Source organism: Microbacterium saperdae, from assembly GCF_006716345.1.
Lineage (GTDB): Bacteria > Actinomycetota > Actinomycetes > Actinomycetales > Microbacteriaceae > Microbacterium > Microbacterium saperdae.
Map to the genome: position 1 here is coordinate 397,257 of NZ_VFOX01000001.1, position 55,127 is coordinate 452,383.

Sequence of the window (55,127 nt, forward strand, 5' to 3'; positions counted from 1 at the left end):
TGGCGTCACCGGGCCGGTGACATTGCTTCGTACGGGGATCGTCGATCTCCACTCGCTCGAGATCGAGGGCGTCCTCGAGTACTTCCGCACCAGGCAGCTCTCGCGAGGCGGCCTGCTCGCGCGGATGACCGACTCCCTCATCATTCAGGGCGTACCGAGCGATCCCTGGGCCGGACACACCTGGTACACCACGTTCGCGGAGGCGATCTGGTTCGACGCCGCGCTCGACTCGGGCGATCTCGACTTCGCGCGCGCGATCCGTGACGATCTGCTCCGATACGCGATGTCGCCGGAGTATCAGGTCGCAGAGCGCTATGCGGACAACGATCCCGATTTCGCGCCGTGGCAGCCGAACGCCAGTGGCAATGGGCGCATCCTCCGTCTGCTCGCGGAGTCGCACGATGCGGGGCTGTGACGTGATGACGGATCACGCGCATCTGGAAGGAAGCCGGGTGCTCCTTCTCACCGGGGCTGCCGGAGGGATCGGTCGCGCGATCGCACATCGGCTCATGCAGGATCCGAGCGCCGCACTGATCCTCGTCGACCGCGACGAGGCCGGACTCCGCGATCTCGACGACCGACTCGGAGGATCGTCTCGGGTGCGTCTCGAGGCCGTGGACATCACCGACGAGGAGGCCGTCTCCGCATTGTTCGCGCGCGCCGCCGCCGAGTGGGGCGGAGTCGACGTGCTCATCAACAACGCGGCCTACGCCTACGACGAGAGCCTTCTCGACACCGACCCCGCCCGCTGGGACGAGCAGATCGCCGTGGTGCTGCGCTCGGTCTACCTGTGCTCGCGTGCCGCGCTCCCGCACATGCGGGGTCGGGGCGGCGGTGTCATCGTCTCGATGTCGTCGGTGAACGCCCATCAGTACTTCGGGAATGAGGCATACAGTGCGGCGAAGGCAGCCGTCGAATCGCTGACGCGAAGCATGGCGGTGCGCTACGGGCCCGACGGCGTGCGGGCGGTCGCGCTCGGTATCGGAACCGTGATCACGTCCGGTGCATGGCAGCGTCGCCAGGAACAGGATCCGCAGATCATCGAGCGGATGAGCGGGTGGTACCCGCTGAGGCGGTTGGGCACGCCGGACGATGTCGCGGCTCTCGTCGAGTTCGTCGCCTCCGACGCCGCGAGTTGGATCACCGGCACCACGCTCATGATCGATGGCGGGCTGCAAGCGGGAAACGCGCGGCTGGCCGACGATGTGCTCGGATTCCCGCAGGAGTCCGCCCTTCGCGAGCGCGCGACCGGGGATCGAGGGTGAGGATCCTCGCGATCGGCGCGCAGCCGGGAGACGTCGAGCACGCGTGTGCGGGGGTGCTGGCGCGGTATGCGTCTGGCGGGCATGCCGTGACGATCGCCGTGGCGACGACCGGGGCCACCGCGGCCCTGAGCGGTACCGCTGACGAAGCCGGGCGGATCCGGCGGGAAGAGACCGAGGCAGCATGCGCCGTGATCGGTGCGGACTTGATCTGGCTGGGGAACGAGGATGAGTTCCTGACGGAGGACAAGCCGACTCGGATGAGCGTCATCGACGCCATCCGCTCCGTCGGGCCGGACGTGCTGCTCGTTCCCAGCGAGCTCGAGGACCACCCCGATCGACGTGCCGCCGCGCGCCTCGGCAGTGACGCCCGCATCCCTGCGGCGATGCCACTGCTCGGGAGTCATCACGGGCCCGTCGACATCCCGACGACGTTCGTGATGGACACACGAGGAGGTCGACGGTTCGAACCGCACGGATTCGCCGACATCAGCGACACCATCGATCTCAAACAGACGATGGTGGAGTGCCATGTCACACAGCGCACATGGGCGAAGGCGATACTCGGCGTAGACACCGCTGAGGACATGTTGCGTCTCGCGCGCATGAGGGGCCATCAAGCGGGCGTCCGTCATGCCGAGGCCTTCCAGCTCGTGCTCGGACCACCGGCCACCGAGGGATGGGCGCTGCTCCCGTCGACACGAGGAGACGACACATGACCACGCCTTCACGCGTCCTCGCGATCGGCGCACACCCCGACGATGTCGACTTCCTGTGCGGAGGGACATTGGCTCTGTACGCGGAGGGGGGTGCGAAGATCACGATCGCGGTCGCGACCCGCGGCGACATCGGCGCGCCGAGCGGCACTCGCGATGAGATCGCGCACATCCGCCGGGGCGAGGCGCAGGCATCCGCTGATGTGATCGGAGCCGACCTCATCTGGATGGGGGAGGACGATGAATTCCTCTTCAGCGATCGTGCCTCCCGCCTGGCGATGATCGATGTGATCCGTCACGCACGACCCGACGTGATGTTCATCCTCGATGAGGACGACTACAACCCGGATCATCGCGCTGCCGGCACGCTCGCCAGGGACTCGCGTGTCCCCGCGACCGTTCCGCTCATCCAGACGCGGAACCCGGCGCTCGACCGGGCGCCGACGACGTTCGTGATGGATACCTACGGCAGCCATCGCTTCGAGCCGGAGGGGTACGTGGACATCAGTCCGGTCATGACCGTGAAGGAGCGGATGCTCATGCAGCACGCGAGTCAGGTGCACTGGATGGGCTCGGTCTTCGGCACGGATGTTCTCGATCCCGTGCGTGCTCAAGCGGGCTTCCGCGGTGCGCAGGCGGGCACGCATGACGCCGAGGGCTTCCGGTTGCTGAGGGACTATCCGCACACGGGTGGGTGGGAGCTCCTGCCCCGAGGGCGACGGCGGCAGGTCCATGGCTGAGGGCGTCGAGTATCGCGATCTCGCGGGCCGACATCTGCTGGTGACGGGCGGGGGAAGCGGCATCGGCCTCGCCTGCGTCCAGGCGCTGCTGGGGCAGGGGTGCGCGGTGTCGCTCTTCGACCGAGACCCCTCCGCGGCCCGGCGGTGGGCGCAGGAACAGCAACTCTCGGGACGGTTGCTGATCACGGCCGGCGACGTGCGTGACACGGACGCCCTCGACGCGTGGGTGAGCCGTGCCGAATCGGCGTTCGGCGTGCCGCAGGGACTGGTCGTCTCGGCGGGAATCGAACCGGAATCGGATGCCGCGGTCCACGTCCTCGACGAGGAAGTGTGGGAGCACACGCTCGCGGTCAATGCGGGCGGGATGTTCCGCAGTGTCAAGCACGGTGTGAAGGCGCTTCTCGACGGCGGCGGCGGAAGCGTGGTCCTGATGGGATCTCCCACCGGCAGCTATGGCATGGAGCTCGGACACCACGCCTACAGCGCGAGCAAGGGTGCGGTCGTCGGCCTCGGCCGGGTGATGGCCAATGAATACGCGCCGGCGAGCGTCCGTGTCAACATCGTGTGGCCCGGGCTGATCGAGACGCCGATGAACGGCTTTCTTCAGACAGATGAGCGGCGGACGGAACGTGAGCGTGCGGCGATCCCGCTGGGGACGATCGGACGACCGGAGCACGTGGCGGCGATGGTGCTCTTCCTGCTGAGCGATCAGTCCGCCTACTGCACCGGCGGTGTCTTCGTCGTCGACGGTGGGCTCACCGCGGTATGAGCGATGCAGATGAGGTGATCATCGGGGACGCCGCTCTTCGCGTCGCCTGCATCCCGTCCCATGGATTCGTGATCTCGGAGTTCTCCCCGACCGGTGTGGGGAATCTGCTGTGGTCGCGGGAGCGCGTCCACGCCGTCCGCGATCTTCCTCTCACCGCGTCGACGGTCGCCGAATCCGACGACTTCGACGAGGCGGTGTTCATCGGAGGCTGGTTCGGGATGTTCCCCACCGCGGGGATACCGGGCGCTGCAGACGGTGATCGGATCGTGCACGGCGATCTTTCGCGCGTGCGGTGGAGGGTGCGATCGCGTGATCGCGCGAGCATCGCGGCGACCGCAGAGGCGAGACCGGGTTTCAGCATGACGCGCACACTGTCGGTGCACTCCGGCGTGCTCACGGTCGACACCGTGGTGCGCAACGACACGGAGCAAGTGCAGCTCGTGGCGTTCGGAGAGCATCCGTGTCTGTCGCGCGCGGCATTTCGCGCCGGTCGCATCCGGGTGGATGGCGGTGCGATCCGCGTTCCGGGCGCGGTCTCCGACCCGGTCGCGTCGACGTTCCGTGCAGGCAGCACAGGGACGTGGCCCTGGGTTCTCGGCCGCGACGGGACCCTGAAGGATGCGTCGCGCATTCCTGCAGCGGTCGACGGCACGCACGATCACGTGATCATGTCCTCGGGCAGCGGCGCGTTCGCGGTCGAAGCGCCGCTGCTGGGCGGACGACTCGAGTTCTCGATCGACTCCGAGATGTTGCCTCACCTGCTGCTCTGGCGCCATTTCCGACCAGTGAAGTCGCCCTGGAACGGAGATGTCTTCTCTCCGGAGATGATGTCGATTCCTGGCAGGTCACTCGACGATCTCGGGGCTCGCGATTCGCTGCTCCCACTGAAGCCTGGAAAACATCTCGGGTGGCGTGCGACGGCGGAATGGCGCGGAGCCTGACCGCCGCGCGTGCGTCGCTTGCTCAGCGCCGCACGCGGGCGCGGGTCTTCGTGACGCTCCCGAGCGTCGCGCGCACGGGGGTGCCGAGGTAGAGGCCCAGTGATGCACCGGAGGCTAGTCCGACACCGATCACCGCGGCGTAGATGAGCGAGCTGCCGGCCCCGACGACATCCGAGGCGGAACCGTCGGTGTGCACCATCTCGAGCAAGCCCTGGAACACCGCGACACCGGGGACCAGGGGCACGATCGCCGCGGTCGTGACGGCCACAGACGGCACGTGCAGGTTGTGCGCGATCAGCACTCCGACGAAGCTCGCGAGCAGGGCGCCGATCGCGCTCGCCGCGGCCGGGTGCACGTTCAGGGTGGTCGCGAGCGTGTAGCCGGCGATCGTGATGGCGCTCAGCAGGGCGCTCACCAGGATGATCCGGATGCCGGCGCCGTTGAACACGGCCACGGCGACCGCGATGATGATCGCGCCGGCGAACACGCTCGGCAGGGGACCGAACGGGGCGGGGTCGTCCGGCAGTTCCATCGTGAAGCCGAGCACGGTGCCGAGCTCGAGCCCGACCAGGATGCCGATCACCACGCCCAGGGTCTGCATCGTGAGGTCGAGGATGCGTCCTCCGGCGGTCAGGGCGAAGCCGTCGATGGCGTCCTGTGCCGCGCCGACCACCGTGAGGCCCGCGAGCATCAGCACGATGCCCGAGGCGACGATGATCGAGGGACGGATGCCCACGAACGGCTCGATCCCGGCGGCGCCGAGCGCGGAGACCGCCACAGCCACCACGGTGGTGACGAACCCTCCCGCGATCTGGCTGAAGAACAGCGGAACGCGCAGGCGGGCGAGCCCGGCCTGGGTGAGTGCGGCGGCGAGGGCCGCGACGAAGGTCAGACCCACGATGAGCGGCGAGGCGCCGAGCAGGATGCTCACCCCGACCGCGAGCATGGCGCGCGCGACCACGACGACCGGCTGCTGGTAGCGGAACGGAACCCTCCGGATCACGCGGAACGCCGTGCGGGCGGACTCCAGATCCAGACCGCCGCGGATATCCGACACGAGCGCCTGCACGCGCTGCAGCTTGGCGTGATCCGGCGCCGCCACGCGCACCACGCGCACCAGGGTCTCGGGCCACACCTCACCACTGAGGTGGAAGGAGACCGTGATCGAGTTGTACGTCACGTCGACCTGTACGCCCCGGAGTCCGTAGGCATCGCACACGCGCGTGATGGCGAGGGTGACCTCGTGCGCCGAGGCGCCGACGGCGAACATGGACTCGCCGATGCGGGTCGAGAGGTCGAGGACCTTGGGCACCATGCCCTCGTCGATCACGGGCATCACTTCGGTGAGCGCCACGGCCGAGGGGTCGCTGTGCACGATCCGGCGGAGGGAGGCGAGCAGTCGCCGCGGGGACTTCGGGGACATGTGTCCATTGTCTCCTGCGCGCGCGGTGTCGCCGAGTGGGCGGCGGGAGCGGGGCGCGCGCTAGCGCGCGAGGGCGGCGAGCTCGGCGCGGTTGCGGGCGCCGGTCTTGCGCAGCAGCTTCGACACGTGGAACTTCACGGTGTGGGGGCTCACGCGCAGCGCGGCGGCGATCTCGGCGTTGCGCGCACCGGTGCTCAGGTGGCGGAGGATCTCGCGCTCCCGGTCGCTCAGGTCCACGTCCTCCTCGACCGAGTGGGTGGAAGCCGAGGGCGGATCCAGCGGCAGGGCGATGGTCAGGTCGCTGCCCCAGCCGGGGGTGGAGGCCACGCGGAACGTGCCGTCGTTCGCGCTGACCTGTTCCGCGATCCGCCGCAGGGCGTCGTCATGGGCGTGCAGGTCGCCGCGGCCGTCATCCCGGATCCCGATCAACAGGTTGAGGCCGTCGCAATCCCACTGGATGCGCACACGGCGCGCGTCATCGGCATCCGCGAAGGCCAGCACGGCGTTGCGCACGATGGCCCGCGCCGACAGCGCGACCGCGCCGGGGAGTGCGCGTCCGTTCGCCGGCGGCTCCACGAACTGCACGTCGAGCTGACCGAACCGCACGAGCGGACGCAGGTCGGTCTTCAAGCGCTCGAACGCGCCGACGACCGGTTCGAGGAAGTCGTTCTCGCGCACATCCGACGCCGTGCGCAGCTCGACCAGCGCGCCGGCCGCCACGTCGATCGCGGTCTGTCGTGCGGCCTGATCGCCGAGGCGGGTCGAGCGCAGCACGGCGAGAAGGGACTCGAGCGTGACCGCGTGCCGGTCCGATTGCTCGGCGAGGATGCGGGCCTGCTCCGAGGTGCGCACGCGAGCGGCCTGAGAGGTGACGGTGGTGACCATGTCGTGAGACTAGCCGATCGGGCAGCGCTAGCCGAACGGCTAGTTCTTCCAGACATTCGGCGGAGTCCGCGGTGCGGCCGTCGTTTCGATAATCGGAGGATGAGCTCTGCCGCACTCCCCGTCGTCGACGCGCTCCACACCGTGCAGAGCGAGGTGGATGCCGCATTGCGATCTCTCGCCGAGACGGATGCCGCCGCCATCGCCGCACTCGCGGATGCCGTGCATGACGCCGATCGGGTGTTCCTCCTGGGCGCCGGACGGTCCGGCATCGCGCTGCGGATGACCGCGATGCGACTCATGCACCTGGGCCTCACCGTGTTCGTCGTCGGCGACACCACGACGCCCGCGATCGAGCGCGGCGACCTGCTGCTCACCGCGTCCGGCTCGGGCACGACCACCGGCATCGTCCGCGCGGCTGCCGTTGCGCACGAGCTCGGAGCCGCCGTCGCGACGATCACCACCGCTCCCGCATCCCCGGTCGCCGCGCTGTCGTCGGTGATCGTGACGGTGCCCGCGGCGGGCAAGCTCGATCGCTCCGGCACGGCATCGGCCCAGTACGCCGGCGGCCTCTTCGAGCAGACCGTCGTGCTGCTCGGCGACGCCCTGTTCCATACGCTCTGGCAGCGCAGCGGCCTCTCCGCCGACGAGCTGTGGCCCCGACACTCGAACCTCGAATGACCCCGGCCGCCCGGCCGACACCACACGAAAGCAGGAACATGAAGATCCAGTTCGCCATCGACACCCTCACCACCGCTGCGGCGCTCGACCTCGCCGCCGCCGCGGCCGCGCACGTCGACATCCTCGAACTCGGCACCCCGCTCATCAAGAGCGAGGGCCTGTCCGTCGTGACCGCGATGAAGGCGGCTCACCCGGACAAGGTCGTGTTCGCCGACCTGAAGACCATGGATGCCGGTGAGCTCGAGGCCGAGATCGCCTTCGCCGCGGGCGCGGACCTCGTCACGGTGCTGGGCTCGGCCGACGACAGCACCATCACCGGTGCCGTGAAGGCGGCGACCAAGCACGGCAAGGGCATCGTCGTCGACCTGATCGGCGTGGCCGACAAGGCGGCACGCGCGAAGGAGGTCGTCGCCCTCGGCGCCGAGTTCGTCGAGATGCACGCCGGCCTCGATGAGCAGGCCAAGGAGGGTTACTCGCTCGACGGTCTGCTCGAGGCCGGTCGCGCCGCGGGCGTGCCGTTCTCTGTCGCCGGAGGCGTCAACGCCTCGTCGATCGCCGCCGTGCAGGCGTCGGGCGCGCAGATCGCCGTCGCCGGTGGTGCCATCTACGGAGCGTCGGATGTCGGCGCTGCAGCGGCCGGTCTGCGGGCGGCGCTCGTCTGACGCCGTTCCTCGAACCGCTCGAACCGCTCGATGACGATGCCCGCCGGACCCCGGCGGGCATCGTCATACCCGCTGCGGCGCTGGTCCGGCCTTCGCCGACAGCGACCGGAACCTCAGGTTGCCCACCCACCGCACGAGGGTGGCGAGGGCGAAGAACATCGCGACGAGCGCCGCGCACCAGAGTGCGACTCCGCCGTAGCCGCCGGAGACCGCCGGGTTGAAGAACGGGTAGGGATAGAAGCCGTCGATCGCACCGCGTACCACCGAGAAGATCGCATACGCCGCGGGCCAGATCATCCACCACAGCGTCACGCGGAACGGCAGTCGGCGCTGCGGGGGCCAGGCGATCCAGTCCACCACGCCGGCGATGGGGACGATGATGTGCACGACCACATTGACCCAGGGGAGGACGGGGCCGATGTCGCCGTCGACCAGGATGGCGTTGAACACCGCGCCGACGAAGACGATGTACACGACCACGCCGCCGCGGACCGCGGTGTCGGTGGGGGAGGAGGACCTGTTCCGGATCAGGCGGATCGCGCTCACGATGAAGACGATCGAGATCATGAGATTCGACAGGTTCGTGAAGTAGCAGAAGAAGTTCGGGATGCTGTATCCGTTGGTCACGGTCACCGCGAAGAACTGCGCGAACACGGCGGTCAGCGAGAGCACGGCGAACACGAGTCGGAAGACGATGGCCGTGAGGCGGGAGGTCATGCGCTCAATATATCGGTCGCGGAATACTGCATCCGGTCCTTCTCGGCAACCCCCTCGTCCTTCCGTCGCCCCCACGCCTATGTTCGGGAACGCGGAGCCGCGGAGGCCCGGGAGGGTGCGGCGTTCGCGTGAGCTCCGCGCGCCGGTGATCCGCTGTCGTCAGGGGACGACGGGGGTCACCGGCGGTTCCCGGATCGATGTCCCGGTCGCCCGCGCGCGACGTGCAGGAGAACGCGCGGACTGCAGGGAGGATCTGTGGAGATCGCGCCTGCAACCTGCGCTTTCTCCTGCAACTCGTGCGATGGAGTAGCCGGCGGCGCGAGGTGTGACTGCCTGGTCACTCCGCCGAGTTGCTCAACCCCATATCGGGGTCGACGTTCGCCTCATCGCCCTGCTCGAGCGGATCGAGGCCGTCGCTGTCGTCGTCGGCGCCGTCATCGGCGGTGAAGACCTTCTCGCCGGCCGGCGTCTCCGCGGCGGCGTCGAACGGGCCCTGGTCTTCGGGGTAGGAACGGGGATCGGACATGGTGGCGCCTTTCTGAGGGGATGCCGCACCGCTCGGATGCTGCACCGATCGGATGCTGCACCGATCGGGTGCGGGGTGATCGGATGCTCAGCCTCGCGCACCATGCCCTGACGCGCGCACCCGTTGACATCCCGGGCGGCGCGTGGTCGCCGCTGCGGCGATCAGAGGTGCCCGAGCCCCGACAGCTCCGCGCGCTCGCGGGGGAGCAACCAGAATGCGACGGCGGCTCCGGCGATCGAGATCGCGGCGGCGACGCCGAACGCGACCTGGAACGTGGCGAAGGGGGGAGCCCCGTCGGTTGTGATGAGCGAGGCCACCACCTGTGTCGCGAGCGCCCCGCCGACGGCACGGGCGATCGTGATCAGCGCGGTCGAGACGCCGACCTCGTGCGCCTCAGCTCCGATCGCCGCCGCGGCGTAGACGATCGTGGAGGCTGCCGCGGCGCCGACCCCGGCGAGCAGCAGCATCAGCACGAGCGATGCGGGGGCCGGCGAGAACACCGCAGCGGCGGCACCGAGCCCCAGCGCGAGCATGGCGATGACGCCGACCGCCCGGAGCCCTGTGCTCCGGGCGACGCGCCCGGCGGCGACGGATGAGATGACGCCCGCGGCATACGCGACGGCGAGGAACATCCCGGTCTGGCTCGCCGTGGCTCCCAGCCCGTATCCGGTCTCGATTGGCTGTGCGATCACCTGGGGCAGCAGGAACACGATCGGTGCGTAGCCCGCACCGATCGCCACACCGACCGCGACGGCCCCGCCGACCGAGCGGGAGCGGAGCGAGCCCACGTCGATCATCGGCTGGGCGACGCGGCTCTCGATCCAGACCCAGATCGTGAGCAGGGCGATCGCCGCGACGAACAGCAGCAGCGTGGTCGGCGCGGTCCACCCGGCCGACGACGAGCTCGCGAGCGCGACCACGAGCACGACGAGTGCCACCGCGAAGACCCCGGCGCCGAGCCAATCGACCCCCGTCCGCGCATCCGGATCCCGGCGCAGCCCCGGCCTCGCGGCGAAGAAGACCACGGCCCCGAGCGCGACGACTGCCGTCGGCACCGCGTAGAGCACGGCGCGCGAGGTCGCCTCGATGATTGGCCCTGCCGTCAGCACGCCCAGACCCGCGCCGGCGACGCTCATCGCGACCAGGACCCCGGAAGCGGTCTTTATCGACTCGGCGAGGAACAGGTGCCGCAGCACGACGAATCCGACCGGGATGATGCCGAGCGCGAAGCCCTGCAGGGCCTGGCCGACGATGAACGTCGTGAAGTCGGCGGCGAACGCGCTGGTGAGTCCGCCCGCGAGCACGATCGCGACCAATCCGGCGAGCGTGCGCCCTGCGCCGTACACGTCGGCCAGGCGTCCGGCGAGCGGTGTCACGATGACCGTGATCACGGTCGGCACGACGCTGGCGAGTGCGCCGGAGGCGGCGTCCACGCCGAAGTCCTGCTGCAGGCGGGGCAGCGCCGGAAGCACGAAGCCTTCGAGCGAGGCGGCGGCGAGCACGATCACGGCGAGGCCGGTGAGCGCCCAGCGGCGGTGGCTGAGGTCGACGGCGTTGTCGGTGCGGATGGTCATGCGGCTCCTTCGGGATGATGCGTGGGCAGAGCGAGGATGCGCGGCAGCCGGTGGCGCCACGGGGCGGCGCTCTCGAGCTGGGCGCTCAGAGCGAGGAGCAGGTCGTCGCGCCCCCAGCGCGCTGTGAGCATGACCCCGATCGGGATCCCGCTGTCCGTCCATCCCAGTGGCAGGCTGATCGCCGGGAAGCCGGTGGCGTTCGCGAGGATCGTGTTGCCGGTGAACGCCGTCATCGCGGCGAGCTCCGCGGCCGGATCCGTGTCGTCCCTGAGCTCTCCGATCCGCGCGGGCAGGCGGGTGATCGTCGGCTGCACGACGATATCGACGTCGCGGAACAGTTCCGCCCAACGGCCCGCGGCGGCCTGCACGGTGAGGGCGGATGCTGCCAGCCGGCCGCTGTCTGTGGCGCGGCCGCGTGCACGCAGGTGCTGCACGATCGGCCGCAGCAGGGTCTCTGCCTGCGGGGGTACCGGCTTCGCGGCGGCGAGCGCGCTGAACAGATCGGTGAACGCCGCGACCAGCCCGGGATCGGACGGCTGGATCGTCCCGACCACCCCATGTCCAAGCAAGGTGAGGAGCGCCCCCGCGTCTTCGACCGCCGCAGAGACGAGCGGGTCGACCGCGCCGCCCGAGACCGATTCCTTCGCGACCGCGATGCGCAGGCGCGGCACGGGATCGTCGCACGCGGCGAGGAAGCCGGAGCGTCTGCTCGGGTGGACGGAGCCGACCGGTGGAGCCATGGCCAGCACGTCGAGCAGCGCCGCAGCGTCGCGGACGGAGAGGGCGAGCGGCCCCTTCGTGGAGAGGCCCATGCCGTCATGCCCGGCCAGGCCACCAGTGAGCAGGCCGCGACTGGGCTTGAGCCCGACGATCCCGCAGGCGCTCGCGGGTGACCGCAGCGATCCGGCCGTGTCGCTGCCCTGCGCCAGCGGGACGATGCGCGCCGAGACCGCCGCAGCGGCACCGCCGCTCGACCCCGCGGCGGATCGGGTGAGATCGTGCGGTGAACGGCTCGGGGCCGCGACATCGGGCTCGGTGTAACAGGCGGCTCCGAGCTCGGGCACCGTCGTCTTGCCGATCCACACCAGGCCCGCGCCATCAATGGTCTCGACCACCACGTCATCCACCTCGGGGATCCAATCCGCGAACGCCGCGGAACCGAGCGTGGTGCGCACCCCTTTGGTCGGTTCCAGATCTTTGATCGCCGTGGGCACCCCGGTCAGGACCCCGCCGTCGCCGCAGTCGATCCGCCGTTGGGCGGCCTCGGCGTGCGCGATCGCGCGCTCCGGCGCGAGCGTGGTGAACGCGCCGACGGTGTCGCCCAGAGCGTCGGCGCGGTTCAGCGCGAGCGTCGCGACTTCGACGACGCCGAGCTCACGACGCCGGAACGCCGCGGCGAGCTCGATCGCGGTGACGTCGGAGAGCGGGTCCATGGGTTCCATTTCGTTACGCGTAACGGTATTGTCGAGCCATGGTAGCGGAATCGCAGAGGCGCGCAAGACCGGGTCGTCCGAAAGTCGTCGCCGAGGCGGCGCTCCTCGACGCGGCGGCGCTCCTCGCGGACGACGGCGGCCTCGAGTCGGTGACCTTCCGCGCGCTGGCGGAGGTGCTGGGCGTCTCGGCCATGGCCGTGCACCGGGCGAGCGGCGGGATCGACGCGCTGCGCCATCGGCTCATCGCGGTCGTCGTGGACGAGGCGATCAACGACATCGCCTGGCCGGAGGGCGACTGGCGGGGCACCGTCGAGACGTTCGCCCGGGGGCTGCGCGACCTTCTGCTGCGGCATCCGCTCGTGCTCGAGGCGCATAGCCGCGCGGCGCTCGACACCCCCGCAGCCGACGATGTCGCCCATCGCGTCGTGAGGGCTCTCCGCGAGGGCGGCTTGGACGCGGAGCACGCGGCCTACGGATATGCTGCCGTGCACGACTTCGTCACCGGACACGTCGCCATCCGCCTCGGCCGCGGGGAACTGGAACTGCTCGACATCCCGCCAGCGCGCCGCGCGGCCTCGGTCTTCGACTCCTTCCACGACGTCGAACGGCGCTTCCAGGTCGGGCTCGGCCTGCTGCTCGACGGTCTCGCCGTGGCGGCGGAACGGCGTGCGCGTGCCTGAATCGCGCGAGCGCCCGCTGCCGCCCACGCGCGTGCTGCCCGTCGGTCGTCGGGAGATCGCCTATTGCGAGATCGGTGACCCCGAGGGGGCGCCAGTGCTGGCGGCACACGGCTCGCCGGGCTCGCGCTACCAACTGATGCCCCTGCATGAGGCGGCTCGTGCCGCCGGGGTGCGCATCATCACCCCTGATCGCCCGGGATTCGGGCGCACCTCCGTCGCCGGGGATCGCGGATTCGACACGGGGGGAGCAGATGCCGTCGCCCTGCTCGACCACCTCGGGATCGATCGAGCCGCAGCGCTGGGCTTCTCCGGCGGTGCCGGCTACTCCCTGGCGTCGGCGCTGGCACACCCCGACCGCATCGACCGGGTGGTGCTCGCCTGCGGCATGGTCCCCGGCGCTCCGCGCGAGACGCTCGAGGGGCGCATCCCGATCGTCTCGACGCTCTACCTCGTCACGCGCTTCGCTCCTCGACTCGCTGCCGCGATGCTGGAGGGCCGGGGTCCGTTCGCGCGCACCCGCGCGGCGAACGTGGACGCCTGGCCTGCCGCCGACCGCGCGATCATGACGGACGAGAAGCAGCAGGCGATGATCGCCCCGGATGCCGCGGAGGGCATGCGCCAGGGCGCGCGGGCGGCGGTCGACGATCTGCGCCGCTACAGCCGTCGCATCCCTCTCGGCGAGGTGCGGCAGCCGGTGCGACTCGTGCACGGCACCGCAGACGGCAACGTGCCGATCGGAGTCGCGCGCTGGGCGGTCTCACATCTCCCCGATGCCACCCTGCGTGAGATCCAGGGGCAGGGGCACTACTTCGCAGTCACCCGTCCGGAGGTGATCATCGACGCGCTGGCCATCGCCGACTGACCCCGCTCATCCGCTGCAGGTCTCGAACACGTACGCAGGGTCGTCGGGCGTGACCAGATCGCGGTCCCGCAGCACCATCGACGCCGGCGATTCCGGATCCGCGCACATGTCCGCGAAGCTGCGCGGCAGCTCGTCGCTGTATTCGATGTCGATCACGTGCTCGCCGTAGACCGCGGCGTAGACGCCGCATTCCTCGAAGACGGCGCACTCCTCGGTCACCGCGAAGTCGAAGCCTGCACGATCGTGCAGCATCACGGCATCCTCGGCCGCGTTCTTCTGCCCCGCGGCGAGACCTGCGCCGTGTGCGGCATCCACGAAGAGCGTGGCCAGGGCGAGGTTGTCGTCGAGCGAGAGGGCGTCGTCGGACCGGGTGTAGGAGTCGAGGTTGTCGAACTCGACGGCGTCGAACCCGTCCTCCGCACAGCCTTCGATCCAGGGGATGATCTGCGCGGCGATGCGCTCGCGGCGCTCGGCGGTCGAGGTGTCGAGCAGCGCCTCGTCGGGCCAATCGGGGTCGAACACCGTCTCACCGTCGCGCTGCAGCAGCAGATCGGCAGCCCATGTGTCGAGCTCTCCGGGCTGCGTCTGGAAGCCGTTCACATAGCAGATCGAGTACGCATCGGCGGCGGGATCCGCCGAACGATCGCGCCCCACGATGCCGACCTTGGCCGCCGGCTCGTACGCTCCGCCGAGCTGGTAGTCGGGCACGGCGCCGGCGGGTGGCAGCGACCAGTCTCCGTCGGCGGAAGCGTCTGGCGAGTGCCCCGCGTGCGGGTCCGTCGCGGTGCCGACCGTGCAGCCGGTGAGCGCGAGCAGGGCGACGAGCATCGCGAAGCCGCCACGTGCCGTGCGCCGATCCCGTTCCCGCATCCTTCGAGCATACGGATGTGGCACGGCATCCTCATCGCGCCGCGGGCACCGGACCTCCCGGGGCAGGGGCCGGCACGTCGACGGCTTCGGCCGGGTTGCGCCGGATGCCGATCCACGAGACCACGCCGCCGAGCACGAGGAGCGCCGCGGTGACCCAGGCGGCGTTGTGGAAGCCGTCGAGATCGAGCGATCCGCCGACGATGGTCGACAGCATCGCGACCACCAGCAGTCCCGCCACGCGTGCGATGGCGTTGTTCACGGCGGAGGCGATGCCGGAGTGCGTCTCGTCGATCGCCCCGAGGATCGCCGCGGTCAGCGGAGCGACGGTGAGCGAGAGCCCGAGACCCATCACGATCATGGCCGGGAGCACCTGCCACCAGTAGGAGAACTCGGCCGAGACCAGCAACAGCAGTAGAGCGCCCGCCGCCATCAGTAGCGGGCCGACCGTCATGAAGATACGGGGGCCGAAGCGTCCGGCCCACTGACCGGCGCGGGAGCTGACGAGGATCATCAGGATCGTCATGGGCAGGCTCGCAAGGCCCGCGGCGGTTGCCGAGAGTCCTGCGCCCTGTTGCAGGTAGACGCCGATCACGAAGCCGCTGAGCGACAGCGCGGCGTAGACGAACAGGGTGGCGAGGTTGCCCCAGCCGAAGTCGCGCACCCGGAACAGCCACAGCGGCATGAGCGGAGACGACGAGCGCTGCTGGCGCAGCAGGAACCAGGCGAACAGCGCGGCGCCGCCGATGCCGGGGATCCAGATGGCGGGAGAACCCCAGCCGAGATTGGGCTGTTCGATGAGCGCGAAGACGACAGCGCCGAGCCCGATCGCGCACAGGGCGCCGCTCCACCAGTCGACGCGCACGCCGCGTGGATGCTCCGGCAGGTGGAGCCGGGCGAGCAGCAGCAGGGTGATGCCGATCGGGATGACGTTGATCAGGAAGACGAAGCGCCACGAGAGGTAGTCGACGAACAGGCCGCCCAGGAGCGGTCCCACCAGCTGGGCGCCGGTCGTGAAAGCGGTCCACACCCCGATCGCCCTGGCCTGCACGCCGGAACGCATGGTGGCGGTGATCAGGGCGAGGGAGCTCGGTACCAGCAGCGCGCCGGCCGCACCCTGCGCCGCACGCGAGATGATCAGCATGAGGGGATCGATCGAGGCGGCCACCGCGATCGAGGCGATTCCGAAGGAGATCAGGCCCACCCGCATCACGACCACTCGGCCGTAGGCGTCGGAGACGGATCCCGCGAGCAGGATCAACGCACTCAGAGTGATGAGGTACGAGTCCACGACCCACTGCTGGGTGGTGATGCCGCCACCGAGTTCACGGCTGATCGCGGGCAGGGCGACGGTGACGACCGTGCCGTCGAGGAAGGTCACGAACGAGGCGAGCACGGCGATCGAGATCACGAGCCGCTGGAGAGGGGCGAAGGAGGCCACAGCCTGACCCTACTCTCGGCTGAGGACACCGGGGGCGGAGGACGCGTCGGCTACGCGGACGCCTCCGATGTGCCCCGACGGTACAGTTGCCGCAGCCCCTCGAGCCCGGCTCGGGCGAAGGCCCGCCGCTGGCGTGCGGCACCGGTGCCGTCGGAGCGGATGCGCGCCATCCGCTCTTCCACGAATGCGCGATCGTCGGACTCGTCCAGCGCGGGTCGGATGGCGTCGAGCAGCCGGGATGCCGCTGTCCACGCCTCCACGACCTCGTCGGAGGCGGGGTGCAGGATCCGTGCGCTCATCCCGTGCCGTGCCGCTGTCCACAGCGATGCGTCGATGGCGTCGATCTCGAGGCTCGACCACGAGGCATCATCCGTGGGCGATCGCGCGCACCAGCGCCGCCGCGAGCAGGCTGTCTTCGGGATCGAGCTGCGCATCGAAGACCCGGACCTCGACGGTCGGGAAGCGCTCCGAGATCCGCACGGCCCAGGAGAGCGAAGCGGGCTCGCCGATGGCGCCGAGCGTCACGAGCTGGTCGATGTGCGCCCGATAGTCGTCGATGCCGCGGAAGTGCGGCGGACACCACGAGGAAGGGAGACGTCGGATCAGGATGCTGCGCCAGCTGTCGTAGCCCGAATCGAGGCCGTCCGCGAACGGGCTGTTCCCGCTGAGGGCGAGGAGGAGGGGGAGCCAGCCGCGGATGCGGTTGAGGACAGGCACCCGCTCGGCCTCGTCCGGCACCTCCACGTGCACGTGCAGACCGTTGACCTCGTGCCCTCGGGTGATGTGGTTCAGCAGCGCGGCGACCTCGTCATAGTGCGGCGAGGCCGAGACCTCGACGGTGCCCGTGGTCGCGAACGGCGTGCCCGTGGATGCGGCGACGGCACCGCTCGCTGCGGCATGCCGGGCGATCGCACGGCGCAGGCCGCGCAGCTGCGCGAGGGCCTCGGCGCGTGTCCGCAGCGGATCCGTCGCGCACTCGACCTGACAGGTGAGGTACTCGGGCATCACACGCCCCGCCGCCGGGGAGGTCTCCATCCGCCGCCGCGCATCCGCGGAGATCGCGGTCGGCACCAGGGACTCGCCCTCGAGGAGGATGAACTCCTCTTCGATCCCGAACCGCGCCATCAGGGGCGCCTAGTGGTTCCGGAGCGCGGAGATCAGTTCCGCCTTGCGCATGCCGCTGTATCCGCTCAGACCGAGCTCCTTCGCGCGGCTGCGCAGCTCCGCGACCGTCCAGTCCTCGTAGTCTCCGTGCTCGCCGCCGCGTCGGCCGACCGTGCTGCGTCCGTCTCTCGCGGCGGCATTGGAGATGCGCGCGGCCTTCTCCTTCGAGGCGCCGTCGTCGCGAAGCTCCTCGTACAGCTCCGGGTCCTTCAGTGAGTTGTTCCGTCGTCCTGGCATCGCCGTCATCCTCTCAATGGCATCTCAGGGGTGTCCACGTCAACCCCCTCCCCAGGATCGGACGGGCGCCACTACCGTGGTGAACTGCAATCGGGGTGCCCAGCCCCGGAAGAAGGGAAGACCGATGAACATCCTCCTCATCATCGTCATCGTCATCGCCGTGATCCTCGCGATCACCGGCGGACTGGTCCAGTCGCTGCAGTTCCTGCTCTGGGTCGGACTGGTCCTGCTGGCGATCGCTGTGATCGCGTGGTTGATCCGGAGCATCTCCGGGAGCCGCAAGGTCTGACCTCAGCTGTGGGTCCGCCGGATGGCGGGCCCCCTCCTGAATCACGATTCAAGGAGTGAGACCCGCCATCGGCGAAGGTCTCACTCCTTGAATGCGTCTCGGACGTTCTCGCCCGCCTTCTCGGCGGCATCCTTCACATCCTGGCCGGCCTGCTTCGCGGAGGCCTTGACCTGATCCGCTCGGCCCTCGGCCTCGAGCTTCTCGTTGTCGGTCACCTTCCCGACGTTCTCCTTGACCTTGCCTGCAGCCTTCTCGGCAGCGTTCTTGATGTCGTCTGCAACGCTCATGGCGTGTTCCTCTCCTCGAAGGGTCGATGGGACTGCCACCCTCGCATCGTGCCGCGACTCCGGCCACGGGATTGACAACGGACGCCTGCCGTGACAGTGCGTCGTGCGCGACCGGCGCCATGTTCCGCGAGACTGGGAACGACCGTCCCCGAAGGCGGTCCGGCCGCTCGACGCCCGACCCGTGTGCGTCGTCGCTGCCGTGTGCACAACACATTCATGTCCCTCCGGCATGGGTTGTCGACCCATGGCTGCGCGGTGACAGGACTGTCCACACTGAGCTATCGCACACAACACGACAGGACGGAGTGTCATGGAGACCTTTGAGGTGGCAGTGGTGGGGATGGGTGCGCTGGGCAGCGCGGCCGCGTATCACCTGGCTCGCCGCGGAGCACGTGTCGTCGCCTTCGAGCAGTACGAGCTCGGACACGTGCGCGGCGCCTCGCACGACACCTCGCGCATCGTGCGCACCTCCTACGGCGCTCCCGAGTACGTGCGCCTCGCACAGTCCGCCTACCGCGACTGGGCCGACCTCGAGCAGGAGTCCGGCGAGCATCTGCTCACCATCACCGGGGGAGTGATCTTCCTCCCGACGGACGGCCCCTACTCCGCCTCCGACTTCACCTCCGCACTCACCGAGTGCGACGTGCCGCACGAGCTCCTCGCCCCGGCCGAGGTGCACGCGCGCTGGCCGCAGTTCCACATCCCCGAGAACGTCGAGACCGTCTACACGCCCGACTCCGGCATCGCCCACGCCTCCCGCACCGTCGCCACGCTGCAGCTGCGTGCCAGGGCGCTCGGCGCCGACATCCGCGATCGCACCACGGTCGAGGCGCTGGAGCCGGATGGCGACGGCGTTATCGTCCGCACCGCGAACGGCGCGGTCCGCGCGAACAAGGTCATCGTCGCCGCCGACGCGTGGACCAACACGCTGCTCGAACCGCTCGGCGCCGCCATCCCGCTCGACATCATGCAGGAGCAGGTCACCTATTTCCGCCCGGAGGACCCGGAGCCGCTCGCCTCCGATCGCCTCCCGGTATGGATCTGGGAGGACGACGAGTGCTTCTACGGCTTCCCGACCTTCGGAGAGCCCACGGTCAAGGCCGCGCGCGACGTGTCGGAGAACCGGATGACACCGGCGGAGCGCACCTTCGTCCCCTCTCGGGAGCTCGCCGACGAGCTGGGCGTGTTCGTGCACGGACTGCTCCCCGCCGCCGGGCCCGAGCTGCGCACCGTGACCTGCCAGTACGCGCTGACACCCGACCGCCGCTTCGTGCTCGGACCGCTCTCGGAGCACCCCGACATCATCGTTGCGCTGTCGGCAGGGCACGGCTTCAAGTTCACCCCCGCGTTCGGTCGGATCTTGTCCGAACTCGCGCTGGACGGCGAGACCCCGGACGACATCTCCGCGTTCGCCGCTCCCGCTCTGACCCGCTGATCCGCCACGGCTTCCCGACAGCCGCTGATATGGAGGTTTCACCCATGACGCACCTGGTTCGCTGGGTCGAAGCACCGTTATCGGTGGGCGACCGTCTCGATACCGTGACGACTATGTCACCGAAGACGGGCTGCTGAATGGCGCGCTACATCCTCACGCGGGTGCTGTCATCCCTGTTCGTGCTGTTCGTGCTGTCGGTCCTCGTGTTCTCGATGGTCCGCATCATCCCCGGCGACCCGCTCGCGTCGTTCGCGGACCCGGCCAACCCGGACCCGGCCGCGCTGGACGCGCTGCGCCACGAGCTCGGACTCGACCAGCCCGCCATCACCCAGTACTTCGTCTGGTTGGGTGGGGTGCTGCGCGGCGACTTCGGTGCGGCGATCACCGTTCCCGGGCAGGTGTCCGACATGATCGCGACCCGCCTGCCGCTCAGCCTCTCGCTCGCCGTGATGGCCACGCTCTTTGGCGTCATCCTCGGTCTGCCCGCCGGCATCCTCGCCGCGACCCGCTGGCGTCGCCCGAGCGATCACATCGTGCGCGGTACCTCGTTCGTGCTCCTCGCGACGCCGCCGTTCGTGCTCGGTGCCGTGCTGATCCTGGTGAACTCGCTCACCCTGAAGCTGCCATTGGTGGGCTACTCGGGGGCGGCGGGCGACCCGCTGCGTGCGATCGGGGTGCTGATCCTGCCGGCGCTGCTGATCGGCATCGTGCTGGCGGCGATCATCGCCCGCTACACTCGCGGCACCCTGCTCGACACCCTCGGTCAGGACTTCGTGCGCACGGCGAGGGCGAAGGGCGCCTCGCCCTCGCGCCTGGTCGGGCGGCATGCGCTGCGCAACGCCCTGATCCCGGTGACCACGGTCGTCGGCATCGAGCTCGCCGCCCTGGTGGGAGGCACCGTCGTGATCGAGCAGGTGTTCTCGCTCCCCGGAATGGGGCAGCTGCTGCTCACCGGCATCCGCAGCTCGGACTACCCCATCATCCAGGCGACCGTCCTGCTGATCGGAGCGGTCTACGTCGCCATCAACTTCATCGTCGATCTGGTCTACCCCCTGATCGACCCCCGAGTGAGGGTTCACACGCGATGACTGTCACCCGCGAACTCGCCCTGGCCTCGACCGCTGGTCGTCGCCGTCGCCGCCCGCACCTCGGTCCGTCGTTCTGGGCCGGGGCCGGCATCCTCGCCGGCATCCTGCTGCTGGCCGGATGGATGAGCCTGTGGCCGCCGTACGACCCGCTGGCCACCGCCGGTCCGCCGATGTCAGGGCCCTCGGCGGCGAACTGGCTCGGCACCGACAACCTCGGTCGCGACACGTTCACGCGTCTCGCGTTGGCCGCCCGCACCAGCCTGATCATCTCCGGCGCCGGCGCGCTGCTCGGTGCGATCGTCGGCACCACGCTGGGCCTGATCGCCGGCTACGTCGGCGGATGGGTGGATGCGGTCATCATGCGCATCGTCGACGCGCTGCTTGCACTGCCGGCCATCCTGGTCGCCCTGGTCGTCGGCGTCGTGATCGGCAACGGCGCGGGCCCGCTGATCCTGGCGCTCGGTCTGGTGTTCGCCCCCGGCTTCGCCCGCGTCATGCGCGCTCCGGTGATCGCGATGCGCGACCGCGACTTCGTGCTCGCCGCGCGCCTGTCCGGAGTGCGAGGCCCGCGGATCGTGCTGGAGCACCTGCTCCCCAACGTGCTGACGCCGCTGTTCGTGCAGTTCGCATCGGTCGCCTCGCAGATCGTGCTGATCGAGGCAGCGCTCAGCTACCTCGGCCAGGGCGTGCAGGCACCGGAACCCTCCGCCGGTCGCATGATCAGCGAGTTCACGCGATTCATGCAGGTGCAGCCGCTCCTGATCATCCTGCCGTCACTGGTCATCATCCTGCTCTCCGCCGCGTGGAACCTGCTCGCCGACGGACTGCAGGACTGGCTCGCCCCACGGCGGGAACCCGCCTTCTCGCTCGGCCGGAAACGTGCCGACCGGGCGCCGAAGAACAGCTCCACCCGAGAGAACAGCACCACCCGAGGCACCACCCACACAGAAGAGAGTCAGCTATGAAGAAGCCATACCTCTACGGCGCGGCGGTCATCGTCGCCGGCGCCCTGGCGCTCACCGGTTGTACGTCCGGAGGCGAGACCCCGAGCAACGGCGCGGAGGGCGAGCCCGTCGCCGGCGGCACGTTGACCTGGGGCGTCCCCGCGGAGCCCTCCGCCGGCGGCATCGACCCGATGGTCGCGACAGCGGTCGCGGCCGAGATCATCGACGCGATCGCCTACGACACCCTGCTCACGCGCGATGACGACGGCACCGTGAACCCGGCGCTGGCGACCGAGTGGGAGCAGCCCGACGAGCTCACCTGGGTGTTCCAGCTCCGCGACGACGTGACCTTCGCCGACGGCAGCCCCTTCGATGCCTCCGACGTCGTGTACTCGTTCGAGACGCGCAAGGACGGCGGCTCGAACGCCACCTACCTCGCCAACATGGAGAGCGTGGAAGCCACCGGCGACTACGAGGTGACATTCCACTTCACTCAGCCCGACGGCACGTTCCTCGACGCCGTCTCCGCCCGCCAGACCTTCTTCATCGTGAGCGAAGAGGGTTACGGCAAGGCGACGGAGGAGGAGCGCCAGACGCAGACCTTCGGCACCGGTGCCTTCCAGGTCTCCGAATGGTCGCAGGGCGTCAGCGTCACGCTCGACAAGAACGACGACTACTGGGGCGAGGCCCCGAACCTCGACTCGATCGTCTTCGAGCTCTACCCCGACGAGAGCACGCTGCTCGCCGCCGTGCAGCAGGGCAGTGTGCAGGCCGCATCGTTCATCGACGGCAGCCTGGCGAACCAGGCCGAGTCCTCCGGGTTCACGCTCGGCGACCCGCCCTTCCGTCAGAACCTCGCGATCTACATCAACCCGGAGGCGGGCCCCCTCGCCGACGTGAACGTGCGTCGTGCCTTCTCGCTCGCCCTCGACCGGCAGGCTCTGGTCGACACCGCGATGCTCGGCAACGCGGGTATCTCGTTCGTGCCGCCGGCCGGCGACCCGGGTGCCCCCGACGCCGCCGACCTGCCGTACTACACGCGCGACGTCGACGCGGCCAAGAAGCTCCTCGAAGAGGCCGGACAGCCGAACCCCGAGATCACGCTCAGCTACATGGGCGACGTGGCGCAGTCGCACCACCCGGTCTACGAGATGATGCAGCAGCAGCTGGCCGAGGCGGGCATCACGCTGAACCTCAAGGCGACGCCGCTGTCGGAGATCGCACCGATCTTCACCACCGGTGAGTCCTGGACCGACCTGGTCGCGATCCCGGGCAGCCCCCGCGCATCGGCCGCCTTCTACCTGCAGCCCGTGCTGCTCGAGGGAGGCGTGTACAACCACTGGGACGGCAACCCCGACGCCGACAAGGCCCGTGAGCTGCTGACGCAGGCCATGGCCGCCGCGACGCCCGAGGAGTACAACGACCTCATCGACCAGCTGGCCGAGGAGACCGCAGAGCAGGTGCTGGAGATCGTGCCGGCCGCCGTGCCGGTGTACTTCGAGGTCTGGGATGCGAACAAGCTGCACGGATACGAGAGCGACGCGTTCTACTCCCGTTCCCTGCTCGACTCGGCCTGGTTGACCGAATGAGCACCGACGTCGACGCTCTCCGGGTCGAAGACCTGTCCATCGCGTACGGGGGTGCCGCGCCCTCGGTGTCCGAGGTGTCGCTCCGCGTGCGCGCGGGGGAGATCGTCGGCGTCATCGGGGAGTCGGGCAGCGGCAAGTCCAGCGTCGCCTTGGCGATGATGGGGCTGCTGCCCGACTCCGCGACGGTCACCGCGCAGACCATGACGGTCGCGGGTTCCGAGATGAAGGATGCCGCCGAACGCGACTGGGCCGGAGTGCGAGGCGTCCGCGCCTCGATGGTCTTCCAGGAGCCGATGTCCGCGCTGAACCCGTGCATGCGGATCGGCGCGCAGATCGCCGAGGTGCTCCTCATCCACGGCCTCGCCGACAAGAAGGCGGCGCGCGCCAAGGCACTCGACATCCTCAAGCTCGTGCGCATGCCCGAGCCGGAGCGCCGCATGGCCTACTACCCGCACCAGCTCTCCGGCGGCCAGCGGCAGCGCGTGGTCATCGCGATCGCGGTGGCCGCAGACCCGACGCTGCTGGTCGCCGACGAGCCGACCACCGCTCTCGACGTGACGGTGCAGGCGCAGATCCTCGATCTGATCCGCACCCTGCGCGACGAGACGGGGATGGGCGTGCTGTTCATCAGCCACGACCTCGGCGTGATCGGTCAGCTCTGCGAACGGATCGCGGTCATGTACCGCGGGCGCATCGTGGAGTCGGGCACGACGCAGCGTGTGCTGGAGGACCCGCAGCATCCGTACACGAAGGCGCTGCTGGAGAGCATCCCGCGTCCGTCCGTACCCGTGCGTTCCGCGCTGGCGGTCATCCCGGCGGACAACGACTTCGACATGGTCCCGGCCGTCCTGGAGGAGGCATCGTGAGTGAGGTTTCGGCGAAGGACGGCGGCGTGCCGGACGACGTGCTGCGGGTGAAGAACGTCACGCAGCGATTCGGTCATGGCGACAACGCCATGGTCGCGCTGGACGACGTGAGCCTGCACGTCCGCCGCGGCGAGACGCTGGGGCTCGTGGGGGAGTCCGGCTCGGGAAAGAGCACGCTCGCCCGCGCGATCCTGCTCATGCGCAAGCCGACCTCCGGCACGATCGAGTTCGACGGCGGCGATGTCACCGGGCTCCGCGGTTCGGCGCTGCGACGCCACCGTCGGCGCGTGCAGATGGTGTTCCAGGACCCCAACGACTCGCTGGACCCGCGCTTCGCGATCGGCCGCTCGGTCGCCGAGCCGCTGGTCGCGGCGGGCATGCCGGCGTCGGACCGCACGATGCGCGTGTACGAGTCGCTCGAGCAGGTGGGCATCCCGGCCGATGCCGTGAACCGCTTCCCGCACGAGTTCTCCGGCGGGCAGCGTCAGCGCATCGCGATCGCTCGGGCCATGGCCGCCGATCCCGAGTTCATCGTGCTCGACGAGCCGACATCCGCTCTCGACGTCTCGGTGCAGGCGCAGGTGCTGAACCTGCTCGTGCGCCTGCAGGAGCGCACGGGGGTCACCTACCTGTTCATCACGCACAACCTCGCGGTCGTGCACCACATCGCGCACCGCGTGGCCGTGATGCACCAGGGCAAGGTCGTGGAGGAGGGCACCGGCGAGCAGGTCATGAACGCGCCGCAGCACCCCTACACGCGCACGCTGTTGGAGTCGATGCCGGTGCTGTACCGCACGTAGCCGGGTCCGCGCCCGGGCGGGAACGGAGATCATTCGTGGTGAGTGCGGCGCGTCGCGGATCGACCCGCCGAAGCGACGCAGGGTCGTCTCTGTTTTCCAACGGACGAACAGCGGATGCCACGCGTCAGCGCATCTGCAGGCGGTCGCGCAGCTCGTCGAGCCGCACGGCGATGCCGATGCGGAACATCCGCTCGTCATCGCGCCACGACGCACCGAGCACGTGGTCGAGCCGGTCGAGCCGTTGCAGGATCGTGTTGGTGTGGAAGTTCAGCGCGCGGGCCGTGCGGGTGGGGCTGGCGTTGTTGCGCACGAAGGCGCGCAGCGTGCCGAGCAGATCCGCACCGCGCTCCTCGTCGTAGCGGCGGACGGCACCGATCGTGTCGCGCAGGAACGCGCTCAGCGCCCGTACATCCGTGTCGAGGATCGCCGAATAGGGCAGGAAGTCGTCGACCTGGGCGGTCACGTCGGTGAGCTCGAGCGCCGCGATCAGCCGGGCCGTGCGCATCGCGGTCTGGAAGGCCTCGGGCAGCGCGCCGGATGCCGGGCGCGGCACCACGACCGAGACCGGATGCTGGATCGCGGAGGCGACGTGCCGGCGCAGACGATCGACCTCGACGGACCCGCGATCAGCGCTGTAGGCGGCGACCACGAATCCGCGGTATTCGCCCACGAGGGAGCGGTCGTCGAGCTGTCGGCTCAGCTCGCGCAGCGCCGCGGTGTGCTGGTCGCCCGGCACCGAGAGGAGGATCAGCGAGTCGAGCACCTGCAGGTCGACGCCCAGTCGGCGGGCGCGCCGCTCGACATCCGCACGGCGCTCCGGCACGTCGTCGAGCAGATCGGCGACCAGTTCGCTGCGGATGCGCAGGTCGGCTCCGGATGCGGCCTCCTGCTGCAGCTCGAGCAGCGCGCCGACCTGTGCCGCCCGCTCGATCGTGCGCAGATCGACGGCGCCGAGCTCGAAGTCGCCGTCGCCGAGCAGCAGCGCGCCGAAATGCCGACTGCCGGCGGACAGGGCGGCGACGGCGCGCACGCCCCCTTCCGGCACCGCGACGCAGTACCCGGAGCGACGGCTCTCGGCGATCGCTTCGCGCACGGGATCCGGCAGCGTCAGCATGCTGGGAGCCAGGGGCAGACCCGCGGCGGCGATGATCTGCTCCTGCGCGTCGATGATCGCGACCGCGCGACCGAGCGCCGAGGCGAGAGTCTCGGCCACCGGGCCGAACCCGCCGCCGGCGAGCACGGCCTGCACCAGCTCCTGGTGCACGGTGTTGGCCCGGTCGCGCTCCACGAGGTGCGCGGTGAGACTGGCCAGGGTGGTGCGGCTCTCGTCCTCCGACTCCTGCAGGTCGCGGAGCGTCTGGGTGGTCTGCAGGATGATCGACGCGTGGTCGGCGACGGCCGTGAGCAGTGCGACCTGGTCGGGGGTGAAGCTGCGCGCCTCCCGGTTGGCGACGAACAGCACGCCCAGCACGTCGTCGGAGGTCACCATCGGCACCCCGAGCAGCGACACCAGGCCCTCGGCGGACACGGCGTCGTCGATGCCCGAGTCGTGGCGCTCCTTCGCGTAGGCCGAGTAGTCCGACACCCACTGCGGCATCCGCGACTCGACCACCACGCTCGCCAGCCCCCGGCCCGGCGGCACGCGCAGCGTCTGGAAGGACGCGCTGACGGAACCGCTGGTCTCGCGCACCCGCAGTTCACGGGTGTCGGGGTCGAACTCCGACAGGTAGGCCAGGTCGACGCCCATCATGGTGTGCGCGCGCTGCACGAGACGGGCGAGCACGGCATCGCTGTCGCGCAGCTCGGCGAGTTCGCGGGCGCTGGAGAACAGGGCCGACAGCTCGTGCTCGCGGCGGCGCAGGCGCGAGAGCTCGCGTTGGGAGCGGTGCACGAGCTCGGCGATCTCGGCCGCATCCGGCTCCGAGGCCCCCAGCTGAGCGAGGGCATCGCTGACCGCGGTGGGGCCGACCAGATCGCTGTCGTGTGCGGCGTCGAGCAGGGTGGCGATCGCGTCGGATGCGCGGCTCATGAGAGCTCCTTCGGCGTTCGGGGGCGCGGGAGAGCGTAAGTCTTCAGTGTCGAGCATGGGGGAGATCCCGCAGATGTGTCAATCGCATACACCGGCACCGGTTCGCTGAGTGATCCGCCCATCGTCGGCGACGGACGCCGCTTCTAGTGTCGTCCTAGAACCGCGGCGCCGAGGATCCGGCGTCCGCCCATCAAGGAAGGTCGCCGATGACGATCAACAGCCGAATCTCAGGTCTGCGCGACCACACCCCGGACGAGCGCCTGGCCCTCGTCGCCGGCGGAGCGGGGCTGGACGCGACGGCACTGGAGGCGCTGCAGCCGCACGCCGGCCTCTCGCTGGCGCAGGCCGATCACATGGTCGAGAACGTCGTCGGGCTCATCGGCATCCCGGTCGGTGTCGCCACCAACTTCACGGTCGACGGGGTCGACCGGCTGATCCCGATGGCGACGGAGGAGCCCAGCGTCGTGGCCGCCGCCTCCAACGCCGCCCGCATGGCGCGGGTGCACGGCGGTTTCACGACCTCGTACACCGGCGATGTGATGATCGCCCAGATCCAGGTGCTCGACGCGGTCGACCCGCACGGCACGCGCTTCGCGCTGCTGGAGGCCCGCGAGGAGCTGCTCGCCCTCGCCAACGAGCAGGATCCGGTGCTCGTCTCGCTCGGCGGCGGCGCCTTCGACATCTCGGTGCGCGTGCTCCCCACCCGCGTCGGCGCCCAGATCATCGTCCACCTGCACGTCGACGTGCGCGACGCGATGGGCGCGAACGCCGTGAACACCATGGCCGAGGCCATCGCTCCTCGCATCGCCGAGCTCGCCGATACCCGCACGCTGCTGCGCATCCTCACCAACAAGGCAGAACTGCGCCTCACCCGCGCCCGTGCCGTGTTCGACGCCGAGCTGCTGGGCGGCGCGCAGGTCGTGTCCGACATCGTCGCGGCCAGCGCCTTCGCCGAGGCCGACCCCTACCGCGCGGCCACGCACAACAAGGGCATCATGAACGGCATCACGGCCGTCGTGCTGGCGACCGGAAACGACACCAGGGCGGTCGAGTCGGGATGCCACTCGCACGCCGCGCGTCTGGGCGGCTACTCCGCGCTCTCGCAGTTCGAGCAGGATGCCGCGGGCAACCTCGTCGGCACCCTCGAGGTCCCGCTCGCGGTGGGGCTCGTGGGAGGAGCCACCAGAGCCCACCCGACGGCGCAGGCCGCGGTACGTCTGCTCGGCGTCGAGACCGCGCGCGAGCTCGCGAGCATCGTCGCGGCCGTCGGCCTCGCCCAGAACCTGGCCGCGTGCCGGGCGCTCGCGGCCGAGGGCATCCAGCGCGGACACATGACCCTGCACGCCCGCACGATCGCCGCGAGCGCCGGCGCCGAGGTCGACGAGATCGGCGATGTCGCGGCGCGCATCGTGGCCGAACGGCGCATCCGCGTCGAGTACGCACGAGAGGTGCTGGCCGAGCTGCGGGCAGAGAAGACCACGGCATGACCCCGAAGCCGTCGCCGCGCGTGCAGCCGGAGCCCGGACTGCCGACGCGCGTCACCGTGTACGAGGTCGGACCCCGCGACGGCCTGCAGGCCGAGACCGACATCATCCCCGGCAGCGTCAAGGCCGAGCTCTGCCGTCGGCTGTACGCCGCGGGCTCACGGGACCTCGAGGTGACCAGCTTCGTGCCCCCGACCTGGATCCCGCAGCTCGCGGATGCCGCCGAGGTCGTCGCGGCCGTCGACGTGCCGGACGGTGCGCGCGCCGTCGCGCTGGTGCCGAACCTGCGCGGACTCCAGCGCGCGATCGACGCTGGGGTGCGCGAGGTCGCGGTGGTGGTGAGCGCGACCGAGTCGTTCGCGAAGGCGAACCTCAACACCACCAGGAGCGGGGCGATCGACCGCGCGACCGAGGTGATCGCCGCCGCCACGGCCGACGGCATCCCCGTGCGCGGGTATGTGTCGATGGCGTTCGGCGACCCGTGGGAGGGGCAGGTCGACACGGCAGCGGTGATCTCTGCGGCGACCGCGCTGCACGGCGCCGGTGCCCGGACCATCGCCCTCGGCGACACCATCGGCGTCGCCACCCCCGGACTCACGACCCGCGTGGTGAACGAGACCCTCGCCGCCGGCATCCCGCTCCCGAACGTCGCCCTGCACCTGCACGACACGTATGGACAGTCGCTCGCGAACGTGCACGCGGCACTGCTGCTGGGTGTCGCCGAGTTCGACGCCTCGGTCGGGGGACTGGGTCGCTGCCCCTACGCCAGGGGTGCGACGGGTAACCTCGCGACGGAGGACCTGGTGTGGATGCTGCACGGCCTGGGCATCGAGACCGGTCTCGACCTCGGCGCCCTCGCGGCGACGACCGAGTGGCTCTCCCGGATCCGCGGAATCCGGGCGCCGTCCGCCGTGGCGCGGGCGCTCGCCGCCGCCGGACTCGACACCACCGACACCGCACAGGAGGCTCCGACGCCATGACCGATCTCACGCTCCCTGCGCCGGGCGCGCTCACCGGCGTCACGGTGCTCGACCTGTCGCGCGTGCTCGCCGGCCCCTACGCCGCGCAGATGCTCGCCGACCTGGGGGCCACGGTCATCAAGATCGAGAACCCGCGCGATCCCGACGTCTCGCGCGGCTTCCCGCCGTACCTGACGCACGGCGACGAGGAGTTCAGCGCCTACGACGCGCAGTACAACCGCGGGAAGCTCGGCGTCGGACTCGACCTCGCGAGCCCGGAGGGCGTGAAGGTGCTCACGGACCTCGTGCGCTCGGCCGACGTGCTGGTCGAGAACTTCCGCCCCGGCACCATGGCGAAGCTCGGCGTGGGGTGGGACGTGCTGCACGAGATCAATCCGCGCCTGGTCTACACCGCGATCTCCGGCTACGGCCACACGGGTTCCCGCACCCGCCGCCCCGCCTTCGACAACACCGCGCAGGCCGCGGGGGGACTGTGGTCGATGAACGGCTACCCCGACCGGCCGCCCGTGCGCGTCGGCGTCACGATCGGCGATGTGTCCGCCACCCTGTTCGCGGTGATCGGCACGCTCGCCGCACTCCGCCATGCCGAGGCCACGGGTGAGGGACAGCTGGTCGACGTCGCGCAGGTCGACAGCATCCTCGCCCTGACCGAGACCGCGGTCGTCGACTACACCGTGACGGGAAAGGTGGCCACGCCCGCCGGCAACGAGCACGCCTGGGTGCGCCCGTACGAACTCTTCGACTGCGCCGACGGACAGGTCTTCTTCGGCGCGTACACCGACAAGCTCTGGAATGCGAGCTGCGACCTGTTCGGCACCCCGGAGCACAAGGACGACCCCGAGATCGACACCATGCGCAAGCGGTTCGACACCGAGGTGTACGAGCGCAGAGTGAAGCCCATCGTCGCCGCCTGGCTCGCCGACCGCACGAAAGCGGAGCTCGAGGAGCTCGCCGGAGACGTCGTACCGCTGACCGCCGTGAAGACGATCGCCGAGGTCGTCGAAGATCCAGGCACCGCCGAGCGCGACATGATCGTGTCGGCCGACTACGGCGATCTCGGCGTGCTGCGCATGTTCGGCCAGCCCATCAAGCTCTCGGCGACGCCCGCGGCCCCCGGCCGCACGGCGAACCGTCTGTCCGAGCACGCCGACCAGGTGCTCACCGAGTTCGCCGGCTACGACGCGGCGCGCATCGCCGAGCTGCGCGCCGCGGGCGTGCTGCCGTGAGCATCGTGCGCACCGAGACCGTGCTCGCCCCGACCGTGGAGGGCTATCGCGGCACCTTCGCCGGACAGGAGCCGGTGCGGGCGGTCGGTGCGGAGCTGCCCGCCGCGTGGGAGGGTGTGCTGTTCCCCTTCGCGGTGCCGATGGCGGATCTGCGTCCGGACGGCACCCCGGCCCGCGACGGCATCATCCCCGAGATCGATCTGCCCCGCCGGATGTATGCGGGGGAGACCACGGATTTCCTGCGTCCCGTGCGCATCGGAGACGAGGTCGTGCAGACCGCGCGACTCGGGTCCGTCGTCGAGAAGGACGGCTCGCGTGGACGTCTGGTCTTCGTCGACGTCGAACGCGAGTACGCGGTCGACGGGGAACCGGCGATCCGCAGCGTGTGGCACGACGTGTTCCTGGACGCCGCCGACCCGGATGCCCCGGTGCGACCACCGCGCACCGACCCGGACGCCGTCGCCGCCGCGGACTGGTCCGAGGAGTTCGTCCTCGATGCGCGGCAGCTGTTCCGGTTCTCGGCGCTCACCTTCAACACCCATCTGATCCACTACGACGGCGCCTGGGCACGCGAGGTCGAGGGCCTGCCCGACCTGCTCGTGCACGGTCCGCTCACCCGCATCCTGCTGATGGATGCCGCCCGCAGACACGCGCCGCATCGCGAGCCCGCGCGGCTCGACGTGCGCGCGATCGCGCCCATGCTGGTCGACCGGCCGGTACGGCTGGTGGGACACGACGACGGGGATCGCACCGTGGTCACCGCGCTGGATACCGCCGACGTCGTGCTCGCCACGGCCGACATCACCTGGAGAGCGTCATGAGGCACACCCCGGAGTACGTGTTCGACGACGTCGAGGGCATCCGTGCCCTCGTGCGTGAGAACCCGTGGGGCACGATCGTCAGCTTCGTGCCGGGCAGGGGGCTCGTCGCCTCGCACTACCCGCTGCTGCTCGCGGAGGATGCCGACGGCATCGTGCTCGTGAGTCATGTCGGTCGCCCGGACGAGCGCCTGCACGAGCTCGGCGCGCACGAGGTGATGGTGATCGTCTACGGACCGCAGGGCTACGTCTCGCCCAGCTGGTACGACACCTCGCCCGCGGTGCCGACCTGGAACTTCGCGGTCGCGCATCTGCACGGCACACCGGAGATCCTGTCCGACGAGGAGAACCTGCGGGTGCTGGATCGTCTGGTCGCGCACTTCGAGAGCCCGCTGCCGGAACCGTATCTGATGCGGGAGACCTTGGAGAACGCCGCCTATGCGGAGCGGATCGTGCACGGCACGGTCGGGTTCCGCCTGCGGGTCGATCGATTCGAAGCGAAAGAGAAGATGAGCCAGGACAAGCCCGCAGAGGTCGTGGACCGTGTGATCGCCGCGCTCGGGGAACCGGGCCCGTACGAGAACCCGCAGCTGGCCGCCCGCATGGCCCGCGTGCACGGGCGGGAGGGGCAGGCGTGACCGCGTTCGTGGGTGTCGCCGACATGGTGAGCTGGATCGCGGCGCACGGCGCCGAGCGGATCATGGCCGAGATGGCCGACACGATCGAGTCCGATTTCCGCCGCTGGGAGTCGTTCGACAAGAGCGAGCGGGTCGCCAACCACACCCCGTTCGGGGTGATCGAGCTGATGCCGATCAGCGACCCCGATCTGTATGCGTTCAAGTACGTCAACGGGCATCCGTTCAATCCGGGTCGCGGCTTCCAGACCGTGACGGCGTTCGGGGTGCTCGCCGACGTCCACAACGGCTACCCGGTGTTCCTGGCCGAGATGACGGTGCTCACCGCGCTGCGCACCGCCGCCACGTCGGCGATGGTCGCCCGGCGGTTGGCGCGGCCGGACTCCGAGGTGATGGCGATGATCGGTGCGGGCAGCCAGGCCGAGTTCCAGGCGCTCGCGTTCCGTGCGGTGCTCGGGATCCGGCGACTGCGGGTGTTCGACGTGGATGAGGCGGCATCGGCCAAGCTCGTGCGCAACCTCGTGCCCCGAGGGTTCGAGGTCGTCGTGTGCGCCTCGGCGTCCGAGGCGACAGCCGGCGCCGACGTCGTCACCACGTGTACGGCGGACAAGGCGGTCGCGCAGGTGCTGACCGACGCCGACGTCGCCCCCGGTATGCACATCAACACGATCGGCGGCGACTGCCCCGGCAAGACGGAGCTCGATCCGCGGATCCTCGACCGTGGTCCGGTGTTCGTCGAGTACACCCCGCAGACACGTGTGGAGGGCGAGATCCAGAACGTCGCCCCCGATTTCCCCGTCACGGAGTTCTGGCGGGTGCTGAACGGCACCGCGCCCGGCCGCACGTCGCCGGCGCAGATCACGATCTTCGACTCGGTCGGCTTCGCGATCGAGGACTACTCGGCGCTGCGGCATCTGCGCGACAGCGTCGCCGGCACCGACCTCGCCCGCGAGATCGACCTCGTCGCCGCCCCCGACGATCCCAAGGACCTGTTCGGGTTCACCACCGTCCCCGTCCCTGCCGTCTGAAACGGAATCCGATGAGCTCCTCCTCCGCCCTGACCCTGCAGAACGTCCGCCCCTACGACGGGGGCGATCCCGTCGACGTCGTCGTGCGCGACGGACAGATCGCCGCGATCACCCCGGCAGGCACGAACACTGCCGAGGGTGAGGCGGTCGACGGCGCCGGTCGCTGGATCGGACCGGGGTTCTGGGACGCGCATGTGCACTTCACCCAGCACGTCATCCGTCGTCGTCGTGTCGATCTCACCGAGACGCACAGCGCGGCGGACGTGCTCGACGTCGTCCGCCGGGCCCGCGCCGAGGGCTGGCCCCTGGTCGACGGCATGCTGATGGGCTACGGCTTCCGCGACGGGCTCTGGCCCGTGCCGGCATCGGTCGCTGCGCTCGACGCCGCGGTGCCGGATGTGCCGGTGGTCCTCGTCAGTGGCGACCTGCACTGCGGATGGATGAACCACGCTGCGCAATCGCGCTTCGGCATCGAGCTCGACGAGACCGGACTGCTGCGCGAGGGCCCCTGGATCCAGCTGCTGCACTCCTTCGATGAGGCGAAGGGGCTGTCGCTGTCGGCCTACCGCGAGGCGGCGGACGCGGCAGCGGCGCGCGGCGTGGTCGGGGTGGTCGAGTACGAGAACACCGACAACGTCACCGAGTGGTCGGAGCGCACCGCTCAGGGCCTGGACGCGCTCCGCGTCGATATCGCCGTGTGGCCGGACCGGCTGGAGGCGGCGATCGCTCAGGGCCTGCGCACCGGTGACATCGTGGACGAGCGCGGGCTGATCGAATTCGGTCGCCTCAAGGTGGTCGTCGACGGTTCCCTCAACACCCGCACCGCCTGGTGCTGGGACCCGTACCCGGGCATGGACCCCTCGCATCCGCACGCCTGCGGGCTGGAGAGCGTTCCGATCGAGGAACTGCGACGACTGCTCGGCATCGCCCGCGCCGGGGGAGTCGAAGCCGCTGTGCACGCGATCGGCGACCGCGCGAACACCGAGGTGCTCGATACGTTCGAAGCCCTCGACATGCGCGGCGTGATCGAGCACGCGCAGCTCGTGCGCGAAGAGGACTTCGCCCGCTTCGCCGCCCTCGGACTGATCGCCAGCGTGCAACCCGAGCATGCGATGGACGACCGCGACGTCGCCGATCACCACTGGGCCGGTCGTACTGCTCGGGCGTTCGCCTTCGGCTCGCTGCACCGGGCCGGCGCGGCTCTGCGCCTCGGCTCCGATGCCCCCGTCGCGCCGCTCGACCCCTGGGTCTCGCTGAGCGCGGCGACCGCCCGCAGCCGTGGAGACCGGGACGCCTGGCACCCCGAACAGCGTCTGCCGCTCGATGTCGCGCTCGCGGCATCCGTGCGCAGCAGCCTCGCCGTGGGACAACCTGCCGACCTCGTGCTCAGCGACGACGATCCCTACGCCGCCGACCGTGATGCCCTGCGCGCGATGCCGGTGGCGGCGACGCTGCTCGCCGGCCGCTTCACGTGGCGTCAGTTCTGAGGCCCGGCATGGATGCGACACCCGGCGTGATAAGCACGCTGTTCACGAACGCGAAGGTCTTCACGGGTGAGACCGAGACGACCTTCGCCTCGGCATTCCGTGTCACCGCCGGCGTGGTCGACTGGGTCGGCGACGAAAGCGCAGCGACCGGCGATATCACGGTCGACCTCGGCGGCCGGACGGTGCTGCCCGGCCTCATCGACAGCCACACCCACCCGGCGCTGATCGCCGGTACGGCTCCGGCGGCGGAGTGCTTCCCGCCCGCGGTGACTTCCGCGGACGACCTGGTGGCGGTGCTGCGCGCGCACGCCGACGGTCTCACCGACCCCGACGCCTGGGTGCTCGGCCGCGGATTCGACGACACCAAGTTCCCCGGACGACGGATGCCGACCGCCGCGGATCTCGACCGGGTGAGCACCACGCGCCCGGTGCTGGTGTGGCGCTGCGATGCGCACTCCGCAGTGTGCAACACCCGCGCCCTCGAGATCGCCGGCATCACGGCTCACACCCCCGACCCGGACGGTTCGCGGTTCGAGCGCGATGCCGACGGAGAGCCGAACGGTGTGCTCACCGAGATCGCCGCGGTCGGGGCGGTTGCCGCATTCATCCCCGCCCCGACCCGCGACGCGCAGATCGACGCCCTCGTCGGCCTCGGCGAGGAACTCGCCTCTCGAGGCATCGTGGCCGTGTGCGATCTGCTCTCCACCCGGATCGACGACCCGGTGGCGACGTTCCGGACGGCGGTCGACCGCGGTCTGCGCACCCGTGTCGCGCTCTACCCCGGGTGGGACCCCGTCGCTCCTCTCGCGGATCTCGCCGCGGGTGATCGCGAGGGGCAGATCCGCATCGCCGGAGTCAAGGTGGTGCTCGACGGCGCGTACTCCAACCGCACCGCGTGGGTGCACGAGGCGTATCCGGAGTCCTGCGATCACGGTCTGCGCCTGGTCGACGATGCCGACGTCCTGGCCGCGGCCGAGTGGGCCCGCCGCAACCACGTGCAGCTCGCGATCCACGCCATGGGCGACCGTGCGCTCGACCGCGTGGTGGAGCTCTTCGCCGATGCCGAGCCCTGGCTCGACGGCATCCCCTCGGTGCGCATCGAGCATGCGACGATCGTGAGCGACGACTATCTCGCCCGCCTCCGCGCGGCCCGCATGAGCTTCGGCATCGCCACGCACACGGTGTTCTTCTTCGCCGAGTACGACGGCTACGAGAAGGCGCTGCGCGCCGAGCAGGTGCCGGATGCGTATCCGATCGCCCGCCTGTACGCAGGACTCGACCCGCTCGCGCTGTCGTCCGACCGGCCGGCCACGGCCTGGAGCGGTGCGGATGACGTGATGCTCTCTGTCGAAGCCGCCGTGCGTCGGCGCACCTACAACGGCATCGACTTCGGCCCGGAGGCGGCCATCACGGTGCCGCAGGCGCTGCTGCTGTACACCGGTCGCGCCCGGCTGCTCTCGCCGCTCGAGGGCGTCGGTCAGCTGGCCCCCGGCTTCGACGGCAGCTTCGCGGTGCTCGACCGCGATGTGTTCACGGTGCCGGAGGACGAGATCTCCGCCGTGCGCGTCGCGGAGACCTGGATCCGCGGGGAGCGCTTCTCATGAGCCGCTTCGGTGCGGCGGCCGAGGCCGTGGCCGATCGTCTGATCGCGGTGCGGCGCGAACTGCATGGCGCTGTCGAGGTCGGCATCGACCTGCCCGGGACGCAGCAGATCATCCTGCGGGAACTCTCCGACCTCGGCCTGGAGATCGCCGTCGGCGCGGCGCTCTCGTCGGTCACCGCCGTGCTCCGGGGCGGTCTGCCCGGTCCCGTCGTGCTGCTGCGCGGCGACATGGACGGACTGCCGATCGTGGAGGCATCCGCACTCGATTTCGCGGCCACGGGCGCAGCGATGCACGCGTGCGGGCACGACCTGCACATGGCCGGTCTGCTCGGTGCCGCACGGCTGCTCGCAGCGCAGCGGGATGAGCTCCCCGGCACGGTGATCTTCATGTTCCAGCCCGGCGAAGAGGGGCACGCCGGAGCGCGCCTGATGCTCGACGAGGGCGTGCTCGACGCCGCGGGTGAGCGCGCGGTCGCGGCCTACGCGATCCACGTCGACAGCGCGGTGCCGGCGGGGCAGCTCGTCGTGCGCGAAGGGGCGATGATGGCCAGCGCGAATGCGCTGCGGATGGTCGTGCGCGGCAGCGGCGGCCACGCGGCCTTCCCGCACCTCGCGATCGACCCCGTGCCCGTCGCCGCGCAGCTCATCCTGGCCGTGCAGACCTTCGCCGCGCGACGACTTCCCGCCACGGACCAGGCCGTGATCTCGATCACCCGGCTGTCGAGCGACTCCGAGGCGAGCAACATCCTGGCGGCGAGCGTGAGCCTGGAGGCGAACATCCGCACGCTGTCGACCGCGACGCTCGAGGTGGTGCGCGAAGAGCTGCCGGCTCTGTTGCGCGGCATCGCCGAGGCGAACGGCTGCACGCTCGACACGACGTTCATCGCGTCGTACCCGGTCACCTACAACGACCCTGCCGAGACCCGCGAGGTGATCGCGGTGCTCGACGAGCTCGTCGGCGCCGACCGCGTCATCCGGCGGGAGGCGCCGTACATGGCGTCGGAGGACTTCTCGTATGTGCTGGAGGAGGTGCCCGGAGCCCTGGTGTTCCTCGGCGCCGCCGCCGAGCGCCCCGTGCCGCTGCACTCCGATGATGCGATCTTCGACGACGGGGTGCTCGGTCTGCAGGCGACGGTGCTGGCCGAGCTCGCCTGGCGTCGTCTCGCGCGCGGTTGACAGCTGCGGGTCCGCATCGGCCCGTGGCCTCGCCCATCGACGTGGGTTGCGCGGCGGACTAGCCTGGCGACAGGCGGGTGCTCCGGCCCGCGATCATTCGGCGGAAGCCGACGAGGAAAGCGGTGCGCGATGGACTCGATGATGATGGACGAGATGTCGAAGAGCATGAAGGCGATGCCCGACATGGCGGCGATGGACATGTCGGTCATGCAGGCCTGCATGGACGCGTGCGCGGCCTGCGAGCAGGCCTGCACGGTGTGCTCGACGCAGATGATGGACTGTTCTCCGGCGTGCATGAACTGCGCCGACATGGCGAACACCATGATGCGCTCGATGATGCGGATGCAGGGCATGACGCCCGCATCGATGATGGCGATGCTGGACGCCTGCATCGCCATGTGCCAGACCTGCATGGACGAGTGCATGATGCACGCCGACGACAGCGACGTGTGCCGGATGTGCGCTCAGGCCTGCCAGGCCTGCATGGACGCGTGCATGGCGATGAAGACGATGATGATGGCGTCGGCCTGAGCCGACACGATCACACCGCGGCGACGTTGAACTGCGTGCGTCCGACAGCCAGCACGCCGTAGCGGCGGTGCAGTGCCACCGGAGTGCCGGGGGCGGCTTCGAGCGCAGCGCCCGCGCTGTTCCAGAGCGCGTGCGCATCGCCGTCGAGCGTGCGCACCACGAGCTCCCCGCCGACGGCATCCGCCGACTCGACGATGCCGTCGACCCACTCGGACGGCGTGGCCGAGGCGATCCGCGCCTGGATGAGGTGCAGGGCGTGTCCGGGGGCGAAGGACGAGCATCCGTCTCCCTGCGCGCACATGCATGCCGAACGCTCGCGCACCGAGGTGGGTGAGAGGCGATTCAGCGGCGTGGACACGGGGTCTCCTTCGTGAGCGGATGTTCCGGCAAGACTAGGTCGGCCCTGCACGGAGGGGAACCCGAGGCGACACGAGGCGAAACAAATCCCGGGCGTGTCCGGGTGTAAGCTCGCCGGGTGCTGTTTTCGATGAGCGCCCGCGCGGCGCAGAGGGGAGCCGCAGGCGCACTCCGCGCCGGCGGCAGAGGCTGACGACCAGCCGGAGGCGGAACACCCGTCCCCGGAGCCGCGTCGCACCCGGTGTCCGTTCGGATGCCGTCCTCTCCTTGTCATCCCGCTCGCCCCTCTCGGCGAGCACCGCACGAAAGCACCGATCCCATGCGTCCCATCGACGAGCGCGCCATCCGCGCCTCCCTCCGCAACGCCTCCCGCAAAGAGGCCGCCGACATGAACCTGCCCGCGGGCTTCCGCGACATCGACTTCAGTCGACTGGACTACCTCGGCTGGTCCGACCCGAAGTCCCCTCGACGCGCCTACGTGCTCGTCGAGGTCGACGACACCCTCGCCGGAGTCCTGCTGCAGCAGGCCGAGCAGCGCGTGATCGCCCGAGCCCAGTGCTCGTGGTGCGACGACGTGACGCTCCGCAACGACGTGCAGCTGTTCACCGCGCGCAAGAACGGCCCTGCCGGGCGCAAGGGCGACACCGTGGGCACACTCGTGTGCGCGAACTTCGAATGCTCCGCGAACGTGCGCCGGCTCCCTCCGCTGGCCTACCCCGGATTCGATCGCGAAGCGGCGCGCGACCAGCGCATCCTGCGTCTCGGCGAGCACGTGCGGGCGTTCGTCCGTGCGCTCGACGCCTGACGCCTGACGCCTGACGCCTCCGACAGGCTCAGCGACCCAGCGGTCCCTGAGCCTGTCGGAGGGCGTGGTCAGGCCGGGGGCAGGATCTCGATGATCGTCACGGTCTCCTCGTGGTCGCACGCCTCGCCGACCCAGAGCCGGATGCTCCCGGGCTCCACCCGCCGCACGCCGTCGACGCCCGTGAACGCGAGGCGCTCGGTGGGCACGGTGAACTCCACGCGCTGCTCCTCGCCGGGCGCCAGGGACACCCGCTGGAATCCGACCAGCTGCGCCACGGGTCGTGCCACGCTCCCGACCTCGTCGTGCGCGTAGAGCTGCACGACATCCGTTCCCTCGCGCGAGCCGGCGTTGCGCACCGTCAGCGACGCGCGGAACTGCGCGCCCGCAGTCACCGAGGAATCGGCCGTCAGCCCCTCGTGCGTGAAGCTCGTGTAGCCGAGTCCGAAGCCGAACGGCCGCACCGGCGTCGGATCCACGCTGGTGACGTCCGTGCGCCCGCCGAGAGTGGGATGCAGGTAGGAGTACGGCTGCGCGCCCGCCGACCGCGGCAGCGATACCGGCAGTCGACCGGACGGAGACACGCGCCCGCTCAGCACGGCGGCGATGGCCGGTCCGCCTTCCTCGCCGGGGAAGAACGACTGGAGTACTGCGGCGGCGGCGGAACGCTGCGTCCGAACCGGGCCGCCGGCGACACCGGGGGAGTTCACCGCCCCGAGCCCGGCGCTCGCCCCGGCCGTGGTCTCGCGGTGCGGGAGAGCCCAGTCCAGGGCGTAGGGGCGGCCGGTGAGGGCGATGACCACGACGGGGGTTCCGGTCGCGACGACCGCCTCGACCAGCTCGCGCTGCACGCCGGGAAGTTCCAGCGAATCGACATCGTTCCCCTCGCCGACGGTGCCGCGCCCGAAGAGGCCGGCGCGGTCGCCGATCACGACGATCGCGATGTCGGCCGCGGCGGCCTCGGCGACCGCGGCCGGGAACCCGCTGCGGTCCTCGCCCTCCACAGTGCAGCCTGCCGCAGAGGTGATCGTGGCCGAGGGGAGCGCGGAGCGGAGCCCGTCGAGCACGCTGGGCAGCGCGATCCCGGCCGGGACGTCCGGATGATGCGCCAGCACGTGGTTCACGAAGGAGTAGCAGCCCATGAGCGCCTCGGCGCTGTCGGCGTTGGGACCGATCACGGCGATGCGCGGCGAGCCGGACGGGTCGAGTGGAAGCACGCCGTCGTTGCTCAGCAGCACGATCGACTCCTCGGCCAGGCGACGCGCGAGAGCGCGATGCGCGGGGGAGTCCAGGTCGATCGCGTCGGGTGCGGTGCCGAAGTCCGCGTCCAGGAGGCCCAGCTCCTCCTTCTGGGCGAGCACGCGTCCGACCGCGCGATCCACGATGCCCTGGTCGAGAGCCCCCGCGCGCACCTGTGCGGCGAGCGTCGTGTACGCGTCGGGCGAGGGCAGTTCGACGTCGATCCCGGCGGTGATCGCGAGCGATGCGGCCTGCGCCGAATCCGCCGCGACGTGGTGCATGCTGCGCAGGAAGTCCACGGCGAAGTAGTCCGAGACCACGACGCCGTCGAAGCCCCAGCGCCCGCGCAGCACCTCGTCGAGGTAGTACGGATCGGCGGCCACGGGAACGCCGTCGATGTCGGTGTACGAGTTCATGACGCTGCGCACCCCGCCCTCGCGCACCGCCATCTCGAACGGCGGCAGCAGCACATCCTCGATCTCGCGTCGCCCGGCGGACACCGGGGCGTGGTTGCGGCCCGCCCGTGAGGCGGAGTATCCGACGAAGTGCTTGAGCGTCGCGTGCACGCCCTCCGACTGCATGCCGCGCACGTACGCGGTTCCCACGGTGCCGACCACGAGCGGGTCTTCCGAGATGCACTCGTCGACGCGGCCCCACCGCGGATCACGGATGACGTCGAGCACCGGGGCGAGGCCCTGATGGATCCCGAGCTGCCGCATCGACGAGCCGATCGCGCGACCCATCTCCTCCACCAGCTCCGGATCGAACGATGCGCCCCAGGCCAGAGGAGTGGGGAACGTGGCCGCCTGCCATGCGGCGAGTCCGGTGAGGCACTCCTCGTGCACGAGGGCGGGGATGCCCAGACGGGTCTCGCGCTGCAGACGCGCCTGCTCGCCCCACAGCCACTGCGCCCGCGCGATCGGGTCGACCGGACGGGTGCCGTACACGCGCGTCAGGTGCCCGATGCCGTGGGCGGCGGCCTCTTCGTAGCGGGTGGACGTCTTCTTCTCGCCGGCCATCGGGGCGACGAGCTCCTCGCCCTGATCGACCCAGAAGCCGACCAGCTGCGCCTGCTTCTCCTCCAGCGTCATCTGCTCGAGGAGGCTCTCGACGCGCGAGGAGAAGCGGGGTCGGGGTGTGGGGGACACGTCCATCTCTTTCTGTGGGGATTCGACCGACATGCTCAACCCTTGACGGCGCCGGTCAGGCCGCCGACGATGCGACGCTCGAACAGGCTGAAGAAGATCAGGGCGGGGATCATCGACAGCGAGGTGAAGGCGAGCACCTTGGCGGTGTCGACCGAGTACTGCGAGGCGAACGACTGCACGCCCAGTGGCAGGGTGAACGCCGCCGCATCGTTGAGCACGAACAGCGGCAGCAGATAGCCGTTCCAGCTGCCGATGAAGGCCAGGATGCCGGTCGTGATCACTCCGGGGATCGACAGGGGCAGCACCATCCGCCAGAAGAAGCCGATCCGGCTGCATCCGTCGATGAACGCCGCCTCCTGGATCTCATCGGGGATGGCGCGCAGGAACGGCACCAGGATGATGATCGTGGTCGGCAGGGCGAACGCGATCTGCGGCAGGATGACCCCGCCGAGCGAGTTCATCAGCCCGAGGTTGCGCACCACGATGTAGAGCGGGGTGATCGCGACCGTCAGCGGGAACATGAGCCCCGCGGCGAAGAACGCGTACAGCACTCCGCGTCCGGCGAACCGATAGCGGGCCAGCACGTACGCGGCCATCAGCCCGAGCGCGACGACGCCGATCGTGGTGGCGAGGGCGACGATCGTGGAGTTCAGCACCTGCCGCCAGAACACGCCGCCGGTGATGACGTCGAGGTAGTTCGACAGGATCCACGGCTGGGGCAGACCCGACGGGTCGGTCGTGATCTGGGCGTTCGTGCGGAATCCGCCGATGATGATGTACGCGATGGGCGCCAGCATCAGTCCGACCACGATCAGTGCGACGAAGTACACGGTCGGGTTGGCCCAGGGTAGGCGTGCCCGAGCGGGGCGCCCCGTCCGCCCAGGGCGCTGCGTGACGAGTAGCGAGGTGGCGGTCATGCCGTGGTCCTCTTCTTCCGTGCGGGGGCGCCGGTCAGAGCGCCGTCGGTGTCGCGCTTGAGGACAGCGCGCTGATAGATCAGCGCCACCACGAGCGAGATCAGGAACAGCACCACGGCGACCGCGTTGCCGTATCCGAAGTTGCCGGCGTTGCGCCCCTCGGAGACCATGTAGGTCGCCATGGTCGAGGTGCCGGCCGTGGAGGCGATGTACTGCCCCCAGATGATGTAGACGAGGTCGAACAGCTGCAGCGATCCGATGATCGACAGGAACGCCCAGATGCGCAGCGTCGGTGCGAGCAGCGGCAGCGTGATGCGCCACTGGATCTGCCAGTACGACGCCCCGTCGATCGCGGCGGCCTCGTGCAGCTCCTCGGGGATGCCCTGCAGACCGGCGAGGAAGAGGATGACGGCGAAGCCGACGTACTTCCAGGTGATGATCACCATCAGCGTCCAGATGGCGATGTCGGGATTCGACAGCCAGTCGTTCGCGAGGAAACCCAGACCCATGTTCTGCAGCAGATCGTTGAACGCGCCGCTGGTCTGCAGCATCAGGCTCCACCCCGTTCCCACGACGACCTCGGAGATCACATAGGGGATGAAGATCAGCACCCGGATGAGCGACTGTCCGCGCATCCGCCGATTGAGGAGGAGCGCCAGCAGGATCGCCGCCGGCCCCTGCAGCACGAGCGAGAACACCAGGATGAAGCCGTTGTGCGCGAGCGCATCGTGGAACAGCGGATCCTGCAGGATCGTCAGGTAGTTCTTCAGACCCACGAAGTCCGTCGGCGGACCATAGCCCTGCCAGCTGAAGAAGCCGTAGTAGGCCGCCATCAGCACCGGGAAGATGACGAAGGCGAGGAAGACCAGGAGGGCGGGCCCGGCCAGAAGGATCACTTCCAGCCGGGCGGCCGCCTTATGCCTTGGCTGCGGCATCCTGGACGGCTTTGACGATGTCCTCCGGGGTTCCCTGACCGGCGAGCATGTTGACCACGGCGACGTTGAGCGCGTTGCCGACGTTCTGTCCGTACACGGTGTCGAGCCACTGCGATGCGTACGGCGCCGCGTTGTAGGCCTCGAGGATCGACTGCAGGTACGGCTCGGTCACGGCCTCCTGCGCGACGGTGTTCACCGGGGGAGCGTTGAACGCCTTGTAGTAGGCCGTCTGCACCTCCGACGTGCCGAGGTAGTTCAGGAAGTCGACGCAGGCATCAGGCGCATCGACCGAGCACGAGTATCCGTCGACCCCGCCCATCATCGATCCGGGAAGGCCCTCGCCACCATCGACCTCGGGGAAGGGGAACCAGGCCAGGTCGGCCAGCGGCTTCTGGTCGGGCGTCAGCGATCCGATCACGCCGGGGTTCCAGGCGCCCATGAGCTCCATCCCGGCCTGGTGGTTGGCGATGAGCCCTGCCGAGCTGCCGGCACCCTGCTGCGCGGTGGTGGTGAGGAAGCCGTCGTTGAAGGGCTTCGTCTCCGCGAATGCCTGCAGGTCCTCTCCGGCGCGCACCCAGCAGTCGTCGTCGAAGTTCATCTCGTCGGCGGCCTTGGCGAGCGTGTCATCGCTGCACTCGCGCAGTGCGAGCCAGTAGTACCAGTGCGCCGCGGGCCAGGCGTCCTTGGCGCCGAGGGCGATCGGTGCGGTCCCGGCCGCCTTGAGCTTCTCGGTCGCCGTCTCGAGCTCATCGAGCGTGGTCGGGTTCTCGGTGATGCCGGCCGCATCGAACAGATCCTGGCTGTAGAACAGGCCGCCGGGGAGCACGGCCACCGGCATCGCGTATCGCTTGCCGTCGAGGCTGTTGGCCGAGTAGGCCGCGTCGGGGATCTCGTCGGCTGCAGGCCCGCTGATGACGTCCGTCAGGTCCTTGAGCTGCCCGGCCTTCACCATGGCCGCCATCTTCCCGCCACCGCGCTGCAGGAAGATGTCGGGCGCATCGCCGGAGTTGAGCGCCGTCTGGAGCTTGCCGTCGAGATCTTCGTTCTGGATCGACTGGATGTCGATCGTGACCCCGGGGTTCGCCTTCTCGAAGTCCGCGACGGTGTCTTCCCAGAACTGCACTCCGGGGCCGGTCGTGGAGTTGTGCCAGAGGGTCATCGCAGAATCCCCGCCGTCATCAGGGGTGCTGGCCGTGCACCCGCTCAGCGCGAGTGCCCCGACGGCTGCGAGTGCGGCCGCGGAGACCAAGGAACGCCGTGTGCTGTTCATGTGATCGTTCTCCTCATCGAGAGTTGTGCGCCGCGTCGGTGCGGCGCCGCGGCAGCAAGGGTGTGACCGCGTCGGGATGCAGTCTGTTGGCGATACGGATGGTCGTCAAACGTTTTCGAAAACAGTTTCCATTGCGGCCGTCCGCACGGATACGCTGGGCGATCATGAGCGGGAGAACCACGATCCACGACGTCGCGCACGCTGCGGGAGTGTCGGTGTCGACGGTCTCGAAGGCCGTCAACGGGCGCTACGGGATCGCGGATGCGACGGTCAAGCGCGTGCTCGACGTCGTGCAGGAGCTCGGGTACGAGTCGAGCCTGGTGGCCAGCAGCATGCGAGCCCGGCGCACGGGTGTCATCGGGGTGCTCCTGGCCGACTTCGAGCCGTTCAGCGCAGAGATCCTCAAAGGGGTGGGTGCGGCAGTGCACGACACGGCTGTCGACCTGTTGGCCTACAGCGGATCACGACATGGTCAGGGCGAGGGGTGGGAGCGCCGGTCGCTCAGCAGGCTGTCCGGCACGCTCATCGACGCGGCGATCATGGTCACCCCGACCGTCGTCGGAGCGTCGACCGAGATCCCCGTCGTCGCGATCGATCCGCACACGGGACGTGCCGATCTGCCGACCGTCGAGTCCGACAGCTTCGGGGGAGCGCTGACCGCCACCCGTCATCTGCTCGAACTCGGACACCGCCGGATCAGCTTCCTCGGTGGACGGCCCGATCTCCGCTCCGCCGGGCTGCGCGACGCCGGCTATCGCCGCGCGCTCTCGGACGCCGGCATCCCCGTCGACCCCGACCTGATCCGCGCCGGACGCTACGAGCTCGAGACGACGAGGGATTCGGCACGGCTCCTGCTGGCGGGACCGTCGCGACCGACCGCCGTGTTCGCGGCGAACGACCTCTCGGCCATCGCCGTGATCGAGGTGGCGCACGAGCTGGGGTTGCGTGTGCCGGAGGACCTCTCCGTGATCGGCTTCGACGACGTGCCCGAAGCCTCGCGCCGCGCTCTGCCGCTCACGACGATCCAACAGCCGATGCGCCGGCTGGGGAGCGTCGCGGCCGAGATGGTGTTCACGCTTCTCGCCGGGCGGGCCGTGGAGGAGATGCACGTGACGCTCCCCACGCGCCTCGTGGTCAGGGCGACGACGGCGTCGCCGGGCCCTCGCGCCGTGTGACGGTCGCGCGCGCTCAGGACGCGGTGGCCGCCCGCACGTGGGCGAGCGCCGGCTCGGCCAGCGTGGATGACAGTCGCGCGAACTCGTCGAAGCTGCGGCGTCCTGGCCAGTCGGCGGGCAGCATCGACGGCGGCAGCCCGGGGTCGACGTAGGGAAGCACCCGCCAGCTGTCGATCAGTCGCACGTACGCCGCGAAAGGCTCGTCCGGGAGGGCGTCGAGTGAACGCTGGAACGTCTCGTGCTCGGAGCGGAGCATCTCCAGATCCCACCAGTCGGACGCAGCCTCCCCCAGGGGGACGGCTGTCTGCGGCCTGCCCGCGGGGAACAGGGTGACCCACCGGCGCGCGTCCAGCTCATCGAGGATCAGCTCGACCTCGTCCTGCAGGTGCCCTGGGCACATCCACAGCGCCGGTGAGACGGTGCCCGCTCCGATCCACTGCAGCCGGCGGCGCAGCTGGTGTCGAACGCTGCGCGCGCTCTCCGGGATCGAGAAGGAGATCAGGCACCAGAGGTCCGCGTCCTGCATCTCGCGCATCGCGAAGATGCGTCGATCGCCGCGCTCCAACATCGGCACGGCGGCCGGGTTCAGCCGGTAGCCGATCGCGTCGTCACGGTCAGCCAGCAGCAGCCCCTTCTGCTTCAGGCGCGTGATGCCCGTGCGGGCCTGCGCGGTCGGGATCCCCAGATCGCCCGCGAGCGCGACCAGATCGGCTGCCGAGATCCAGCCGCCGAGCGGCCGCAGGAACAGCCCGATGACCGTGCGCAGCAGCGAGGCGGTGCTGCCGGGGCGCGCATCGATGTCATCGAGCACGCCGAGGGCCGCCGGTGCGTCGACCGTCATGCGCGCAGGGCGTCCCGGATGGCGAGCACGCCCGTCACGGTCTCGACGTGCGAGGTGCTCAACGGTGAGAGGCCGAGGCGGATGCCGTCGGGGAAGCGGAAGTCGGGGATGATCCCATCCGCCCACAGCCGCTGCGTCACTGCACGGAAGTCCGGGTGCCCGATCGTGACGTGTCCGCCGCGGAGATCCGCATCGCGCGGACTCAGCAGCCGCACGCCGAGCGGTGCGAGCACGTCGTCGTACGCCTCGACCGCGAGGTCGGTGAGGGAGACCGACTTGGCGCGGATCTGCGCGATCGACGACTGCTCGATCAGGTCGAGCATCCCCTGCATCGCGAGCATGGAGGTGACGGGCGGCGTGCCGCTGAGCAGCTGGCGGATGTCATCGGCCGGCACGTACTCCGGGCCCATGGCGAAGATGTCGGCGGCGCTCCACCATCCCTGGATGGGCTGGCGCAGCACACCCTGCAGGTCGCGCCGCAGATAGGCGAAGGCGGGAGAACCGGGGCCGCCGTTCAGGTACTTGTACGTGCAGCCCACGGCCATGTCGACGCCCCACTCGTCGAGCTGCATCGGGACCACGCCCGCGGAGTGGCACAGGTCCCACATCATGAGGGCTCCGGCCGCGTGCACGGCATCCGTGATCGCAGGCATGTCGGCCAGGGCGCCCGAGCGGTAGTCCACGTGGCTGAGCGAGACCAGGGCGGTGCGCTCGGAGACGACGGCCGCGACGTCGTCGACCGTGACACCGCGCACGGGGTCGGGTTCCAGCCACCGCAGCGTCATGCCCGTCTCGGCGGCGACGCCCTCGGCGAGGAAGCGGTCGGTGGGGAAATTGCCCGCCTCGATCACGAGCTCGGTGCGGGAGCTCTCGGCACCCAGGGCCGCGCGCATGAGCTTGTAGATCAGCACGCTGGTCGAATCGGCGACCACGGTCTGTCCGGCGGCGGCGCCGAGGGCCACCCGGCCGATCCGGTCGCCGAGCTCCATGGGCAGCGCCATCCACTGCTCGTCCCAGGAGCGGATCAGTCGGGTGCCCCAGTCCTCGCGCACGAACGCGGCCAGCTTCTCCGGGGTGTCGCGCAGCGGGCGGCCGAGCGAGTTGCCGTCGAGGTAGGCCGTGACTCCTGGTGCGTCGGCGAAGGCATCGAGATGCGCGTGCAGAGGGTCGGCGGCGTCGAGGGCGCGGGCGCGGTCGAGCAGGCGGGTGTCGAGGGAGTCGGTCATGTCACACCTTCAGATCGGCGGCGGTGAGCGGGTGGGCGAGCGAGAGGTCGGCGGTTCGGGCGGGAAGCAGGAGCAGCACGGCGGACGGGGTGCGCGGATCGACCGGCGCGAGCGCCCGCAGGAGCGCCGCGTCATCCAGGCCGGCGTCCCGGAGCGCGGCGAGTTCGGCGCTGTTCAGGCCGACAGGCGTGGGGCCGTTGCCCATGTCGGTGCCGTAGAGCACGGTGCCACCGGCCGCGTGGAACCGTCGGACGTTGGCGACGGCGACGGTCAGGTCGGCTCCGCTGTGGATCGCGAGCGTCGAGATCCAGGAGACGGATGCCGCCTGCGCGGCGATCTCGTCGTCGTCGAGGCGTTCGGTGAACGGGGCGTGCGCGAGGCGACGCGCACCGAGTCGGGTGACGCGCTGCGCCTCGCCCGGGCCTTCGGCATGGGTGACCACGTCGAGGCCGCGCGCGGCAGCGAGCTCGACGATCGCGCGGAACAGGTCGTCGCCGAACACGGGGCCGGCATGCGCGTTGCTCGCGACCTTGATGCAGGAGGCCCCGGCGTCCGCCATCTCGGCGACGGCTCGTCCGGCCGACGCGGCATCGGTGATCTCGCGGAACGAGCCGTCCGGTGCCCAGTCGCGGTCGGACGGGTAGCCGCGGGGCGGGGTGAGGAAGGCGCCGGCGAACCGGATCTGCAACGGGTGCGCGTCGCCCGCGCTCCACAACTCCGGAAGTCCGGCGTCGTGCGGAGGTGAATCTGCGTATCCACCGCGGGAGCTGGCTGAATCTCCGGAGTTGTGGAGCGCCGCGTGACGAGCCGCTGCGGCGAGCCGCGCCACGACCTCGGGATTCGCGCCGAGGTCGACCACACGGCCGAGGGGCGATCCGGCCAGCCGTGCGTGATCGACGAGCTGCAGGTGCACGTGGTGGTCGGTGAAGCCGCCGACGATCACGCCGTCGAGCCGGGGCAGCGCGGCGGGGGCGGGTTCGTCGCGCAGCAGCATCCGCCCGTCGACGAGGCCGATGACGCCGTCGCGCCATTCCTCGCCGTCGAAGAACGTCGCCGCGAACATCAGCCGCCGATCTCCGTGCGCACGGTGTACAGCTCGGGGAAGAACGTCAGGTCGAGGGCGCGCTGCAGGAAGCCGACGCCGCTCGAGCCGCCGGTGCCGACCTTCATGCCGATCGTGCGGGCCACGGTCTTCAGGTGACGGAAGCGCCAGAACTGGAAGTTGTCCTCGAGATCGACCAGATCCTCGCACGCCTCGTACAGATCCCAGTTCTCCTGGTGGTTCTGGTAGATCTCGCGAATCGCCGGCACCAGCTCGGGGGTCTCGCGATACGGCTCGCGCACGTCGCGGTCGAGGATCTCGGCGGGGATCGGGAGACCGCGGCGCGAGGCGTAGCGCAGGAACTCGTCGTACAGCGTGGGCTTCTCCCACTCGGCCGTCAGCAGCGCGAGGTTCGCGGGGTGGTCGCGGAAGACGCTCAGCATCTTCTCGTTCTTGTTACCGAGCGCGAACTCCACGGCGCGGTACTGCACGGACTGGAATCCGGAGGAGCTGCCGAGCGAGCCTCGGAACTGTGCGTACTCGGTCGGGGTGAGGGTCGCGAGGATCGCCCACTGCTGCGTCATCACGTCCTGGATCTTCTTGACGCGGGCGACGCGCTTCAGAGCTTCGCGCAGGTCGTCGCTCGCCAGCAGCTCGCGCGCGGAGGACAACTCGTGCAGCAGCTGCTTGAGCCAGAGCTCTGTCGTCTGGTGCTGGATGATGAACAGCAGCTCATCATGGTGCTCCGGGACGCTGACCGGGTTCTGCGCCGTCAGCAGCTGGTCGAGCGAAAGGTACGAGCCGTAGGTCATGCGGCCGGACATGTCGGTGACGATGCCGTCTTCGAGGGCGCGCTCGTTCTGCTGCTCGGTGCTCATCCCCTGAACATATCATCGATGTGTCGATCGTCACAATAATGAAATGTCTGGGTGCTCCGGTCGCGTCCGAGGCCCTACGTGAGCGGGGGAGTTCGCGGCGGCGGCATGCGCCGTGCACCCGGAGCGCCGATGGCCTCGAACCCTGCGGCGAGGCGCAGCAGCGTGGAGTCGTCATATGCACGGCCGGCGAACGTGAGTCCGATCGGCATGCCGATGTCGCGCATCACTCCCATCGGCACCGTGACCGTGGGGATGCCGAGGTGGCGTATCGCGAGGTTGCCGTTCGCGATCCAGACGCCGTTGCGCCAGCCGAGGTCGGCCGATTCCGCGTTCACGTCCATATCGGCGGGCCCCACATCGGCGACGGCGGGGAAGACCACGGCATCGAGCCGCAGCACGTCCATCCACACCTCGAGGTCGCGACGTCGGGTCTCTTCCAGTCCGCGCAGCCCGTCTTCGAGTTCGGGCATGTCCCTGAACGAGGCGTCGGGATGGCGGCGCGCCCAGTCCGGATACTCGGCGATGTCGTCGTCGAATCCCGTGTAGCGGTCGGGAAGAGCACCGTCCGGGTGCGGGAAGATCGTGGCGCCGTCGACCTCGGCGAGTGAGCGCAGTGCCGGGTCGCCGTTCGCCCGCAGGAAGTCCTCCCATGCCCACGCCGAGAGATCGACGATCTCGCGGTGCAGGTACTCGGGAGACACCAGGCCGCGGGTCGCGATGGTGTGGGCGCCGGGCCGGTCGCCCTCGTAGTTCGACACCACGGGGAAGTCGACCTCGATCACGGTCGCCCCCGCGGCGGCGAGGTCGCGGCGTGCCGCCTCCCAGCGCTCGATGATGCTCGCCCGTGTGTCGATGCGTCGACCGGTGGGGCCGCCGATGCCCGGGTTCTCGGCACGGCCGGCGTCCGGGTCCGCGTTGATGTACATCCGGGGGATCCCGATGCGGGCGCCCGCGAGGGCCTTCGCCGCGTCGACCCCGAGCGACGGGTACGACTCCGGCCGCACCGAGGAGGCGGCGGGCAACGCGACCCAGGGCTGCGCGCGCCAGAAGTCCCCGCGGGTCTCGGTGTCATCCGCGACGATCACGTCGAGCACCTCGAGCAGGTCCGCCATGGTGCGGGTGTGCGGGACGACCACGTCCATGGTCGGCACCAGTGGCCAGTTGCCGCGGGTCGAGATCACGCCGCGCGAGGGCGTGTACGCGCACAGGGCATTGTTCGTGGCGGGGCCGCGCCCGCTCGACCAGGTCTCCTCGCCGAGTCCGAACGCGCCGAGGCTCGCTGCCGTCGCCGTGCCGGACCCGTTGGACGAACCCGAGGCGAACGGGGCCGTGAGCCACTCCGCGGAGTACGGGCTCTCGGCCCGGCCGTAGACGCCGCGCTGCATTCCACCGTTCGCCATCGGGGGCATGTTCGTCAGGCCGAGGCAGATCGCCCCACCGGTGCGCAGTCGGGCGATCGTGAAGGCATCGCGTTGCGCGACCAGCCGCGCGAAGGCCGGACTGCCGGCGGCCGCGGTGAGGCCGCGCACCAGATAGCTGTCCTTCGCGGTGTACGGGATGCCGTCGAGCGGGCCACGTGTCTCACCGCGCGAGCGCCGGGCATCCGCCGCCGCCGCCTCGGCGCGGGCCTCGGGGTTTGCCACGATGACGGCGTTCAGGGCCGTCGTGCTGTCGGGGGCGTCGTACGCCGCGATGCGGGCGAGATAGGCGTCGACCAGCTCGACGGACGTCGTCTCGCCCGACTCGAGGGCCGCGCGCAGCGGGGCGATGGATGCCTCGGTCACCTCGAACATCGGGTCTCCTTCGCGTCGCAGGGTCAGTTCGGTCCGGCCGTGATCACAGCGCGGGCTGCTGCTGCGTGATGCAGTGGATGCCGCCGCCGCGGTCGAACAGCGGGCGGGCATCGACCGTCACCACCCGGCGTCCGGGGTAGGCGTCGGCGAGGATCTCGCGCGCCGCAGCATCCGCCTTCTCCTCGCCGAATCCGCAGGCCACCACACCGTCGTTCGTGACGAGGTGGTTGACGTAGCTCCAGTCGACGGGGCCCTCCTCGTCGCGCAGGGTCGCCGGGGCGGGCAGGTCGATGATCTCGAAGCGGCGCCCGGCGGCATCCGTCTGCTCCGACAGCAGTGCGCGCAGGTCGCGGGTCACGGCGTGGTCGGGGTGATCCGGGTTCTGCTGATCGTGGAGCAGCAGTCGGCCGGGCGACACGATCGTGGCGACGATGTCGACGTGGCCGTTCGTGCCGAAGTCGTCGTAGTCGCGGGTGAGGCCGCGCGGCAGCCAGACGGCCTTCGTCGCGCCGAGTGTGCGCGCCATCTCGGCCTCGACCCGCTGCCGGTCGGCGTAGGGGTTCCGGCGCGGATCGAGCTGCACCGTCTCGGTGAGCAGCACGGTTCCTTCGCCATCGACGTGGATGCCGCCGCCCTCGTTCACGAGGGTCGAGCTCACGAGCTCGGCCCCGACCGCGTCGGCGATGATGCGCGCGTGCTGGGCGGCCCTGCGCCACTCGGCCCAGTCGGGAGCACCCCATCCGTTGAAGATCCAGTCGACCGCGCCGAGCACGCCGGGACGGTCAGCGTCGACCACGAACGTCGGGCCGGCGTCGCGCATCCAGAACTCGTCGACCGGCGCTTCGATGATCTCGATGCTGCCGCTCAGCATGCGCCGGGCGCGGGTGATCTCGCTCGGATCGACCAGCATCGAGACCGGCTCGAACTCGGCGACGGCATGAGCCACGGCGGTCCAGGTGGCGTAGCCCTCCTCACGTGCGGCATCCGTGTCGCCGAGGGTCTCGCCCTCCGCGGGGAACGCCATCCAGGTGCGTTCGTGACGTGCGGTCTCCGCGGGCATGCGCCAGCTCATGGGGATCTCCTCGCTGCCGACTCGGCTCTATTGAACATGCGATCAACAGGTGTTACGATAGCCCGTGATGAAGACCACGTCAACAGTCAGGACTCCTCGCCGCATGTCGCCGGAGGAGCGCGACCGTGTGATCTTCGAGGGCGCCATCGGACTCGCCCGTGAGAGCGGACTCGAGAGTCTGACGGTGCGCGCGGTGGCCCAGCGCGTCGGAGTGACGCCCGCACTGGTCGCGCACTACCGACCTGTCATGGACGCGTTCCTCTCCGAGGTGTTCGGCGAGATCGTCGGTGCAGAGCGCGAAGAGGTCATGGCCGGTTTCGCCGCCGAGCACGGCGTGCGTGAGAACCTGTTCCGCATGGTCGAGACCCTGCTCGACGGGGGGCGCGACGACGTCACGCTCGTCTGGGTGCAGGCGTGGGCGCTCGGCGTGCGCAACGAGACGCTCGCCGCACGGGTGCGCACCGAGATGGATCTCTGGCAGAGCGCGATCGAGGAGCACCTCGCGCGCGCCGTCGCCGCCGGTGAGATCGCCGCCTCGCGCACCGACACCGCGGCCTGGATGCTGCTCGCCATGATCGACGGGATGAACGCCCACTCGCTGGTCAAGTGGGCACCGCATGATCGCGCGGACCTCGCGCGCCGGGTGCTGTCGGTCGCCCTCGATCATCCCGATGATCCCGCCCCCTCACGCGATGCGCCCCGCGCGTCCCTCTCGTCCCGAAAGTAAGGAAACGCCCATGGATGCTGTGCGCATGCACGCGGCCTCGCCCGAATCCACCGCGATCGTCGATGCCGTGCTCGACTACTCGCGCCGCCGCATGCTCGCGGCCGACGTGCCGCTCGACAAGCCGCAGACCGAGGCCGAGCTGCACCGCCTGGTCGGACCCACGATCACCGATGCGGGCCTCGGTGCGCCGCGGGCGCTGAGCGTGTTCGAGCACATCCTGGCACCCGCGTGCCTGACCACGAGCCATCCGCTGTACCTGTCGTTCATCCCGACCGCGCCGACCATGGCGGCCATCGCGTTCGACCTGGTGGTGTCGGCATCCGGACTCTACGGAGGCAGCTGGCTCGAGGGCGCGGGCGCCGTGCATGCCGAGAACGAGGTGCTGGCCTGGCTGGCGCGGGAGTTCGGACTGCCCGAGACCGCGGGCGGAGTGTTCGTGCAGGGCGGCACGATCGGCAACCTCTCCGCGCTGGTCGCCGCGCGCGAGGCCGCCAAGGTGCGCCTGATCGCCGAGGGCACGGAGCTGCCGCGGCGGTGGAAGATCGTGTGCAGCGTCGAGGCGCACTCCTCGAACAAGTCGGCGGCGAAGGTCATGGATGCCGATGTGCTGCTGGTCCCGGCCGGGGAAGACGGCGTGCTCCGCGCCGACGCCGTGCGCGAGGCGCTGCGCGAGCACGGAGACGAGATCTGCGCGGTCGTGGCGACCGGCGGCTCGACGAACTTCGGCATCGTCGACGACATCAAGGGCATCGCCGCGCTCAAGGACGAGTTCGACTTCTGGCTGCACATCGACGGCGCCTACGGGCTCACCGCGATGCTGGCGCCGGAGGCCCGGCACATCTTCGCCGGGGTCGAGCGGGCCGATTCGGTGATCGTCGATCCCCACAAGTGGCTGTTCGCCCCGTTCGACTGCTGCGCGCTGATCTACCGCGACCCCGACAGCGGCCGCCGCGCCCACACGCAGCATGCGGAGTACCTCGACATCCTGACCGATGTCGACGAGTTCAGCCCCTCCGACTACTCGATCCAGCTCACCCGCCGTCCGCGCGGTCTGCCGATGTGGTTCTCGGTCGCGACCTACGGGGTGACCGCCTACCGCGATGCCGTGAGCGCCACGATCGCGTTGACGAAGAAGATCGCGGCCGAGATCGCGCGTCGCCCCGAGCTGCGCCTGGTGCGCGATCCGCAGCTGTCGGTCGTGGTGTTCGAGCGCGAGGGGTGGGAGCGCGCCGACTACGACCGCTGGTCGGCCGCACTGCTGGATTCGCAGCGCGCCTTCGTGGTCCCCAGTTCGCACGGCGGACGCCCGAACACGCGCTTCGCGATCCTCAATCCGCTCACGACCTTCGACGATCTGGTCGGCATCCTCGACACCATGAAGTGAGGCGGCGGCCTGCTGCCGCCCCCGTCAGCGGGTGGTGTGCGCGCCCAGGAAATCGATCGTCTTCTGCAGCGCGGTCTGCGCGTCGGGCAGGTCGAGGTGGAACTGGTACTCGTGGGGCAGTTCCGGCTGGTGCGGTGCGGGCCAGAACTGGGTGGTCACATCGACGCCGAGCTCGTCCAGGCGCTGGGCCATCGGGATCGACTGCAGCCAGGTGAGGCCGTCGCCGTTGCCACCCGAGATGTACGTGGTCGGAAAATCCTTCGTCACCCAGTCGACGGTCGACATGGTCGCGCCCGTCGAATCCTCGGCCCACGTCTTCGTGCCCGCGTACGCCCACATCGCCGACTTGAATCCCCATCCGGCGATGCCGTCGAGCTGGGCGAGGGCCGAGAGGTCGTAGACGCCGCAGTTGAGCACGGTCGCGGCGAGCTGGTCGGCGCCGATCGACG

At 70.0% G+C, this 55,127-nt stretch carries 55 protein-coding genes and 1 pseudogene (2 of these 56 cut by a window edge); 31 read left to right on the plus strand and 25 right to left on the minus strand.

Annotation, left to right across the window (positions count from 1 at the left end):
- The 6 genes in view from FB560_RS01735 to FB560_RS01760 are tightly spaced (at most 37 nt apart) and all read left to right on the plus strand, a layout consistent with a single transcriptional unit that may run on beyond the window.
- Window positions 1-415, plus strand: partial view of a hypothetical protein gene (locus tag FB560_RS01735; RefSeq protein ID WP_141870780.1) — the 3' portion only. It extends 1,433 nt beyond the left edge of the window; 415 of the gene's 1,848 nt are visible here — the last part of the coding sequence; its start codon lies beyond the left edge, outside the window; it ends in the stop codon at window positions 413-415.
- A 37-nt stretch (window positions 416-452) separates the two neighbouring features.
- Entirely contained in the window at window positions 453-1,265 is an 813-nt protein-coding gene (locus FB560_RS01740; protein ID WP_170198019.1) for an SDR family NAD(P)-dependent oxidoreductase, read from the plus strand.
- Entirely contained in the window at window positions 1,262-1,981 is a 720-nt protein-coding gene (locus FB560_RS01745; protein WP_170198020.1) for a PIG-L deacetylase family protein, read from the plus strand. The genes FB560_RS01740 and FB560_RS01745 overlap by 4 nt, the downstream gene beginning before the upstream one ends.
- Window positions 1,978-2,718, plus strand: coding sequence for a PIG-L deacetylase family protein (locus FB560_RS01750; protein ID WP_141870783.1), 741 nt, complete (start codon window positions 1,978-1,980; stop codon window positions 2,716-2,718). Before FB560_RS01745 ends, FB560_RS01750 begins: the two co-directional genes overlap by 4 nt.
- Window positions 2,711-3,487, plus strand: a complete 777-nt coding sequence (locus FB560_RS01755) for an SDR family NAD(P)-dependent oxidoreductase (protein ID WP_141870784.1) — start codon at window positions 2,711-2,713, stop codon at window positions 3,485-3,487. Before FB560_RS01750 ends, FB560_RS01755 begins: the two co-directional genes overlap by 8 nt.
- Window positions 3,484-4,428 (plus strand): hypothetical protein, encoded by a 945-nt coding sequence (locus tag FB560_RS01760; RefSeq protein WP_141870785.1) that lies wholly within the window; start codon window positions 3,484-3,486, stop codon window positions 4,426-4,428. Before FB560_RS01755 ends, FB560_RS01760 begins: the two co-directional genes overlap by 4 nt.
- Window positions 4,429-4,450: 22 nt before the next feature.
- Here FB560_RS01760 and FB560_RS01765 read toward each other — a convergent pair whose 3' ends face one another.
- Together FB560_RS01765 and FB560_RS01770 are read right to left on the minus strand one after the other, a co-directional pair.
- Complete coding sequence (locus FB560_RS01765; RefSeq protein WP_141870786.1) at window positions 4,451-5,851, minus strand: threonine/serine exporter family protein; 1,401 nt, start codon at window positions 5,849-5,851, stop codon at window positions 4,451-4,453.
- Window positions 5,852-5,911: 60 nt separating this feature from the next.
- Window positions 5,912-6,736 carry a helix-turn-helix transcriptional regulator gene (locus tag FB560_RS01770; protein ID WP_141870787.1) on the minus strand — a complete coding sequence of 275 codons (825 nt, stop codon included), beginning with the start codon at window positions 6,734-6,736 and terminating at the stop codon, window positions 5,912-5,914.
- A 99-nt stretch (window positions 6,737-6,835) separates the two neighbouring features.
- On the opposite strand from FB560_RS01770, the gene hxlB reads away from it, so the two are divergent.
- Window positions 6,836-7,414, plus strand: a complete 579-nt coding sequence (hxlB, locus tag FB560_RS01775) for a 6-phospho-3-hexuloisomerase (protein ID WP_141870788.1) — start codon at window positions 6,836-6,838, stop codon at window positions 7,412-7,414.
- A 38-nt stretch (window positions 7,415-7,452) separates the two neighbouring features.
- Window positions 7,453-8,076, plus strand: coding sequence for a 3-hexulose-6-phosphate synthase (gene hxlA, locus FB560_RS01780; protein ID WP_141870789.1), 624 nt, complete (start codon window positions 7,453-7,455; stop codon window positions 8,074-8,076).
- Between the two features lie 63 nt (window positions 8,077-8,139).
- Here the strand turns inward: hxlA and FB560_RS01785 are convergent, their stop codons facing one another.
- From FB560_RS01785 to FB560_RS01800, 4 genes are all read right to left on the minus strand, one after another.
- Window positions 8,140-8,793: a Pr6Pr family membrane protein gene (locus FB560_RS01785; RefSeq protein ID WP_141870790.1), complete on the minus strand. Its 654-nt coding sequence runs from the start codon at window positions 8,791-8,793 to the stop codon at window positions 8,140-8,142.
- A 337-nt stretch (window positions 8,794-9,130) separates the two neighbouring features.
- Complete coding sequence (locus FB560_RS01790) at window positions 9,131-9,319, minus strand: hypothetical protein (RefSeq protein WP_141870791.1); 189 nt, start codon at window positions 9,317-9,319, stop codon at window positions 9,131-9,133.
- Window positions 9,320-9,480: 161 nt separating this feature from the next.
- Entirely contained in the window at window positions 9,481-10,893 is a 1,413-nt protein-coding gene (locus FB560_RS01795; protein ID WP_141870792.1) for an MFS transporter, read from the minus strand.
- Window positions 10,890-12,335, minus strand: coding sequence for an amidase (locus FB560_RS01800; protein WP_211349936.1), 1,446 nt, complete (start codon window positions 12,333-12,335; stop codon window positions 10,890-10,892). The genes FB560_RS01795 and FB560_RS01800 overlap by 4 nt, the downstream gene beginning before the upstream one ends.
- 29 nt (window positions 12,336-12,364) lie before the next feature.
- Here FB560_RS01800 and FB560_RS01805 point away from each other — a divergent pair, with 29 nt between their 5' ends.
- Window positions 12,365-13,006, plus strand: a complete 642-nt coding sequence (locus FB560_RS01805) for a TetR/AcrR family transcriptional regulator C-terminal domain-containing protein (protein ID WP_141870793.1) — start codon at window positions 12,365-12,367, stop codon at window positions 13,004-13,006.
- Entirely contained in the window at window positions 12,999-13,868 is an 870-nt protein-coding gene (locus tag FB560_RS01810; protein ID WP_211349937.1) for an alpha/beta fold hydrolase, read from the plus strand. The genes FB560_RS01805 and FB560_RS01810 overlap by 8 nt, the downstream gene beginning before the upstream one ends.
- Window positions 13,869-13,874: 6 nt before the next feature.
- Here FB560_RS01810 and FB560_RS01815 read toward each other — a convergent pair whose 3' ends face one another.
- The 5 genes from FB560_RS01815 to FB560_RS01835 form a co-directional block, all read right to left on the minus strand.
- Window positions 13,875-14,738: an endo alpha-1,4 polygalactosaminidase gene (locus FB560_RS01815; RefSeq protein WP_141870794.1), complete on the minus strand. Its 864-nt coding sequence runs from the start codon at window positions 14,736-14,738 to the stop codon at window positions 13,875-13,877.
- A gap of 31 nt (window positions 14,739-14,769) precedes the next feature.
- Complete coding sequence (locus tag FB560_RS01820; RefSeq protein ID WP_141870795.1) at window positions 14,770-16,176, minus strand: MFS transporter; 1,407 nt, start codon at window positions 16,174-16,176, stop codon at window positions 14,770-14,772.
- A gap of 50 nt (window positions 16,177-16,226) precedes the next feature.
- Window positions 16,227-16,475: a hypothetical protein gene (locus FB560_RS01825; protein WP_141870796.1), complete on the minus strand. Its 249-nt coding sequence runs from the start codon at window positions 16,473-16,475 to the stop codon at window positions 16,227-16,229.
- Between the two features lie 67 nt (window positions 16,476-16,542).
- Window positions 16,543-17,301 (minus strand): carboxylate-amine ligase, encoded by a 759-nt coding sequence (locus FB560_RS01830; RefSeq protein ID WP_141870797.1) that lies wholly within the window; start codon window positions 17,299-17,301, stop codon window positions 16,543-16,545.
- Window positions 17,302-17,310: 9 nt separating this feature from the next.
- Window positions 17,311-17,577 carry a DUF7218 family protein gene (locus tag FB560_RS01835; protein WP_141870798.1) on the minus strand — a complete coding sequence of 89 codons (267 nt, stop codon included), beginning with the start codon at window positions 17,575-17,577 and terminating at the stop codon, window positions 17,311-17,313.
- 124 nt (window positions 17,578-17,701) lie between these two features.
- Here FB560_RS01835 and FB560_RS20625 point away from each other — a divergent pair, with 124 nt between their 5' ends.
- Window positions 17,702-17,866: a hypothetical protein gene (locus FB560_RS20625; protein WP_170198021.1), complete on the plus strand. Its 165-nt coding sequence runs from the start codon at window positions 17,702-17,704 to the stop codon at window positions 17,864-17,866.
- 80 nt (window positions 17,867-17,946) lie between these two features.
- On the opposite strand, the gene FB560_RS01840 is transcribed toward FB560_RS20625, so the two are convergent.
- Window positions 17,947-18,153: a CsbD family protein gene (locus FB560_RS01840; protein WP_141870799.1), complete on the minus strand. Its 207-nt coding sequence runs from the start codon at window positions 18,151-18,153 to the stop codon at window positions 17,947-17,949.
- Between the two features lie 310 nt (window positions 18,154-18,463).
- On the opposite strand from FB560_RS01840, the gene solA reads away from it, so the two are divergent.
- From solA to FB560_RS01870, 6 genes are all read left to right on the plus strand, one after another.
- Window positions 18,464-19,588: an N-methyl-L-tryptophan oxidase gene (gene solA, locus FB560_RS01845; protein ID WP_141870800.1), complete on the plus strand. Its 1,125-nt coding sequence runs from the start codon at window positions 18,464-18,466 to the stop codon at window positions 19,586-19,588.
- Between the two features lie 137 nt (window positions 19,589-19,725).
- A complete protein-coding gene (locus tag FB560_RS01850) occupies window positions 19,726-20,676 on the plus strand; it encodes an ABC transporter permease (protein ID WP_141870801.1) in 951 nt (316 codons plus the stop codon).
- Window positions 20,673-21,641 carry an ABC transporter permease gene (locus FB560_RS01855; protein ID WP_141870802.1) on the plus strand — a complete coding sequence of 323 codons (969 nt, stop codon included), beginning with the start codon at window positions 20,673-20,675 and terminating at the stop codon, window positions 21,639-21,641. Before FB560_RS01850 ends, FB560_RS01855 begins: the two co-directional genes overlap by 4 nt.
- A complete protein-coding gene (locus FB560_RS01860; RefSeq protein WP_141870803.1) occupies window positions 21,638-23,209 on the plus strand; it encodes an ABC transporter substrate-binding protein in 1,572 nt (523 codons plus the stop codon). Before FB560_RS01855 ends, FB560_RS01860 begins: the two co-directional genes overlap by 4 nt.
- Window positions 23,206-24,075 (plus strand): ABC transporter ATP-binding protein, encoded by an 870-nt coding sequence (locus FB560_RS01865; RefSeq protein WP_141870804.1) that lies wholly within the window; start codon window positions 23,206-23,208, stop codon window positions 24,073-24,075. The genes FB560_RS01860 and FB560_RS01865 overlap by 4 nt, the downstream gene beginning before the upstream one ends.
- Window positions 24,072-24,875, plus strand: coding sequence for an ATP-binding cassette domain-containing protein (locus FB560_RS01870; RefSeq protein WP_141870805.1), 804 nt, complete (start codon window positions 24,072-24,074; stop codon window positions 24,873-24,875). The genes FB560_RS01865 and FB560_RS01870 overlap by 4 nt, the downstream gene beginning before the upstream one ends.
- 124 nt (window positions 24,876-24,999) lie before the next feature.
- Here the strand turns inward: FB560_RS01870 and FB560_RS01875 are convergent, their stop codons facing one another.
- Complete coding sequence (locus FB560_RS01875) at window positions 25,000-26,904, minus strand: GAF domain-containing protein (protein WP_141870806.1); 1,905 nt, start codon at window positions 26,902-26,904, stop codon at window positions 25,000-25,002.
- A 200-nt stretch (window positions 26,905-27,104) separates the two neighbouring features.
- Between FB560_RS01875 and FB560_RS01880 the strand changes: the two are divergent.
- The 10 genes and pseudogenes from FB560_RS01880 to FB560_RS01925 form a co-directional block, all read left to right on the plus strand.
- Window positions 27,105-28,391, plus strand: a pseudogene (locus FB560_RS01880) (hydroxymethylglutaryl-CoA reductase, degradative); the annotation flags it as partial.
- Complete coding sequence (locus tag FB560_RS01885; RefSeq protein WP_141870808.1) at window positions 28,388-29,368, plus strand: hydroxymethylglutaryl-CoA lyase; 981 nt, start codon at window positions 28,388-28,390, stop codon at window positions 29,366-29,368. The pseudogene FB560_RS01880 and the gene FB560_RS01885, both read left to right, overlap by 4 nt.
- Window positions 29,365-30,594 (plus strand): CaiB/BaiF CoA transferase family protein, encoded by a 1,230-nt coding sequence (locus FB560_RS01890; RefSeq protein ID WP_141870809.1) that lies wholly within the window; start codon window positions 29,365-29,367, stop codon window positions 30,592-30,594. Before FB560_RS01885 ends, FB560_RS01890 begins: the two co-directional genes overlap by 4 nt.
- Window positions 30,591-31,415, plus strand: coding sequence for an FAS1-like dehydratase domain-containing protein (locus FB560_RS01895; RefSeq protein WP_211349938.1), 825 nt, complete (start codon window positions 30,591-30,593; stop codon window positions 31,413-31,415). Before FB560_RS01890 ends, FB560_RS01895 begins: the two co-directional genes overlap by 4 nt.
- Window positions 31,412-32,050, plus strand: a complete 639-nt coding sequence (locus tag FB560_RS01900; RefSeq protein WP_141870810.1) for an FMN-binding negative transcriptional regulator — start codon at window positions 31,412-31,414, stop codon at window positions 32,048-32,050. Before FB560_RS01895 ends, FB560_RS01900 begins: the two co-directional genes overlap by 4 nt.
- Window positions 32,047-33,075 (plus strand): ornithine cyclodeaminase, encoded by a 1,029-nt coding sequence (locus tag FB560_RS01905; protein WP_141870811.1) that lies wholly within the window; start codon window positions 32,047-32,049, stop codon window positions 33,073-33,075. Before FB560_RS01900 ends, FB560_RS01905 begins: the two co-directional genes overlap by 4 nt.
- A gap of 11 nt (window positions 33,076-33,086) precedes the next feature.
- Complete coding sequence (locus tag FB560_RS01910; RefSeq protein WP_141870812.1) at window positions 33,087-34,562, plus strand: amidohydrolase; 1,476 nt, start codon at window positions 33,087-33,089, stop codon at window positions 34,560-34,562.
- Between the two features lie 8 nt (window positions 34,563-34,570).
- Window positions 34,571-36,166, plus strand: a complete 1,596-nt coding sequence (locus tag FB560_RS01915; protein WP_141870813.1) for an amidohydrolase — start codon at window positions 34,571-34,573, stop codon at window positions 36,164-36,166.
- A complete protein-coding gene (locus tag FB560_RS01920) occupies window positions 36,163-37,341 on the plus strand; it encodes a M20 metallopeptidase family protein (RefSeq protein WP_141870814.1) in 1,179 nt (392 codons plus the stop codon). Before FB560_RS01915 ends, FB560_RS01920 begins: the two co-directional genes overlap by 4 nt.
- 129 nt (window positions 37,342-37,470) lie before the next feature.
- Complete coding sequence (locus FB560_RS01925) at window positions 37,471-37,872, plus strand: hypothetical protein (protein WP_141870815.1); 402 nt, start codon at window positions 37,471-37,473, stop codon at window positions 37,870-37,872.
- A gap of 10 nt (window positions 37,873-37,882) precedes the next feature.
- On the opposite strand, the gene FB560_RS01930 is transcribed toward FB560_RS01925, so the two are convergent.
- Window positions 37,883-38,230 carry a hypothetical protein gene (locus FB560_RS01930; RefSeq protein WP_141870816.1) on the minus strand — a complete coding sequence of 116 codons (348 nt, stop codon included), beginning with the start codon at window positions 38,228-38,230 and terminating at the stop codon, window positions 37,883-37,885.
- A 318-nt stretch (window positions 38,231-38,548) separates the two neighbouring features.
- Here FB560_RS01930 and FB560_RS01935 point away from each other — a divergent pair, with 318 nt between their 5' ends.
- Entirely contained in the window at window positions 38,549-39,034 is a 486-nt protein-coding gene (locus tag FB560_RS01935) for an FBP domain-containing protein (RefSeq protein ID WP_141870817.1), read from the plus strand.
- Between the two features lie 68 nt (window positions 39,035-39,102).
- Here the strand turns inward: FB560_RS01935 and FB560_RS01940 are convergent, their stop codons facing one another.
- The 4 genes from FB560_RS01940 to FB560_RS01955 are packed head-to-tail and all read right to left on the minus strand — an operon-like array spanning window position 39,103 to window position 44,540.
- Window positions 39,103-41,424, minus strand: a complete 2,322-nt coding sequence (locus FB560_RS01940; RefSeq protein ID WP_141873081.1) for a beta-xylosidase/alpha-l-arabinosidase — start codon at window positions 41,422-41,424, stop codon at window positions 39,103-39,105.
- A gap of 29 nt (window positions 41,425-41,453) precedes the next feature.
- Window positions 41,454-42,335 (minus strand): carbohydrate ABC transporter permease, encoded by an 882-nt coding sequence (locus tag FB560_RS01945; protein ID WP_141870818.1) that lies wholly within the window; start codon window positions 42,333-42,335, stop codon window positions 41,454-41,456.
- Window positions 42,332-43,270, minus strand: a complete 939-nt coding sequence (locus tag FB560_RS01950) for a carbohydrate ABC transporter permease (protein ID WP_229673424.1) — start codon at window positions 43,268-43,270, stop codon at window positions 42,332-42,334. Before FB560_RS01950 ends, FB560_RS01945 begins: the two co-directional genes overlap by 4 nt.
- Window positions 43,251-44,540, minus strand: a complete 1,290-nt coding sequence (locus FB560_RS01955; protein WP_141870819.1) for an extracellular solute-binding protein — start codon at window positions 44,538-44,540, stop codon at window positions 43,251-43,253. The genes FB560_RS01950 and FB560_RS01955 overlap by 20 nt, the downstream gene beginning before the upstream one ends.
- A 164-nt stretch (window positions 44,541-44,704) precedes the next feature.
- On the opposite strand from FB560_RS01955, the gene FB560_RS01960 reads away from it, so the two are divergent.
- The gene (locus FB560_RS01960) at window positions 44,705-45,715 is read left to right on the plus strand and encodes a LacI family DNA-binding transcriptional regulator (protein ID WP_141870820.1); all 1,011 of its coding nucleotides are present in this window, start codon (window positions 44,705-44,707) and stop codon (window positions 45,713-45,715) included.
- 13 nt (window positions 45,716-45,728) lie between these two features.
- On the opposite strand, the gene FB560_RS01965 is transcribed toward FB560_RS01960, so the two are convergent.
- The 6 genes from FB560_RS01965 to FB560_RS01990 form a co-directional block, all read right to left on the minus strand.
- A complete protein-coding gene (locus tag FB560_RS01965; protein WP_141870821.1) occupies window positions 45,729-46,556 on the minus strand; it encodes a PaaX family transcriptional regulator in 828 nt (275 codons plus the stop codon).
- Window positions 46,553-47,782, minus strand: coding sequence for a kynureninase (locus tag FB560_RS01970; RefSeq protein ID WP_141870822.1), 1,230 nt, complete (start codon window positions 47,780-47,782; stop codon window positions 46,553-46,555). The genes FB560_RS01965 and FB560_RS01970 overlap by 4 nt, the downstream gene beginning before the upstream one ends.
- 1 nt (window position 47,783) lies before the next feature.
- On the minus strand, window positions 47,784-48,845 hold the full coding sequence (locus FB560_RS01975) for an amidohydrolase family protein (RefSeq protein ID WP_141870823.1): 1,062 nt from the start codon (window positions 48,843-48,845) through the stop codon (window positions 47,784-47,786).
- Window positions 48,845-49,702: a tryptophan 2,3-dioxygenase gene (locus FB560_RS01980; RefSeq protein ID WP_141870824.1), complete on the minus strand. Its 858-nt coding sequence runs from the start codon at window positions 49,700-49,702 to the stop codon at window positions 48,845-48,847. Before FB560_RS01980 ends, FB560_RS01975 begins: the two co-directional genes overlap by 1 nt.
- Window positions 49,703-49,776: 74 nt before the next feature.
- Window positions 49,777-51,495, minus strand: a complete 1,719-nt coding sequence (locus FB560_RS01985) for an amidase (RefSeq protein WP_141870825.1) — start codon at window positions 51,493-51,495, stop codon at window positions 49,777-49,779.
- Window positions 51,496-51,538: 43 nt separating this feature from the next.
- Window positions 51,539-52,567 (minus strand): agmatine deiminase family protein, encoded by a 1,029-nt coding sequence (locus FB560_RS01990; protein ID WP_141870826.1) that lies wholly within the window; start codon window positions 52,565-52,567, stop codon window positions 51,539-51,541.
- Between the two features lie 67 nt (window positions 52,568-52,634).
- Here FB560_RS01990 and FB560_RS01995 point away from each other — a divergent pair, with 67 nt between their 5' ends.
- Both FB560_RS01995 and FB560_RS02000 read left to right on the plus strand, forming a co-directional pair.
- On the plus strand, window positions 52,635-53,294 hold the full coding sequence (locus FB560_RS01995) for a TetR/AcrR family transcriptional regulator (RefSeq protein WP_141870827.1): 660 nt from the start codon (window positions 52,635-52,637) through the stop codon (window positions 53,292-53,294).
- Between the two features lie 10 nt (window positions 53,295-53,304).
- A complete protein-coding gene (locus FB560_RS02000) occupies window positions 53,305-54,678 on the plus strand; it encodes a pyridoxal phosphate-dependent decarboxylase family protein (RefSeq protein ID WP_141870828.1) in 1,374 nt (457 codons plus the stop codon).
- A gap of 24 nt (window positions 54,679-54,702) precedes the next feature.
- Here FB560_RS02000 and FB560_RS02005 read toward each other — a convergent pair whose 3' ends face one another.
- Window positions 54,703-55,127 carry the 3' portion of an alpha/beta hydrolase gene (locus FB560_RS02005; RefSeq protein WP_141870829.1) on the minus strand. It continues 631 nt past the right edge of the window, so the window shows 425 of its 1,056 coding nt (coding positions 632-1,056); its start codon lies beyond the right edge, outside the window — the gene reads right to left on this strand; its stop codon occupies window positions 54,703-54,705.

What these genes read in the sequence shown, in the direction of transcription:
- FB560_RS01750 (WP_141870783.1), top strand. Translation starts at nt 1,978, where the DNA reads ATGACCACGCCTTCACGCGTCCTCGCGATCGGCGCACACCCCGACGAT.
- FB560_RS01755 (WP_141870784.1), top strand. Translation starts at nt 2,711, where the DNA reads ATGGCTGAGGGCGTCGAGTATCGCGATCTCGCGGGCCGACATCTGCTG.
- FB560_RS01760 (WP_141870785.1), top strand. Translation starts at nt 3,484, where the DNA reads ATGAGCGATGCAGATGAGGTGATCATCGGGGACGCCGCTCTTCGCGTC.
- FB560_RS01765 (WP_141870786.1), bottom strand. Translation starts at nt 5,851, where the DNA reads ATGTCCCCGAAGTCCCCGCGGCGACTGCTCGCCTCCCTCCGCCGGATC.
- FB560_RS01770 (WP_141870787.1), bottom strand. Translation starts at nt 6,736, where the DNA reads ATGGTCACCACCGTCACCTCTCAGGCCGCTCGCGTGCGCACCTCGGAG.
- hxlB (WP_141870788.1), top strand. Translation starts at nt 6,836, where the DNA reads ATGAGCTCTGCCGCACTCCCCGTCGTCGACGCGCTCCACACCGTGCAG.
- hxlA (WP_141870789.1), top strand. Translation starts at nt 7,453, where the DNA reads ATGAAGATCCAGTTCGCCATCGACACCCTCACCACCGCTGCGGCGCTC.
- FB560_RS01785 (WP_141870790.1), bottom strand. Translation starts at nt 8,793, where the DNA reads ATGACCTCCCGCCTCACGGCCATCGTCTTCCGACTCGTGTTCGCCGTG.
- FB560_RS01790 (WP_141870791.1), bottom strand. Translation starts at nt 9,319, where the DNA reads ATGTCCGATCCCCGTTCCTACCCCGAAGACCAGGGCCCGTTCGACGCC.
- FB560_RS01795 (WP_141870792.1), bottom strand. Translation starts at nt 10,893, where the DNA reads ATGACCATCCGCACCGACAACGCCGTCGACCTCAGCCACCGCCGCTGG.
- FB560_RS01800 (WP_211349936.1), bottom strand. Translation starts at nt 12,335, where the DNA reads ATGGAACCCATGGACCCGCTCTCCGACGTCACCGCGATCGAGCTCGCC.
- FB560_RS01805 (WP_141870793.1), top strand. Translation starts at nt 12,365, where the DNA reads ATGGTAGCGGAATCGCAGAGGCGCGCAAGACCGGGTCGTCCGAAAGTC.
- FB560_RS01815 (WP_141870794.1), bottom strand. Translation starts at nt 14,738, where the DNA reads ATGCGGGAACGGGATCGGCGCACGGCACGTGGCGGCTTCGCGATGCTC.
- FB560_RS01825 (WP_141870796.1), bottom strand. Translation starts at nt 16,475, where the DNA reads ATGAGCGCACGGATCCTGCACCCCGCCTCCGACGAGGTCGTGGAGGCG.
- FB560_RS01830 (WP_141870797.1), bottom strand. Translation starts at nt 17,301, where the DNA reads ATGGCGCGGTTCGGGATCGAAGAGGAGTTCATCCTCCTCGAGGGCGAG.
- FB560_RS01835 (WP_141870798.1), bottom strand. Translation starts at nt 17,577, where the DNA reads ATGCCAGGACGACGGAACAACTCACTGAAGGACCCGGAGCTGTACGAG.
- FB560_RS20625 (WP_170198021.1), top strand. Translation starts at nt 17,702, where the DNA reads ATGAACATCCTCCTCATCATCGTCATCGTCATCGCCGTGATCCTCGCG.
- FB560_RS01840 (WP_141870799.1), bottom strand. Translation starts at nt 18,153, where the DNA reads ATGAGCGTTGCAGACGACATCAAGAACGCTGCCGAGAAGGCTGCAGGC.
- solA (WP_141870800.1), top strand. Translation starts at nt 18,464, where the DNA reads ATGGAGACCTTTGAGGTGGCAGTGGTGGGGATGGGTGCGCTGGGCAGC.
- FB560_RS01850 (WP_141870801.1), top strand. Translation starts at nt 19,726, where the DNA reads ATGGCGCGCTACATCCTCACGCGGGTGCTGTCATCCCTGTTCGTGCTG.
- FB560_RS01855 (WP_141870802.1), top strand. Translation starts at nt 20,673, where the DNA reads ATGACTGTCACCCGCGAACTCGCCCTGGCCTCGACCGCTGGTCGTCGC.
- FB560_RS01860 (WP_141870803.1), top strand. Translation starts at nt 21,638, where the DNA reads ATGAAGAAGCCATACCTCTACGGCGCGGCGGTCATCGTCGCCGGCGCC.
- FB560_RS01865 (WP_141870804.1), top strand. Translation starts at nt 23,206, where the DNA reads ATGAGCACCGACGTCGACGCTCTCCGGGTCGAAGACCTGTCCATCGCG.
- FB560_RS01875 (WP_141870806.1), bottom strand. Translation starts at nt 26,904, where the DNA reads ATGAGCCGCGCATCCGACGCGATCGCCACCCTGCTCGACGCCGCACAC.
- FB560_RS01885 (WP_141870808.1), top strand. Translation starts at nt 28,388, where the DNA reads ATGACCCCGAAGCCGTCGCCGCGCGTGCAGCCGGAGCCCGGACTGCCG.
- FB560_RS01890 (WP_141870809.1), top strand. Translation starts at nt 29,365, where the DNA reads ATGACCGATCTCACGCTCCCTGCGCCGGGCGCGCTCACCGGCGTCACG.
- FB560_RS01900 (WP_141870810.1), top strand. Translation starts at nt 31,412, where the DNA reads ATGAGGCACACCCCGGAGTACGTGTTCGACGACGTCGAGGGCATCCGT.
- FB560_RS01910 (WP_141870812.1), top strand. Translation starts at nt 33,087, where the DNA reads ATGAGCTCCTCCTCCGCCCTGACCCTGCAGAACGTCCGCCCCTACGAC.
- FB560_RS01915 (WP_141870813.1), top strand. Translation starts at nt 34,571, where the DNA reads ATGGATGCGACACCCGGCGTGATAAGCACGCTGTTCACGAACGCGAAG.
- FB560_RS01920 (WP_141870814.1), top strand. Translation starts at nt 36,163, where the DNA reads ATGAGCCGCTTCGGTGCGGCGGCCGAGGCCGTGGCCGATCGTCTGATC.
- FB560_RS01925 (WP_141870815.1), top strand. Translation starts at nt 37,471, where the DNA reads ATGGACTCGATGATGATGGACGAGATGTCGAAGAGCATGAAGGCGATG.
- FB560_RS01935 (WP_141870817.1), top strand. Translation starts at nt 38,549, where the DNA reads ATGCGTCCCATCGACGAGCGCGCCATCCGCGCCTCCCTCCGCAACGCC.
- FB560_RS01940 (WP_141873081.1), bottom strand. Translation starts at nt 41,424, where the DNA reads ATGGACGTGTCCCCCACACCCCGACCCCGCTTCTCCTCGCGCGTCGAG.
- FB560_RS01945 (WP_141870818.1), bottom strand. Translation starts at nt 42,335, where the DNA reads ATGACCGCCACCTCGCTACTCGTCACGCAGCGCCCTGGGCGGACGGGG.
- FB560_RS01950 (WP_229673424.1), bottom strand. Translation starts at nt 43,270, where the DNA reads ATGCCGCAGCCAAGGCATAAGGCGGCCGCCCGGCTGGAAGTGATCCTT.
- FB560_RS01955 (WP_141870819.1), bottom strand. Translation starts at nt 44,540, where the DNA reads ATGAACAGCACACGGCGTTCCTTGGTCTCCGCGGCCGCACTCGCAGCC.
- FB560_RS01960 (WP_141870820.1), top strand. Translation starts at nt 44,705, where the DNA reads ATGAGCGGGAGAACCACGATCCACGACGTCGCGCACGCTGCGGGAGTG.
- FB560_RS01965 (WP_141870821.1), bottom strand. Translation starts at nt 46,556, where the DNA reads ATGACGGTCGACGCACCGGCGGCCCTCGGCGTGCTCGATGACATCGAT.
- FB560_RS01970 (WP_141870822.1), bottom strand. Translation starts at nt 47,782, where the DNA reads ATGACCGACTCCCTCGACACCCGCCTGCTCGACCGCGCCCGCGCCCTC.
- FB560_RS01975 (WP_141870823.1), bottom strand. Translation starts at nt 48,845, where the DNA reads ATGTTCGCGGCGACGTTCTTCGACGGCGAGGAATGGCGCGACGGCGTC.
- FB560_RS01980 (WP_141870824.1), bottom strand. Translation starts at nt 49,702, where the DNA reads ATGAGCACCGAGCAGCAGAACGAGCGCGCCCTCGAAGACGGCATCGTC.
- FB560_RS01985 (WP_141870825.1), bottom strand. Translation starts at nt 51,495, where the DNA reads ATGTTCGAGGTGACCGAGGCATCCATCGCCCCGCTGCGCGCGGCCCTC.
- FB560_RS01990 (WP_141870826.1), bottom strand. Translation starts at nt 52,567, where the DNA reads ATGAGCTGGCGCATGCCCGCGGAGACCGCACGTCACGAACGCACCTGG.
- FB560_RS01995 (WP_141870827.1), top strand. Translation starts at nt 52,635, where the DNA reads ATGAAGACCACGTCAACAGTCAGGACTCCTCGCCGCATGTCGCCGGAG.
- FB560_RS02000 (WP_141870828.1), top strand. Translation starts at nt 53,305, where the DNA reads ATGGATGCTGTGCGCATGCACGCGGCCTCGCCCGAATCCACCGCGATC.